Source organism: Halogeometricum pallidum JCM 14848 (genome assembly GCF_000337095.1).
Classification (GTDB): Archaea; Halobacteriota; Halobacteria; order Halobacteriales; family Haloferacaceae; genus Halogeometricum; species Halogeometricum pallidum.
In genome coordinates this window covers 56346-114016 of sequence record NZ_AOIV01000036.1, presented here as the reverse complement: position 1 = coordinate 114016, position 57671 = coordinate 56346, and the positions used below count along the sequence as shown (strand labels likewise).

The window sequence follows — 57671 nt, the reverse complement described above, 5'->3', positions numbered from 1 at the left end:
CGGTGTCGAGGTCTCCCCGCTAGAGGTCTACGACCGATTCCGAGACGAAGGAACGCCCGCCGAGAAGCTGACGCAGTTCCCCGTCATCGGGTTCCTGTTCAACCCGTTCGTGACGCGGCGTGAGGATCTGACGGCTGTTGAGCGGCGGGCTCAGATGTTCGAGAAACTCGACAGCCGCGTCAACGATGTTCGCTCTGAGTTCATCCAGCAGGCCTCTGGCTGGTCTGCTCGCCGGCTCAGTACGGTCGAACTGTTCGTCCTGAACATGGACTTCTGGAACGGACGAGAGCACGACGCCGAGGAGGCTGAGCACGCTGTTCGCGAGCAACCGATCATCGGTCGCTCACGCCGGGAGGATGAGGTCAATGCGTAACGTCATCCTGCAGGCGAGTGGCGGTATCCTCGGCCAGTTCACAGAGTGGCTTCTAAACCCCATGTCGCCCGAAGGCGCCGCGATTTACGCTATACTGGTTGCTCCCTCGGGGCCAGTGGCAAACACCTCTGGGACCGCCACACCGCCGACAGCGAACCGGAGGTCGGCTTCTCGGACGTCCTCGATAAGCAAACGCTCGAAGAGGGTCACGCAGAGGGGCAGCTTCTCGACGACATCTCCGAGTCCCACAAGACGGTGATTGCGCCGGCAGCCATCGAGTGGGAGACACGAGCAGCTCACGTCGGCGAGCAGTGGACAACGACACTGTACATTGCTGACTACGCCGATTATCCGAACGACGGCTATCTGAGCGACCTCTTCGAGTTGACCGACGTTGAGTTCGACCTTACAGCACACATCACACCCAAGAACCAGCAGCGGGCACGGANCCGAACGACGGCTATCTGAGCGACCTCTTCGAGTTGACCGACGTTGAGTTCGACCTTACAGCACACATCACACCCAAGAACCAGCAGCGGGCACGGAACGAACTACAGGACATCGCTGACGATCTCCAAGTCGATGCCGACCTCGAACAGAGCGTCCGCAGTGCGTACCTCCAAGAGCGAGCGAACGAAGCGGCTGCGACCTACAAGGCCGTCGAGAGCGGTGCGAACGTCTTCGACCAAGGGATGTTCATCACGGTTCGTGACGACAACAAAGATGACCTCCGAGACTCCATCCAGAAGGTCAAGAGCGCGCTCCGCGACGACCCGGCGAACCTAACGCCGAAGACCGCGATTTGCCGGCAGGACCTCGCGCTCCAGTCGGCTGCCCCGATTGGAGACAACAAGTTTGGCCGCGAGTCTATCGCCCTTGGTGGTGCTATCGGTGCACTCCTCTCCTCACCGCATAACGCGACGATTCTCGAGGAAGGCGGTGTCGAGTTCGGTATCCACAAGGACAACCAGAGTCCCGTCGTCATCGATCCGTTCGCCCGTGACAGCGGGTACGCAATGTTCACCGTCGGTGATACTGGCTCCGGGAAATCGTTCGGTTCGAAACAGAACTTCATTCGCTCGATCGAACAGAGCAAGGACCGCATCGGCATCATCCTCGAACCGCTCAACAACTGGGCGGGCGTCTCCGAAGCACTCGGTGCGAAACGTATCACCGTCGGTGGGACGCTCGGTCTGAATCCTCTGGAGATCCGCCAGACACCCGACCACGTACAGCGTGCGATGGGTGAGGACGCGAGCCCATTCAACGAGAAGCTCGACGACGCAATGAGCTTCCTGACGAACTTCTTCGCACTGCGTGGTATCTCACTCGGTGACCGCCGGACGACGCTCGAACTCGGCCTCAAGCGCGCCTACAAGCGCAACGACATCACCGACGATATCTCGACGCACAGCAACCCCAGCCCGACCATCCGAGACATGATGGACGTCTTCGAGGACATGGTCGACGACCCCGAGTCGTTCGTGGTTCGGTCCGACGAGGAGGCCGGGAAGATCCGCGAAGACGCAACGTGGCTTCTCGACCAGCTCCGCCCCTTCGAGGAAGAGGGTCGCCACGCTAATCTCGGGAAGCCCTCGGAGTTCGACATCCGTGACGAGAAGGTCATCTACCTCGACCTTGCACAACAGGAGGGCAGCGTCGACAGCAGTACGGCGCTGACGATGCAGTTGCTCATCTCGCTCGTGTACGAGCGGGCGAAAGAGACGGACAAGGAGGTCGTGTTCGTCATCGACGAGGCCCGGTACATCATGCAAGACGCCGCGAGTCTGGCGTTCCTCGAGACAGTATTCCGCCATCACCGCCACCACGACCTCTCGATTCGTCTCGTCACGCAGACCGTCGACGAGTTCTTCGAGCACGCCGAATCCGAAGCCATCCTCGATCAGTGTGCGGTCAAGCAGTTCCATCGCCTAGACGGGATGGACGACCAGTGGGCCGACGAGTTCGGCCTGAATTACGCCCAGATGCGCTACGTGCAGGACGCAGTCCCCGGGAACGAGGACGCAGGTTTCTCCGAGGCGCTCGTCGGCGTCGACGGCGAGTGGCGCGGCATCAAGGTCGAGGCAATGCCCAAGGAGAAGCAAGTCATCGACTTCGACCCGACCGAGCAGGTGCGGTCCTCACTCCCCGGTGCTGGCGAGGAAGCAGTCGACACGGACGTACAGCAGTTCCGTGAGGAGCTGGAACAGCAGGCCACGAACGGACAGTCGAAAGAAGCCGAACCCGCCTCTGCGAAACCCGATGGCGGAGCGATGGAGGGGGAGGACGATGCGTGAATATCTCCGAGTCACGCCGACATCCGAGGAGCTTGAACCCGAGGGAATCCCTCGAGTCCTCGAAAGCCTGCACAAACTGGCGACGACAGAGTCGACGGGACTCGCGCAGAAGCTGAACCCGCTCCACAGTAAGACACCGCCCCAGTTCGAGTTTCTCGCATTGAGTGAGGGAGCGGACGACCCTGTCGAGTTCTTCTACGGCGTCGACGAACATCGCGATACACTGGAAAAACGGCTCCGTTCGATCTACCCCGAGACGTTCGACATCGAGCGTGTCGACGTCGACGTGGCCGCTCGGCTCATCCAACCAGTCGAATTCACACGAGCCGAGTTCATCGAACACTACGAAGCAGGGCATCTGCAGTACGAATTCAGCCCCGACGAGCAGTACGAACTCGACAGCGAGGACCGTGATCAAAATCACGCGGCGGCGACTGAAGCCTCCCCGTTTGCAGATGGAGGTGCCACGGTCGATGCATCCCTTTGTCACTTCGTCGAGGTCGGTGAGACCGCCCTCAAGCTCGCACCACCGAGCGCAATCCCGGACGAGAAGCCACTGACGACGCTCGAAAAGCCAACCGAGACTGCGGAGGGAACGATTCTCGCTCGGCCCACCATCGACGCCGTCTCGCCAGTTGGCGTGCGCTGGTCCGGTTCAGCCACCCGGAAAAAAGACTGGATGACGTCGTTGACGCCCTTCGCCCCTGGCGACGGCGACGACGGGTCAGTAGCTGTAGACCAGCCCGGTGCGACACTGGCGTCACTAGTGGACCACCTGATGGAGGCAGCCTCACCTGTGGCGTTTCAGGTCGTGTTCCAGCGACGGGCGAGCTGGCAGTCCGACGCAGAGGTCAGAAAAGAGGATCTCGTCGACGGCCGGGACACCTTCTTCCAGGAGGTCGTGGGCTCTTTCCTCGAGGTCGAAGACCAGCGGAGCGATCACGACGAGAAACAGCTCAGCGAGTCAGTCGCCAAGCGCATCGAGTACATCGACGCGAAGAATCCCAAGCGGTCGTACACTACCAACATCAGGGCAATCGGTGTTCCGACCGACGACGAATCTCACGACGAACTCGCGGCCCAGATGAACTCACTTCGTCCCGTGTTCGACCCGGTTGACGGCCCCTATTACGAAGTTGAGGGAGAACGACTCCGTGCTGACGGCTTTCGAGAAAAGACGAAGGCGAAGAACGCCCGGACTGCCCTCCGTCGGCTACTTGACCGGGAGATTACAACCGGCCGAGGCAAGACCCGACCTGACTTCGTCCTCAGTGGGACGGAACTCGCGAACTTCGTCTTGGTTCCTTCCTCCGAGCAACTCACAGTAGAAGGAACACGCGGAACCCGCGCTGAACAGCAAAGCCGGAACCCGCTTCCGTGGCCCAATCCGGACCTGATTCAGCAGTTTCAGGAGGGGATGGCGATTGGGTATGCGCTCGATGAGAACGGAGCCCCCCAACCGGACCCGATTCGGATTCCGCCCAAACTCCTGACGACGCACTACGGCCGGTTCGCATCGACAGGCGGCGGGAAATCGAAGGCAATCATCAACGATGCGCTGTCCCTCCGTGAGACGACCGGCGGCCCCGTTGTGGTCGTCGATCCGAAAGGCGACGGCATGTGTGCCAACTACCTTCGCTGTCACTACGACCGCTTCAACGGGCTAGACGACGTCTACCAGTTCCGCGTCCCGGAGACTGTCCCCGCGTTCTCCTTCTTCGATATCCGGCCCGCGCTCGAAGCCGGGCGAAACCGCGAGGACGCCATCCAGGACAAGGTTGACCACTTCCACGACATCCTGCGGATGATCATGGGCCGCGAGCAGTACGGACAGGCGTTCGTCGCCAACGAGATTCTCAGTTACCTCATCAAGGCCCTCTTCGACGAGGAGTACGGGAACGACGTCTTCGGCCTAGACGATCTCTTCGCGGCAGCCCTCCGGATGCAGCGAGAGCGGACTGTCCCGCCGGTTTCGGCAGACAACAGGAACGTCGAGGAGTCGCTCACACGGCACTTCGCGAAGGACGACCACCGGTTCCAGGTGTCGATGGACGCCGTCGGGAACCGCCTCGATAAGCTCAGAGAGGACGCACACCTGCGACGGATCTTCAGCCACGTTCCGGAGCAGGACGATACCGGAGAGTACGTTGACAACCGATTCGACTTCCGCGAGTTCCTCGACGAAGACGCCACGATCCTGTTCGACTTGGGAGACCTCCGTCCGGAGGCACAGCGAGCGATCACACTCCTCCTGTTGAGTAACCTCTGGGACGCAGTGCAGGTGCGTCGACGTGACGGGAACACGGACTACGAGAACCTTACCAACCTCATCATCGAGGAGGCAGCCCCCGTCGCATCAACGAAACTCGTTTCCGAGCAGTTGCTTCCACAAGGGCGGTCGTTCGGCCTGAGCATGGGACTGGTGATGCAGTTCCCCGGACAGGTCCGAAATCGGAGCGAACGCGCCTACGACGAGGTCCTCAACAACATCAAGACGAAGCTCATCGGGAACATCTCCATCGAGCGCGACCTCGCAGAGTCGCTGGCCCACGAAGACTTGAGCCCGACCGACCTTCGGAATCGGATCAACACGCTCCCCAGCGGGGAGTGGATCGCGCAACTCCCGAGTCCGTCATTCGGGGAGACGGGGCCGGCCCCGTTCTCAGTGAAGCCACTCCCGATAGCAGCTGGGCATCCAGAGAGCGGCGAGCCGCTCTCTGTCGAACAGGAGGACCACTTCGAGACCGTGGCCCTCCCACGGCTTTCGGAGCGAACACAGGCCCGATATGGGCTTGCAGAGACTACCAGCGAATCGGAGACAGCCGAAGACAAGGGCTGGGGAAGTAGACCGAACGACGAAGGTTCGACATCCGCAGACTCAACTAGTCCTACGGACTCGACGCAGTCGTCTTTCATCGGACAGGCAACCAGTGGTTCGGCGGCCGAGGAAGAGAAGAAAGAGAAAAACGCGGACACCACCTCGTTATTTGGAGATTCCGGGGCAATTGAGCCGGAAGAACCAGTCAGTGAAGAAGCGGAGACTGTCGTCGAGGAGAATGGGTCGTCACCAGTACAGGCAGGTGGTGTAACCGTTCCAGATGACGAACTCCAGCGGCGCGGACTCACGCACGACGACGTCCGATTCCTAACCCGCATTCTCGACGTGATGAATGGTGACGCACCAAATCACAGACTCTTGGATTCAATGAGTTCGTTCAAGAGCGACTTTGAGGATTTGGATGTGCAACGGCTCGTCGAGCAAGACCTGCTGGAGGAAGGACGAGCGTGCGGTCGGAAGTACTACACCGTCCTCCCGGCAGGGCGTGAACTCCTCGGGCAGAAGCTCAAGGTCGGTCCTGGTCAGGGGGACATCGGTGAGAAGACGCCGCACAAGGTCGGTGTGAAGCTGCTCGAACTGTGGTTAGACTCCCGCGACGACGTCGCACAGGTCGAGCCGTACTACGAGTACGATGAAGAGACGGTGTTCGACGTTGTCGGTCTCGATGCTGACGGGGAACTCGTGTGGGTCGGTGAAGCCGAACTCGCGAGTAACAACAAACACGCGCCGGTCGACGACTACGACAAGCAGAGCACGGTGGACGCGAACGCTGTCTGGGCGTTCAACAGACGCGAGACGGCCGTCGAGGTGTTGGACCGCCTCGCGGAAGCCGACCGGATAGAAAGCAGCGTGAGCGGGCGTGCAGCCCGCTCGTTCTCGGACATTCGAGAGGCCGTTGAATCGTTCGATGCAGCTGGGTTGACGACGATTCGGAGCTTCAACAAACTCGATCAGGAGTTCAACACATGACGTGGCGCCACGCAACCCGCGAGGAGATCTACAGGTACTACACGGAGGAATTCCCCTCGTACGTCGACGAACTCCCGTCGTTCATCACCGCGAAGGGGCCGAAACAGTACGCACTCGCGTTTCGAGAACCATATCCGGTACGGAAAGACGGGGGCCCAGACAAGGACTTCATCCGTCGAGATACGTGGCAGACGAACGTCTCAGGTGACCGAACCACGACAGCGTTCCACGACTTCGACGACGTCTTCGAGTTCATCCGCCATCCAGCACGGAACGACCCACTCGGGCGGAGCGACTTCGCGCTCGCCGATCCTGATCTGCTCGACAAACCAGACCCACGTCCTGATGCGGTCTACTACGCCCTCGATCACTGGGAACGACCGTGGGTGCTCCTCATCGATATCGACGCGAAAACGATAGCCCGAGAGCGAGCAGCACAAGCGGTCTCGGATGAGGATGCGACGGAAGACAGCGATGAACTGCTCGATTCCGCGGGTATTCTCGAAGCAGACCCGGCAGGCTACCCGTATGCCTTCGAGGATATCGAACGGGCCATCGAGTACGGCTTTGAGGTGCGAGATATTTTCGAGGACGACTTCAACGCTGAGGAGACGATGGTAGTCTACAGCGGTCAGGGCGTTCACGTCTACCTCCTTGACAGCGATCCAGCCCATCGGTACGACGCCAAGAGCCGGGAAGTGCTGAACGACCTTCTGCAAAACCCCTACGAGATTCCTATCGACCCGGTGGTCACCGCCGATCGGCGTCGGGTCGCCCGGCTCCCCTACTCGTTGCACGCTGACGTCTGTAGTATCGTCACGCCCATCGAGAGCCCAACCTTCGACGTCCGGTCTGCGACACCGGAGGTGGTCAAGGAATGACTCAGTCGACGCCTGTCGAGGACGAGCGTGCCGCCTATCGCGTTGCAACGCTCCCGCTCGAATACGGCACGAGCCGCGTCAACCAGCTGTTCGCGCGGGGCTACAACCGCTACATTGTCGACGGCGAAGAGCAACCAGAAGATTTGTTGAATGATCTCGAGCGATTCGGGACGGCGGCGTTCAAAGAAGACGTCAGGGCCAACGCCGCAGAGGAACCCTTCGTCGACGAGCCCGGAACGCTCGCCGTACTCGCGACGTTGAGTGCTATCTGCGTCAAGGCACACCCGAAGTTCGAACACGCCCCACCGCGAAAGGTGCAGGTCCTCTACGATATTCGCGAGCTCTACGTCAACAATCTCGCCTCTCTTCTTCGAGAATTCGGTGATGGGGGTCTCCAACAGGATATCGCAGAGGTTCTGTACGCGAAAGACCCCGGAGAGGACGGACCACACCCCGGTCGCGTTTGTACGGGGATCAAAGAGATACCCGAGTTCGGTGACGGATTGTATCTCGAAATCCCGATGGCCGCAGCATCGAGGAAGTGCCTCGTTCACGCCGATACTGAGACCGGAGAAGCCGGGGAACTGCTCACTCGCGTCGAGAACAACTGCCTCTATGTGCCCGTCGGTGATTTCGACACGAAGTATCGTGAGTACGCCAGACGTGCGTTCAAGAAGCTCCTGCGGGTCCAAGAGGAGAACCTCTCCGAAGACCAGCTGACGTGGCTAACGACGAATGAGTCGGCCATCACAGAGCGTATCGACCGCTTCATCGAGACGGGACACCACGAACGGATCTGGCGAGATTGGAACCCCGGAGAACGGACCATCCGTGTACTCCGGGATGCGATTCGAGACGCTCCAGACGAGGTCGTCTCACTGGGAGAGTTCCACTCGGCGAAAGAACTGTTTGAAGCAGTAGAGGCGTACGATCCGGAAGCGGGCTGGAAGCGAGATGTGTGTAATCGCATCTCGAGTCCTCGGAGTCTCGGGAACCTTCTCGCATCCCAGCAGGACCACCGGAGTCTGACCATTCGAGAGCACAGAAATACGAACCACTATCGGATTCAGGAGTCTTCGCGTGGCGTCCAGCCCCTCGACGTCGAGGCAATCGAAGACCTGTTCGAGCTTCCCTGTATGGCGAATATGGCCGAGCGCCTCCAGGAGAAGAAACCAGTCCGAAAGGACCTGTACAACTTCGCCCGGATGGTGATGTGGCTTCCCCAGTACCAGAATAGTGACCTCGAGACGATTGTCACAGACCTCAAGGACGTCTTCTCGCGATGGCCCTGGTACGACGAGCAGGTCACCGATTACCAGATTCGCTACGAGTTCTCGAACACCATTGGAGGCGACCCCCCGCTTCCGATGAACTGTGACAACGACGATATGCAGCGGTACTGCATTGGGCAGGAGCAGTGCCCGTACTCGATCTGGGGGAGCCTTCCCTTCCCGGATGAGATGTATGACCAGCTAGATGGAACAGGGTCTACGGGAGAAGAATTCTAGATTTGAGCATCGGTACTCCCGTCCGGGGCGAGGTATCTCTGGCGTTTAGTTTGGCAATTAGTTGTAGAAACCTACCATATTATCTATATTTCTCTGAGAGAAGTGCGCAACCCTGTCTAAAATCCCGTCATGCACTTTTCAGAGCCTGTATCGTCTGATTTCGAGAGTGACGGGGAGATCATCTGCAGAGGCATCAAACGAGCCATTAATTTCCTTGGTTAGATGCTGCCCAAGCCTGCTCACACTAGAGCACCAATACTCCCGAAATCGAGTGCTTCACCCCACCGTCAAGCACAATTCTTCCCAACCACCGCATTTTCTGGTTCGTCGAGGACCCTATTACCGCCTGAGAACTGCCCGACACCTCTTTAAGCCAATCTGGGCTGGTCATAATCCACTCTGTACCTTCCAAATCATCCAAAGGAAGGCTAGGTACACCGGTGCAAACGCCGCTGGCTCTCTCCGGCCGAGGGGCCATCAAACGACGAGCACCTCTTGCCAATATATCAGAATTCACTCACTGGCTGACGATGTGATCCGCGATGGAGTTTGTCGCCCCCGAGAGGGACGAGGGGGCTGTCGTAGGCACCCACTCAACAACCATGTCATCCGAATACGAGCAACAGCAATCACGACTCTCTAGCGAGCAGGCTGAGCAACCGAGCGAAGAACCGTGGACAGATCTCGAACTGACGCTCCCGCACAACAGAAGTCCGACTGGCATCGTCTCATTCGTCGAGTGCGCACTCGTCGAACTCACCCACGAAGACGTCGGAGCCGAGTTCGTCTCAACGAGCGTAGCGGGCACGAAGCGGACACAGTTCATTGCCGTCGACGACGTCGGCGAGCAATTCCAGAAGCGGTATTTCGACGAGCGTCTCGGCTGGCACGAAACGACAGTCAGCCGTGAAGCGGTTCGTGAGGAGTTGGTCAACCGACTCTCGCGGTCGTCGTTGAATCGAACCAGTGAGACGCCGAGCACTGACGCAGATACGTTCCGCGTGAAGCCCATTCATCAGTTCTGAGCCCCCACGAGTTAACCAACGCAGAACCGCAGTCTTCCGCAGTGTTGGTTAATAGCGTGACAGCGAGTAGTTTGTCCGCGCCTGTGAGGCCGAGGCGCGTCAATACGCGCCGACGTGATTCCCATGCCCGGTACAGACGCACTCGACGATGCATCAACCGACCACGAACAGTTTGAAGCGGAACTCGTCGCACAGGATCAAGATGCCGCCCGCGTCTCGGTAGCGGATATTGACGAGAGGAGAGCCCATTCTCTGGTCAATGACCTCGTCGACGACGACGTCGTCACTCCCATCCCCGACGAACGGGTCCTCGTCCACGAGCCAAGCGACGAAGCATTCGACTCGATACTCCAACTCGCGGTCTTCCATCGAGGCTGGACCGCCGCTCGCGACACCGACGAGGGAGGAGAGTGATGCAACAGACACTTGCTGGCTGTGCCTTCTGCGATGCGGTTCCCGGTATAGACGTGGGGGAGGTACATACCTGGGGAAAAGACGAACGAGTCATACACCCGATCTGCGTCGACTGCGCGATCCAGTCGAATCCCGATCCCGACGAGCGTGACCATTACGCCTGCGATAGCTGTGGTCTCGTCGTCGATGCGCTTGTAGCCCTCACACGGTTCCGTGTCGAACTCGGTCACCTGGAAGGCCCACTACAACTGTGTGCGAGATGTAGTCCCGGTGGCCCCGCAACGTACTGGACACGGGACCTAGACGACCATCTCGCTAGTGAGTCTTGATACAAAGTCGTGGGGGTCGGAAAGTGGTGTAGACGGCTCTGTTGAAATACTCAGTCGCGGATAATTTGTTGGGCCATTCTGAATCAGGGCGCGAATCGGTCAACAACGAAGATCGTGATTGTGGCTGGCCAAATCGGTAGAGACAAAAGATACCTGTCGAACTTCACTTTCAGTCCGAGGCCACAATCTTTGACCATCCCTGTTGAATACGATAGTAAGAACAGCACTCACCGGCAGGTGTCAAACTGCCGAAGCAGTATCACAAAACCTATCGGCACCATAGCGGGAATATCCTAATCATGACTCCTCCCACACCAGGCACGAACAACCCCTATCGTGAGGAGGAACCCTATGCAGACGCGCTTCTACGCGGTATTGAGCTCGCAGTAGAGGACGTGTTCGACGATCCTGGTCGAAACATTACGCGAACGGAGCAAGAGAAGCTGTGCTACTTCGCGATTAAGGAGTTCGACCTCCCGGTCACCTATAGCTGGTACCTTGCTGGCGCCTACACGAAGGTTGCCGGCGAACCCGACAATGCCCCGGGACGGATGACCACCAACACGGGTGGAGTTCGACGCGATCACGGTGAAACCGAGGAAGTGCAACAGTATCGGGACTACTTCGCATCCGAGGTTTTCTTCGACGATTACGACCTGCGGAAAGTTTGGTATACCGGGAAATTCGACTTCCTCCGCGACTTCTACCAGGAATGCGCTCCCGACGAGTACACCGATCTGTATCTCACATCGACGGACATTCGGGAGCACCTCGAAACCCTTGATGAGACAATCGAACAGGAAACAACGAACCATTCGCTGTCGGATTTCGGCGGAGGCTCACAAGAGGGATTGCTGTCTGAATCGGACGAACGAGAGTTCCGACTGCTCATCTCTGACCTCCATCTCGAGCTTGCGGAAATCGACAAGCTGTCCGAGATAGTGGACTTAGTCACTCGAGGAACAGATGTGATTGAGCAGGTGTTTGCGCAACTCACGACCCTCGAGTCGATATCGAGCGAGCAAGAAACTGTGTTACAGGATCTCGCGCCGTACTTTTACTATGATGTCTGGCGGTACCCGGCATTGTATATTTCTACGCAAACCGCAGAGGGCCCGAACCGACACCACTTGGTCGCAGAGCATGCAGACCGGTTTACGAGTTTCCACGAAAACCTACTGTCGCGACGGAATCGGCTGAGTGAGCGATGTGGTGGTGCGGATTTGTATCCGCGCGCTGGCCATCACTCCCAGCGAGTTGACGAAGAGCAGATGGAACATCTGCACGACATGGCGCGAGAGGTTCTGGAGGGGACTGAATGAGCGAAGCCTCTCGACTCAACCTGGATACATCGGTGATGGTGAATTACGTCTATTCACAACTTCCGGGCGACCTCGAGGAGGATCGCGGCTGTCAGCGGCTCATTGATGGTGAGTCGTTCTATACCGTGATCGGTGGAAAGGCCAACGGCGAGTTCGATGCGCTCTGTGAACGCCGGTACAACCTCTACGATGACGTGATTGCCTACCTCCGCGATACTGACAACGAGATTTTCGACTACGAGCCGCGTGACCGGGATATCCACGTCAGTCCGAACGACCGGAGTCAATTCCGGAATGATATCCAGATGAGTTGGTACAATATGGATAAACGAGAGCAGTTGTCTACCCTGCGTCGCTGCCTCCAGGATATTGAGCTGTACCAGGTTCAGTTACCAGATGAATTGATTGACCGGTGTTTCCCCCAGCAGAGCAACGACCAATTGTTACGTCGGTTCCGGAGGGACCTCGACATTGGCCATGACTGCGAGATACTCGTCGATGCCGTCGAGATATCTCGCCAGCACTCTGTCTCTACTCTCGTTGCTGTAGATTCGGATCTTACCAACAGAGAGCACATCGATATTGTGTATGAAATCATCGAGGATGTACTCGGTGTATCGGGGGTACTCCGTATTTCGGAGCCTGACAGTGTAAGCGCTGCTGGCAGCGATTGAGTTTCTGTAGATGGTACAAGGGAAACGAAATCCTACCGGATTATTTAGAGAGATTCACCTGAATAGAACACGATCACGGTGCTGAACTCACGCTCTTTATGTGTCAGCCACTTTCTGCTAAGGTCAGAAGGTTTCAACAGAGCCGTGTAGACTTGCTCACAGCGTAGTCACGGCCTCACTCCCTCCCCTCCGTGGTCAGATCGTCATTGAGCGACGTTCTACGCGCCCATCGGTCACCGCGACGGCGTCTTTCTCTTCCAGCCGCCTCACAATCTCCTGTACGTCTGCTGCAGACCAGTCGAGCTCCTGTTGCAGGTCAGCCATCGATTTCGGTTCGTCAAGCGCGTGCAGCACCTCCAGTTCCTCGTAGACGCGTTCGGTGATCTCCGCCACGGGGCCGTGCAACGGCGTCGTCACGTTGTATTGTTCGGTGAGGTCAGTCAACGCTTCGTTGACGTACGTCACGAACAGTTCTTGCTCCAAGAGTTCGACCTGCGTCTCGAGTTCCGCTTCGACGACGTCGAACTCGAGACCGATCTGCATCAACGAGAACATATCCTCGATGTCGTCCACCCGACCGGCGACCGCTTTGAACAGAAAGATATCTTCTGGACTCACGAGTTCGACTACGAGATTTCCCGGGTCAAGATAGCGTTCACTCCGCTCACGAATACCTGGAGACAGAATCAGCTTGCCGATCACCTGTTGGTTGAAAACGTCGATTCGACACCCATCATCGTTCTCGAGGATTCGCTGGGCACCAAGTTCTTCGTACTCTTCGTCCGGTTCCCGGACGATATCGTATTCCAGCTCGAGGAGCACCGCCTGTAACTGGCTCAGATCGTCGCCGGAGGAGACGATGAGGTCGATGTCTTTGGTCGTCTCTTTGAGTCCGCGAAACGCCATCGACCCACCGCCAATCAAGAAGACGGTGAGTGAGTTGTCCAGCTGCTGGCCGATGCGCTCGAGTTCCGACCGGATGTATGCGCTGTCAAATCGCGCCCTCATAGCGTCACCTCGTACTCATCAGCCAGTTCCTGGAAGTCCTCCCACTTGGGGAGTCGCGACGGCCGCTGGGCACCGCTGGTGTCGAGATACGTGCAGAGCTCGTCGACGACGTCGTCGACGCCGTACTTAGTGGCTTGGGCTCGGAGTTCGTCGTGGTTGATGTCGACGTGACTGAGCAGGAGCAGACAGTATGACTGCGTTCGTGCGCCCGAATCGATCACGAGCATGTGGCAGCACAGCATCTCCGGGGAGGGCTCACTCGTCGCCGTCGAGTAGAGGTAGTACCGACGGTCACGTGCCAACAGCGGGAGGCTGTATCGCTGGAACTGGTCTGGGCCTGTCGGAGTGAAGTGTTCGTCGATGACTTCAGTCGGCGTCTGCACAAGGAACTCGTCGAGAGACTCCCACAGAATCGTGTAGGTGTCGGTCTGTTCTTCGACAGTCTGCCGGTGGACGTGATGGGCAAGCTCACGAGCGAATGCACTCAGCTGTTCGAAGCCGTCATTCAGTGCGTACGCGCCGTCGTCAGTTTGGTAGACGATTCCGCGATGCTGAAGCGGGGCAAGCGCACGGTGGACGGTACTTCGGTGGACGTCGGCGCGGCGTGCGAGTTCGGTCGCGGTCCGTGGGGTGTCGAGGTAGTAGCACACACGGAGGGCTGCCCCTGACAACAGCTCCGGCCAGTCGATGTGCGAATACTGCTGGGTGAGGTCCGTGAGTAACTCAAGTGCCTTTGCGTCCGACAGTCGAATCCGCTTTGTTTTCCCCTGTCGACGTGTCTCGACAAGGCCAGCCGTTTCGAGCCGCTCGACAAGTTCTGACGTGTAGCTAAGACTCTGATCGAGATTCGTTGCGAGTTCAGAGACCGTCTGCTCACCGTGGAGGGCTGTAAGGGCGCGAATCTCACCTTCTGTGAGCATGCTGTTGCATACTAACGAACCAATATATAAATCACTTCGGTATTTTGCAACACGGACCTGACTCTGTCGACGACGTGGGCATAACAGATGAAAGCCCTCGGCCGCTCGGCATCCCGCGACCACCACTGCGCTTTTCGTGCCTTCGGTGCTTGCGGGGCCGGGGGACGTTCACGGCGCTTTGCGCCGTGTGCTCGGGAGACTGCGTCTCCCGGTGACCGAGACGGCCTCGCCCTTTCTGAGTCCGCCAGGAGGTCGGCTGTGTCACTGAGCGTCGAGAGTGGTTGAACGGTGTTTCTCTACGGCCCGCCCCGCTCGCCGCTGCCGCCCTCCGCGTCGCTCGCGACCGACCATTCCGGGCATGCGGGCGCTCTCCGCACCGGCCGAGTTTACTCGCCAAAATTACGGCTCACGAACCGCGAGCAATCGGCTCTCGTAATTATGCCCCGGGTTCGTCTGGATGTACCCCGTTTCCCCAACGACAACCGGTGGACCACTCCGCTCTCCAATGTCCAGTCGCCATCGACGTGTCCCGTCCGTCCGTGCGACGGCTGCAAGCTCCTCACCCTGACTGATGTACACCGTATCCCCTGCGACAGTCGGCGAGAGGACAGCTCCCTGTTCGGTCTCGTACGTCCAGCTGTTGCTCCCGTCACTCGCGTCGAGTGCGTGCAGCCGTCCAGTGTCGGCATCGGGATACCACTCGCCCACGTACAGCGTCCCATCTGCGTATGCGGGCGGGCTGAGCGTCTTCTTCGGGAGTGTCCAGTCCCATGCAATCTCACCCGAAGTGGTCTCAAGGGCGAACAGCCGTTCTGCCCCCGACCACGGTGAGTCATCCAACCCAGCGGACACATGCGGCTTCAACGCGGAGACGAAGACACGATTCGAGCCAGCGACAACGTGTCCTTTGAGCCCCCAGTCATCACCAACATTCAGTTTGGCAGTCCACTCTCGGTCACCGGACTGCGTGTTCACCGCATACACCTCCCGTGTCGCTCGGTAGCTCTCGTTCATATCGAACGTGAACGCGCGATCAGCGGTCACGGCTGGTTTCGCCCAGTCAGTGCGCCACGTTGGCCCATCCTCCGTCTCGACGACGTGTGGACCGAGTGTGGCCGTCCACTCGATGTCTCCTGTCGTTGCATCGCACGCGATAATCCCTCTATTTGACCCGATATAGACTGAATCACCTCTGACCGTCGGGCTGATCGGCGGCCGTTCGCCGCTTGATGCGGTGATTCCGTCCTTCAGGACCCACTCCTGCTCACCAGTCGTGCGATCCAGCGCGTGGAGCCGAACCACGTTCTCCTCCGTGCGGGTGATGACGAGCAGCCGGTTCTCGTGAAGCGCCGGGGCCCAGCGCATCGGAGGGAGGTCACTGTTCGACCATTGCTCTGTCCCGTCATCCGACGCCAGCGCGAACGCTGTTCCATCAGTCCATGCCTCAGTCAGATAGAGAGCGTCGTCGACGACTGGCGGATACACCGCCCTGTCGCCAAGCTGTTCCCACGCAATCGTCGCTTCGTCACGGGGACCACGCGCTTCCGGTGTGTGCCGTGTGTTCCGGGCGTCGTAGCCAATCTGGGGCCATGTCCCTGCGGGGATGGAGTCGTCAGTCGACGGCGTTTGGTCCCCCTGATTATCGGTTCCACTGCCCGAACTAGCCAGACAGCCAGCCAGGCCGCCCGTGAGGAGTCCACCTGTCGTGGCGAGGACCGTACGACGGCGCATATCTGTTCTGTTGTTCAGTACAGCTAATGGTCTTGTGGTCGCTCAAACGCCTGTTTGTCCCTCATCCAGAGAGGCGACGTGCCTCGTGGGTGGTGTACTCCTCGCTGATGTGGTTTTTGAGCGCCTGCAAAGGGTGCAGGCGCGTTCGGTCGTGCCTGCACAGCACAGGTAATTCGAGATGCAACACCACACACAGCGACTGGTCTACCGACAGACGGAGGCGCGATGACCGATGGCGGTCGAACTGAACGAGATCGAAGAGGCCGAAGTCGACCTGGAGGAGTGGCTAGTCGAACAGGCCGAGAACGGTGTTCCGGAAATCGTCCTGATCGGGCTTCTTCGGGACTACGCGGACGACATCGAACAGCTTGGCTACGTGCCGCGAATGTGGGGTGCGTCCGACCGATGAGGCGGACCAACACCTTCGAGGTCGTTCCCCAATCGGATCAAGCCGACACCATCCTCCGACGCCTCCTCGATGCGTCAGCGAGCCTCTGGAATCAGCTCACCTACGAGCGTCGGCAACAGTTCTTCGCCGGCGAGAGTGTCTGGGACTGTGACGGCTACTACGACGAGTACGTCGACGTGTTGGGGTCGGCGACGACCCAGCAGATCACCCGCGTCAACGACGACGCCTGGCGGTCGTTCTTCGAGACGGGTGAAGAAACCGACCAGGAGGTCAGTCCGCCTGGCTACTGGGGCAACCAAGCCGACGGGCGCGATCTGCGGACCTACATCCGCAACGATGCCTACACGATCTGCTGGGGCGAGCGCTCTCGCTTGGAGATTCCCATCGGCAGTCAACTCAAAGACGAGTACGGCTTCGGTCGGTTCGAACGGCTCCGGGTTGCGGTCCGCGGTGAACCCCACTGGCAGGGTGAGCAGGGCCGCCTCCACCTCACCTACGACGACGCCGACGAGACGTATCGGGCCCACCAACCGGTGACGGTCCCCGAGGCTGAACAAACGACGCCGACGAGGACGGACGCCGCCGCGCTCGATATTGGCGCGAACGTCCTCGTGGCGTGTACGACGACGGCCGGCGACCAATACTGGTACAGCGGCCAGGAGCCGTTCCGGCAGTTCCGTGAGACGACCGAGCGCATCGCCGACGCCAAAGCGAAGCTACCGGATGGACAGCAGACCAGTAAGCGGATCCAGCGGCTCTATCGGAAGCGGTCCAGCCGGCGCGATCACGCCGTGAACGCGCTCCTTCGTGGTCTGGTCGAGCGACTCCACGACGACGATGTCGAAACCATCTATCACGGCGACCTCACCGGCGTCCTTGGTGAGTACTGGTCGGTCGAGGCAAACCTCAAAGCGCGCACCTTCTGGGCGCATCGGCAGTGTCTCGACCAGCTCGCGAACGTCTGTGAAGAGTACGGGATCAAGGTGGCCTCACTCTCCGAGGCGTGGACCTCCCAGACGTGTCCGGAGTGTGGCGAACGCGAGCGGACGCGCCGGCATCGCGAGACACTGAGGTGTCCGTGTGGCTTCGAGGGGCACGCCGACCTTGCCGCGTCGCGGACGCTGCTCGAACAGGCGACGAACACCGAGGTCAGGCCGACGGCGCGGCCCGTGCGGTTCCAGTGGGACGACCACCAGTGGTACCCCGTTGAGGGGGCCGCAGTGGCTTCCAACGAATAGCGCACAGACCCGCAAGGTGCCGCCGTGGTGTCGTCGTGACACCAGCGAGCGGACGCTCCGGGGTTCCGGAGTGGATGTCGATCCGCTGGGCGCTCGCAATACTCGGACGTACTCCAAGTTCTGCTCTATCTCCTGAACAAGGTCACACTAGAGAAGGCTGAAATCGCGCAGATACACTGGACTTATGACAATACGAGATGGACAGGAGAGTATGTCTCTATTGCCCTCCACTGACGACGTGACTGCCGATCAAGAGGGCGAGATACGGGTTCTCGGTGTGGATGACGATGAGACGGCAACCGTGTTTGAGGCCCTCTCGTCGGAAACGGCCCGCCGTATCCTGTCCGCAATTTACGACGATCCGGCACCTCCATCTGAACTTGCCGACCGGCTCGACCTGTCCCTGCAGAACGTCTCCTACCATCTCGACAATCTCGAAGAGGCAGGCGTAGTGCGTGTTGCTGATACCCGGTACTCCGAGAAGGGCAAAGAGATGAACGTGTATGCACCCGCAGATGACCCCGTCGTCGTCTTCGTCGGCACCACAGAGCGTAAAACGGGACTCCGCGACTTACTGAAGCGACTCGTCGGCGCGACGGGACTTCTGTTTCTCGTCTCTGCCTTCCTGTTCGTCTTTCAGGCATTTGGACAGCCGGGTGGAGCAGGTGATGCGCCGACGATACTGGAACTCCTCTCATTCCCGGGTCTGGAGTTCCTCCTTGGGGGATTGTTCGTCCTTGGACTGGTCGTCCTGTGGTGGGCACGGAACAGATAGACAGTCACACCCCGTCTGTCAAAATTAATTTTGGCCCAAACATCGTACTAAGAGCCCTGGTAGTCAACTGACGAGTATGTCACGTACCTCAACGCAGTCGATCGTAACAAGGACCTCGATTATCGGCGGCTTGATTGGTGGACTGGTCCACGCAGGCGTAGCTGTTTTGCTCTGGAATCGTTGGTTCGATAACCTGTGGGAACTGCTTATGACCAAACCACTCAATGGAGCGTATATCGTCCTTGGAATGTTCCTCCTTGGATTCGTTCCAGTCCTGTTTTACGTTGGTGAGAAGGTCATCTCACCCGCCATCATCGTCGCTGTATTCCTGCTCCTCTCAGGACTTGGCTCGTGGCTGGCGGGGCCAGTTCGTCCACCATCTGCTGTGCCGACACCATTTGCTCTGTATATCCTCCTCTGGGTCGGCGTCGTCGCGCTTGCGGGTTTCACAGGGAGACTGGAATTTCGTCGTAAGCAACGAGCCGCAAGCGCGTGATACTGGCCTCGTCGGGAACGACGCGCTGTCCTGTCCGATAGCGCTCCCAAACGCAGGAAATGGCAGATCTACTATGCGGCTATTTCACGACCGATAGCGTCTGACCGACAGAATTTCGACAGGGCCAGGAATACCCGGCACCTGGTAGTCAGAGGTACGATACCTCACTATGCCCTACACCGACAGGAAACTCCTTCGTGAAGGTGTGACCATCGAGGGTGACTGTGACAGTCATTGTACGAGGTGCCACCGAAATCAGCTGTTCGAGTGTTACGTTAGGTTCGCTTACTATCGAGCCGTCTCGATCTCGGGTAACTGTATGGTCAACAGTAATGACGGGGCCGAAAATCAGATACCGTACTCCTGACCCAACGCCTTCTACTGCCGTTTCGAGTCGGTCATCGACAACTGGTACAACTTCGCCTGCTCCGATTTCCGCACACTCTCTCCGTGCCCAGTTATTGAATGGTTGAGTGTGGCCGTTTTCTCTGACCTCGTTCGTTGATTCAAGATACTCTACTGACTCAGGGGTAATCGTTTTCTCTATTTTGACGGCTTCTCCCTTCCCCCGAGTCAGTTCCGTATCAGCGAGAATATCTGCCCTCGTTGCACCTGCGACCGCTGTCCCGCCCGCTAACGCTACGACAGTCCCGCCCCCTGCGATGAGGAAGTTACGGCGGTTCATGTCCCATAGATAACTGGTGTACCGGGAAATATCTCTGGTTCAGTCAAAGAGCCGTTTGAGTGATTCGCACGGTCAATATACCGGATGTTTCAGCGTGAATGGCGTCTGAGTAATAGGATTTCAACAGAGCCTCAGGTTTCAACAGAGCCAGGTTCCGAGAAAAGAGATTCATCTTACTCTCGGGCACCGATCGCGTAGATCCGACCATCAGCGATTCCGACATAGCACATTCCATGTGCCAGTGCGACTTCAGTATCCATGATGTAGCCCGCCATCCCGATGTCCGGGACCGTGATCTCGATCGTCCACGCAGGGCTATCGCTAGTATTGTAGGCAACGACGGAGTCACTCCGCGGAACGACCACGCCACTAACACCGACAGCAGGCGGCTGGTTATCGCCATTTTCGGCCGACCGCCAGCGAATCGATCCATCAGAGATATCGATTGCAACGAGCCCTCCGTGATACGTATTCACGTACGCGGTGTCCGCTGTGACTGCTGGTGAGGGGATCGCGTTCCCGTAGTCCTCGTCGACGACGGTCGTCCGCCAGAGCACAGTTCCATCAGCGGTATCGGCGGCGACGAGTTCCTCGGCGATGCCCGGGACGTACAGACGGCCGTCGGCGACTGTCGGTGTGCCCTGAATATCCGGACAGCACTCCTCAGGCGTGGCGATCTGTTCGCTCCAGCGTGGCTCACCGGTCGTCGCATCGAGCGCTGCAATACGGCCGTCGGTTAATCCAACGTAGACACCGTCGCGGTCCGCACAGGTCGCCGTGTAGCACTCCCCGTCGATTGGGGTACGCCACTGTTGGGTGCCATCCAACGTGTAGGCGTACACCGCGTTGTCCTCGTCTCGCGTCGCCAAGTAACACGTTCCGTCGACGACTGCTGGCGAACCAGTTACGTCCGGAAGCGTCTCGGTCCACTGAATCGATCCATCGGAGCGGGCGAGAGCTGTCAGCGTCGCCTGCTCGTAGTCCGGGCCACGCGTAACTGCCACGAGTGTGTCACCCGCGAGTGCGAGCCCGACGGCGCGGCCCGGTTCAAGTTGTACATCCAGTTGCTGGTCGCCGGATTCGGCGTCGAACCCTGCAAGGTAGACGTCCGAATGCTCGGCGTGATCCGGTGATTCAACATAAGCGATGTAGACACGCTCTGGGCCGACGACCGGGGCCGTGGCACCATGTGGGTCGTTCCCTGGACGCCGAAGCCAAGCGACGTCGACGTCGCCGTGTGGGACTGTGGAGGCTGCGTGGCCGGTTCGGCCGCCATCGTGCCCCTCCAGAAGCCAGTGACCTGCCGTTGTGTAGCTCGCGGTGTATGCATCGTTCGTGAACGGCTTCGGCACCGACTCCCTACCTGAGAGGCCGGGGACGTTCGGAGCGGTACATCCGGCAAGAGCCAGCACACTTCCGCCAGCCACCGTCTGTCGGAGGAGTTGTCGACGCGTCAGCGAGATCATATGAACAGTGGACAACACTATGTCAAACATCTTCTGGAGGGACAAACAGCTGCTAGCGTTTGGTGCGGTCGCCTCGAAAGCCCCCGAACGCTCGCCGGCCGTGACTCGCTGTGCGCCTCGTTCCTGCGGTGCTTGCGTCGTCGTCGGCACGTCGAGCGTCCGGCCCCTTTCAGTCCCGCCCGGTGTCTGTTGCTAGGCTCGTGATCCCCATCGGTTGGCTGGTGTGGTTCTCTATGGCACGCACCGCTCGCCGCATTCCACCCTCCGCGTCACTCGCGACCGACCATTCCGGGCTGCGCCGAGCAAGCTCGGCGTTCCGGGCTAAAGTGAATCTGGTCTCGACGCCAGCATTAAGCGCGTTTTCGGTTGCGCCCCTCGCGGGCTTTCGCGTTCCAGTGCTTTGGGCCGTTCCGCGCGGCGAGTCACACCACGACTCGCCGTGCTCACGACCGTCGCCCTGGACACGAACCCGCAGTCCGGGCCGGACACGAGAAACGGCTTAAAGCTGGACGCTCGCTCCGGGCGGGTCGGCGCGCGGTGCTGGTTGGGTGGCCTCCCTATGGCGCGCTCTCGCTCGCGCCCACAGGGCGCTCGCGAAGGCGCGAGCGAGAGCGCGCAGATGGTCCTGTCGGTCGTTGTCGTCGGAAAACCGCGATGGTGCAACATCGCGGTGTCGGGCGCGTGAGCGCCTTCAGGTCTATGGTGAGACCAATGTCAAGTAAGAACGTTACCACTGATGTAGTTTCGGTCGATGAACAGGCATTCGAGAAACACGAGGACGGAGCGGTCGACGAGGATGGCTTCGAGGTCGTCGATGAGACGCCGGAGTTCCAGGCAACGGTGCAGATGGAGGTACAGGCAAAGGTCGATGCGAACCACCCGGACGGGATGGTCGACACCAGCGAAGAGCGGATTTACGGTGCGACTCTCGAACAGGAAGAGCGCATTCGTGCGCGAGAGGCTGAGCTGGAGCGAATCAGTGCCCAAGCAGAGCTGGGGACGCAGGAAGGTCGGGAGAAGCGAACGCGAGACATTGCGGCGAAGCGGAGCGCTGAGCGGCGTGCTAAGTTCCAGAAGCGGGCGGCGAGCGTGAATCCGATGGCTGACCCGGAACGAGGTGATCCCCGTGCAGAACTCACGCAGGAGCAGTTGGCCGCGGTGAACAAGCAGTCGATGCGGCTGGCGGAGAAGCTGGATGGCTGGTCGCGAGCGGCGATTGGCCGGCGGCTGGGTGAGGCCGTCGTCGGTGGGAAAGACCTGATGAGCGCGGTCGTCGGTGTGTTCGAGGAACTAGAGACGGCGCCGGGACAGGTGGTCCCCATCGGGAAGCTCGAGGACGTCAATCGCAAAGAGGTGAGCATCGAAGGTACTGTGACGGTCCTGTGGGATAGTGACTCACCAGCCATTCAGCAAGTTGGCCTCATCGAGGACGAGAGCGGGCGAACGAAGGTGACTGTCTGGGAGAAATCGAATCAACCTTGGATCGAGGAGGGCGAGCGCGTTCGGATTCACGGAGCGGCGAAGAACTGGTACAACGGGCGCGTCTCCGTGGCCCTCACCGGGTGGAGCATCGTCCATTTCCCTGAGCGCGGTCGGTGGTGGGAAGCGTAGGCGGTCGTCGCGTTCTTCTTTTTTGCTGTGTGCCGGGACCAACCCAACCCCACCTCCCCACCCTCCGCTCCGTGCTCGCTTCGCTGCGCGCGCAGCCACGACCTTTGACACCGGCAACAAGAACGAATCGCTGAGAGGCAAATTTGCGGTTAGCTCTCCGTTTACGACCCATTCATGAAGGACAGTAGTCTTAAATCGAGACTTCATTTGTACCACTATGTCTGAACCGATCTACGTAGTCGGCCATCAACAACCTGATACCGACACGATTTGCTCAGCGTTAGCATACGCACGATTGAGGAAGAACAAAAGTGAAGACGTAGTTCCTGCACGAGCAGGAGCCCTAAACCCAGAAACACAGTTCGTCTTGGACCGCTGGGATGCCGAAGTACCATTACTTCTCGACGATGCCGCAGACGAACAATTGATTCTCGTCGATCACAATGAGTACAGCCAAACGGTAACCGGGACGGAGCACGCAGAGATTGTCGAGATTATCGATCACCATCGTATCGGCGACATCGAAACAAGCGAGCCTATTCTGTTCCGAAACGAGCCTGTCGGGTCGACTGCGACGATTCTTACACAGTTGTTTGACGACGCGAACGAGACGATCACCACGCAGACCGCGGGCTTGTTGCTGAGCGGAATTCTCAGTGATACAGTTGTGCTCCGGTCTCCAACGACGACTGACCGAGATCGAACTGTAGCCGGGCGACTTGCCGATATTGCTGGTGTGGACTATGAAACATACGGAAAGGATCTCCTCTCACAGAAGAGCAAAATCGGGGAGAAGAGTCCACGAGAGATGGTACTCAGCGATTTCAAAGAGTTCGACTTCGACGCACATCAAGTCGGTATTGGACAGATCGAAACGGTAGAGCCGTCGGTCGTATTGGGTCAACAAGAGACCGTCCTTGAGGCCATGGACGATGTCGCTACAGAACGCGACTACGCAGTGTTTTTGCTCCTCGTTACGGACCTGCTTGAAGAAGATTCGACTGCACTTGTCGCTGGTCCAGAGATCGATCCCATCGAAGAAGGGTTAGACACGACGTTCACGGACCAAGAATCGTTCCTCCCGGGGGTGATGTCGCGAAAGAAGCAAGTCGTCCCGTTCCTAGAAGAGGCATTCAACTCGACAGGTCCCTGAGACCATCCTGATGTCCGAACATAGTACTCTCGACTCACTGTGTAAACTCCTATAACCGCGACCAATCGTCCTCTCAACACAACACTACTAACAGCAATACCTTAGATTGGAAGAAAGACAATTCTGTTGTGGGGTCTGATTGCCCCTGTTCTTATAGTATTGGGGCGCAAATTCCGGGATACTCGTGGCGATGGAGTCCGCCTTACCCCAACCGCTGGACCCGCCAGCTGATGACTCCTGTTTCCACTCACCTCAAGGTGGAGGTCGCCACGATGGGACAACAGGATACATCACGTACGAACCACACGCCTGAATCGTCTGGTAGAGCCTCGGCGCTGCGATGGGCGGTCATATTCTCAATTTGTTGGTTTATTGGATGGGTTGTCTTTTCTTACGTGACTGGAGAGACCCTCCGCATCGCAATCGAGACCGCACCCCCATATTCAGTCCTGCTCGGAATCCTTGCGTACATTCTCCGAAGAGACAGCTAATAGCGGTCGTGGCCTGTAGAAGAGCATAATTGAAGCGTATTCAATAGTAATAGACAGTTCTCGATTCCAGAGGGCATAAGTGACGAGCAGAAGGTTCTACTGGTAGAACAGGCGATGGAGTCCGCCTAATCCAACCGCCGAATCCGTCGGCTGATGACTCCTGTCTATGAGGACAGAGTCATGGCAGAGAAAACCGCACACCCACTCGTTCGCGTCGAATCATTGGCACTCATTGCAATCGGCGGCTTTGCCGGGTCGAACCTCCGCTATTTCACCGGGTTCCTCTTGCCGGGGATGTTCGGTACGCTCACCGTCAACGCGCTCGGAAGTTTCGCGTTGGGATTTGTTCTGTACGAAACGCTCTACTCGGGCGTCTTGGCCCAAGAAACTCGTGCTGTCGTATCGACCGGGTTTCTCTCGTCGTTCACCACATACAGTACGTTTGCACTGCAATCGAGTCAAGCACCACCCCTCTGGTTGGTCGCGAATATCGCTGCCAACTATACACTCGGATTTACGGGTGTACTGCTCGGACGGTACCTTGCGCAGTCCGTCGATCGGCGGTGGTCGAATGATTGAATTCGACCCTGCACATGTTGTCGGCACCGGAGGTGCGATCGGTGCGCTGCTTCGTCACTACGTAAGCCAGCTCGTCGATGTCGAAGAGTACCCGACGGGGACGTTCGCCGTGAACGTCCTCGGAAGCTTTGCACTCGGCCTCATCACATTCCTCGGTGCGGACACGACGCTTCTATTGCTGTTCGGGACCGGTGTCTGTGGGTCGTTTACGACCTTCTCGTCGTTCTCTTTCGAGACGGTCCGGCTCTGGGAGACGGGGGAACGTGGCCGTGCGATCGGCAACGCTGGAGGCAATCTGCTTGGCGCAGGGCTCGCGATTGGGTTGGCGTGGGGACTCGTTCAACTACTCGGCTGAGGAGAGTCAGTCGTCTTCGTTGATTCGAACGATATGAACGGGGATGGGAGTCTGACGGATGATTTTCTCGGTTACACTCCCAATGAGGAACCGATTGAATCCAGTTCGCCCGTGGGTTCCCATAACAATCAGGTCGATGTCGTGGTCGCCTACGTACCGTAGAATCTCTTCGTGCGGTATGCCCTTTCTAATGGCCGTCTCACTCGGCACACCGACAGCTTCGGCCTCTGCCTGGATGGCTTCGAGCGCTGTTTCACCGGCAGCCTCGAGCTCGTCTGCCAGCGTGAGCCATTTCGACTCGGGAAGCGTGTTGTAATCCCGCGTATCGACAACGTAGAGTCCGTGAACAGTTGCTCCCGTGAGGTCAGCTAATCGGACGCCCTCATGGATTGCTTTCGTCGCTCCCGCGCTTCCGTCAGTTGGAATCAGAATCTGTTGGTACATGAGAGACAATATGCGTGGCGACCTCTTCAATTCGGGCCTCTACCGTCCAGTTCTATATCCAAAACGTGCGGGGGATTCGCGTATTACGACGTAGCGCTGGCTCAAGACCAATCGTCGCCAGTCCTCGAACGTTTATTGTCCCCTTCGATGGGTGAGGGGTTCGCCGTACCGGCGAATCTCCAAAAACCGGTGAGAAAACATGGCGATGAGAGATATCTATGAAACGAGCTTCGACGAGGACGTCCAAACGGAATCGAACGCAAACCAATGTCCTGAGTGCAGTGGCCGGGTCACTACCAACTCGGTCGAAACCATCTGTGAGGACTGTGGACTCGTTATTGACGAACAACGAATCGACCGCGGTCCTGAATGGAGAACTCACGATCAGGATCGACGAAAGCGAACGGGTGCTCCACTAACTGCCGCCCGCCATGACCGAGGGCTTTCGACCGAGATCGGTCGCAGGAAAGATGCGAACGGAAACGAGCTCTCCGGACGAAAGCGTCAGCAGCTAGCCCGAATGCGACGTGAACAGACCCGTGGGCGGTTCCAGTCGAAAGCCGAGCGAAACCTCGCACACGGCCTGGGTGAAGTTCGAAGAATTGCGAGCGTTCTCGAGCTCTCAGATTCGATTCGTGACCAAGCCTGTCAGCTCTTCCGGAGCGCTCAGAATGAAGACCTCCTTCGAGGCCGGTCGATCGAAGCGATCGCGACAGCCAGCGTCTACGGGGCGTGTCGCTGTAGCGGCCTGTCACGAACACTCGACGACATCGTCGACGCGGCACGGGTCGAGCAGTCGAGAGTCAAGAGCGCATACAAAACGTTGAACACCGATCTCGGACTCCCGACACAGCCAGTTCGGCCGAGCGAATTTGTTCCTCGCCTAGCGTCGGAACTTGATGTTCCTGACTCCATTCGACACCGAGCTCGAAGGTTGGCCGAACAAGCTGAATCAACGAGTGCGACAACGGGTGTCCGACCACCGGGCTTCGCAGCAGCCTGTCTCTACAAAGCAGGACGTGAAGAAGGCCGGTGGCTGACGCAGTCGGAGGTTGCAGAGGCTGCGAACGTCACTCCTCCGACCATCCGGTCGCACCAAGACGCACTGGGCGAACTGGTTCTCTGTGGCGTCTGACTCGGAATGGTCAATCTGTCTCAGGTGTGGGGCTGATGTTTAAAAGTGAAGACGAAGGAACGTGCTGGTAGACATCCCCATGACCGATCGTTACGCTGACCTCGAGGAACTCCGACCGCGTGGCGAGGCGACACAGATCCCCGACGGTGAACTCACCAGCAACGGTCGTCGCGAGTCATCCAGCGGCCGACCCGGGGAGACACTCGTGGGCTATCCAGATGACGCAGGCCCAACAGCGAGCGAGTGTGCTTCGTGTGGCGCGTCGATCCCGGCTGGCCAGACGAAGTGCCGGTTCTGCCTCACGAATCATCTCGGAGCGTTCACCGACAACCAGCAGCCCGCAGACTCCGAGTGGACACTGCTTCACGTCGTCCAGCTGCTCGTCGAGGCATCGACCGTCTATCATGCCCTCGCAAAGGGCGCTGCGGCAGCGACCTTCCTCGCAACGCCCGACAGGGATCCAGCCGTCGACGACTGCCAGCTGATCTACGATTTCGACGACGAGCCTGCTGCGCTGCTGACCGATGAGTGGCCCTCCCTTCCTGATGCCGTACGGGCTACCTCTGAGCGTGGTGACCGGCTACTTGAGGCAGCTCGTGAACGGTCTAGCTGGGCTGAGATGACCGAGGCGCCACGTAGAGAAGCGCACACGACGTTCCTCTACGACGAGGAGGGTCACGGCGTTCGCGACGGAGATCGACTTACCGACCTACTTGAGAGCGCCGAGAACGACGTCTGGTTGGTGCCAGCGATTGCACTCCAGCGTTCCGTCGACGAGGCGCAGTCCGGGAATGGTCAACCCAACGTTCCCTCGAAAACGCGGCTTGACTGTCGCAAGTGCGGTCGAACGACTGAGCATCAGTTTCAGGAGTTCGAGTCTGTCCCAGCTGAGAACTGGACTGGACAGCCGATGTGGGAGTGTCAGGGGTGTCAGTCACCTCGTCACGGGCCAGATCCTGAATAGGAGAATCGGTTGAATACGTCCTTAACCAACAAAGGATGCCTATACGAAGGGCGTTGGTTAAGACTGATCGCTCTTATGTAGAGCTGCGGAAAGCCCGTGTAGTTACACTAAGCCGGCGATAATCTAGCAGTATGGCTTCTGCTCAGCCGGCGTTCGGCGGGATGTTTCGCGAGCTGATCGAGCTGGGCGTCGTCGAGATCGACACTGAGCCGCTCGATGCACGCATCGAGCGGCGACTCAAGGACTTCTGGGAGCACACGTCCTGTCCACGCTGCGGGCACAACTCGGTTCAAACGTGGTCGACTCTCGACCGCATCTGGTGCCGTGATTGCAATTTCAAGCCGGTCTATACGTACGGAACGCCATTTCACGAGAAACACCTCGCCACAGGTGAGGTGCTTCTCGCGTTCACGCTCTACGCGGATACGCTGCTCAGCATCAATCAGATCGCGCCGCTGCTCGGACGGGCGTATAGAACGGTCTATTACGCGATTCGTGAGGTGGAAGCCGCGATGAATCGCGGCTTCCCCATCGTCTGGAAGCTTCTCGATCAGACGATCGACGGACCGACACAGGTCGACGAGTCCGGGGAGGTGTGTTCAGGGTACAAAGGCCAAGATCCGCCGCGAGACAGTCGTCCTCGCGGCGGATCGTCTCGATCGGGGCGGTCGCGGTGGCGAGGACGCTACGGCGACCAGCTGACGCTCGTCGCGGCGTGCCGCGACTCGCTGCGGGTGATTCGCGGCCAACCTGGAATCGATTACAGCGGCGATCTTGAACCAGTGATTCTGGAAGCTGCAGACCTCTCTACGGAGTTAGGAGAGGTCTGGACTGACGGTCTCCAAGCGTATCGAGAGATGGAGTTCGAGCATCGGACGGTCGTGCACAAGGAGCGGTACGTTTCGCCAGACGGCGTCCACATCAACCAGGCCGAGTGTCTGTTCTCGCTGGTGACACCGTGGCTACGGAAGTTTCGCGGCCTGTCCAAGCAAGGCTTGGAACAGGCCGCTCACACCTTCGGCCTCATTCGCTCGTTGAACCTTGCCGGCGAATCCCTCGAAACCGCCATCGACTGCCTCGTTCTCGGGGCTTTCCGCAGCTCTACATAAGAGCGAGACTGATGCAGGCTTCGGCGGGAGACGTCGGCGTACTTGCATTGTTTTTCTGCGCCAGGAGTAGGCGAGGCGCGCATTATGGACCCACGAGACACGCCTGGATATCGACTGCATCGGGCCCTGAGTAACCTCAACAGCATCGATATCGAGCAACTGGATGACCCCGACCGACAACGAATCGTTGAAGCGACGACGCTTCTGGAACAGGTGGGACTGCTCACCCGGCCCGGTGCTTTGGAAGAAACTGACGCCACCGTCGACTCCTGAGGAGATCCACAGCCGCGAAACAGCGATCCCACTTCTCTCAACGCCGGGTTTGTCATCCCCCAAAGGGGTGTGAGGGCAAGAAAACGCCCTTGAGTACAACCAATGGCAACACTCCAAGCTGCGACGACGTCAACCGGCGCAATCGTATCGGATCCACAGGCAGTCCGCGAGCTCTGTGAGAGCCACTGCTTCGGGACGCTCAATTGGGAGGTCACTGAAGAAGGCGAGTTCACCATTTGGGGCTACGATGATTTCGAGGTCTACGAAACCTTGGACGACGGGCTTCCGGACTACGACGGCGGCATCGTGACCCACGAGTTCCTCCTGACGCTCGCCGACTATCTCGAGCCAGATGAGGAACTCGACATCCAGACAGCTGGGTTCACGAAATGTCGCTTCCCGGTCCTGGCGAAGCGGTATGTCGTTCGCGACGGCAGGGTCTTCTACGCCGACCTCAGGTCCCTCGAGGCGATTGAGCGGTAGCTGTTTTTCGAGGGCTGGAAGGATTGAGCCCTCGTGGGCTCGTGATTCCATGACTGAGGAACTAGCCGACGATCCGTTCCACGACTGCGAGTTGGACCCCGACGCGGTTCTCGGGACACAGACCTTCGAAGACGTCCTGTACACCGACGACACAGAGACGCCAGTGAATGTGCTGACTGGCGAGACACCAGCGCATTCGCAAGCGACCGTTGAGGAGGCGAAGGCGTTCGCAGCAGGCATCGACACCGACACGCCCCAGATCGCGCTCCCTGCGTCGGTCGAGGCGCAGGTTGAGACCGCGAGCAAGCCCTACACGTCGGCTGCGTTCTTCCACTTCAAAGCGACGGGGTCGCTCAAGCTCCATCGAGCCTACCACGCTGCGTACGACTCAGACGCGTTTACCGTCGACTTCGAGGCCGACTACGAATCGGGGGATCTGACAATCACCGTCGAGCGGGTGGAGGATTCCTGAAATAGGGAGAATCGAGTTCGTTTTTGAGCGCCGGCGATGGGTGCCGGCGCAGGGCGGAGCACGAGAAAACGCCCGGAACGTCGGCGCAGCAAGGGATTTGAGATGCACATGGTCATTTACACCCTGGTAGAGGCATCGACACATGACGACGCATTGGCCACCGGGAAGACGGTGTTCGACCGACTGGTGGGTGCGGACCCGCACTCCTCCGCCGTATTCGACTACTATGTGACGTTCGACGAGGAGGACACGACGGTCGCGGGCAAAGCGCGGTGGGGCGAGCTCCCAACCACGGCACCAGTTGACTCAGACGACGGCCAAGACCTGCTCGACCGAGGGTGGGAAGCGACGAAAGAAGAATTCGAGCGCAATCTCAAACGGGTGAAAGAAGCCATCGACGAACTCTCCGACGAGGAAATCATGCGCGATGAGGACCTCGCTCGGCACGCGTTCCACCAGGTCGGCGCGTACGACGGGCCGTCGGTGTTCCTGTACGACCAGCACGCCACCGGCATCCGGCATCGCGAGCAACTGGATCGACTCCTCGAAGCGAGTGAGGATCTCTGGATCGTGCCCGCCGACGTCCATTTCTAACCGATGCCCCGAACCACCAACTGGACACGAAAACGTCGCACCCCGTCGCTCGCGTATCGAAACACCGAGACTGAAGCCCGAGCCGTTCTCCATCGTGCACCCGACTCCTACCGCTACAAGTGGCGTGGCGCAATCCTCGTCGACGGATACCCGGTCTGGTCACGTGGCTTCGAGACGAAGCAGGCGACAGTCCTTCGAGACGCTCTTCGAGACAGACCACTCCCTGAGTTGAGCTGCCCTGAGTGCCCGAACGACGACGTTCTCGTCGGTGAGAAGGCAGCTGACGGTGCGAAGGTACAACGCTGGTTCGACTGTCCCGACTGTGGCTACGAAGCTCGCTCGAAGGTCGTCTACGGCGCTGAACGCTGAGGTCACTGAACGTCCAACGAGGATGTTTTTCTGGGGCAGGAAGGGGTGGCCCGAGTCACACGGGCCAGATCCACAAATGAGTCTGGACGTTATCGACCGCCACAGCGAAGCACTGTTCGAGTTCCTCTGGTGTCCCGTCTGCGGGCACGAGGTGTTCAGTCACATCCCTTTCGAGGGCGTGTTCTGCAAGCACTGTAACACACAAGTGGAACTCCAAGAATCGCAAGAGGATCGTGGCTACGAAGAGGCCGTCCTCGCCTGCTTCGATACCGATACGACCTGGAATCTCCACGTCGACGAGAAACTGCGCCGCGACCTGCCTGATGGGTCGGCGCGGGTGAAAATTTTCGGCGCACCGGGTTCCTACGAGGTCGATTGGTGGAGTCCGGAACCCAGCGAGGACTGGGAGCCGGTCGAGCGAGGTGAGTTCGACGACATCGAAGAACCTGCTGAGGTGTCTCACTTGGCGTAAGGAGAGGTGTTCGTTGGGTAGTTTTTCACCCCCTGAGGGGTGCGGGGGTGTTCGAACGAGCACCCCGCGAACAGAACTATGAGTGGAATTAGTGAACCACAGGCGATCGAAGAGTCACGCGCCTCGAATGAGACCGACGTTATCTACGTCGGCTACCGACAGCGAGGCCGCGCAGTCGTCGAAAAGTATCCTGGCCGCGAACCGCTGACCCCAGATCGGAGTCTCAAGTTGGCGGACCACAGTCCCTCGGGCTTCGAATGGGGATACGCCGGCAGTGGCCCAGCGCAGCTGGCGCTCGCCCTCCTGCTCGATTACACCGACGACGAGGACGTCGCACTGGCGGAGTACATGGCGTTCAAGGACGAAGTAGTGAGCCGGTTGGAGTGTAGTGGTCCCAAACAGCGCTGGCGACTCACAGGACACGAGATAGATTCGGCCCTTCGTGAGACAGTCGACGAGCCATTGGCACCGTCCGTCAGCTAACAGTCAGAGAGCAATCCATGCCAGAACCCACCCAGCAGTCCCGTACGAACGCAGAATCGACCGAGAACAGCGAGCGAAAGGCACCAACTGAGTACGTCGAGCGAAGCGATGTCGGGGTCTCCCTCACCGTGAAGCTGACTCGCGGTACTGGGACTCGCGATCAGGAAAGATCACTGCCAAAGTGAAAGCGAAAACGCTCGAAGAGGCCCGCGAGGACATGGAGACGCTTCGGGGGTACATCCACGACCTCGCCGAAGACGCCCGCCAGATCCAACCGGGGGAAGACGACGAGTAGCGAGCAGGTGCGGTCTATTTCGCCTCTGTAAGAGCGGAGGCGATCATCAGTGAGCAACTCAGAAGAGCAAGAACGAAATTCGGATGGACTGTCGCCAGCACAGCGACTCGAACCGCCAAACTCGCGCCTCATCAACGCGGGGATCGTGACGATCCACGATATGGAGACGCTGCGAGCGTGCGTCGCCTACGAGAACGCAAATCAACAGCGTGTTCGGATTCTTCGCCAGCTCAAGCAGCAGGCCGACGAAATCCGCTCACAAGACTAAATCACTGCTCGTGGAGGCTGTTTTTCATCCCCGGTAGGGGTGCGGGGTGTTCGACCTCCCGCGTTCGACACATGAAGACGGATTCTACCGACGATCCCAGAACAGACGTACAGACTGCGAGCGACCCTTGCCAGACGAACAGAGACCACGTCGAGTATGTGGGGATGCACGTCGACGACAGACCGGTCGTACTCAACCTCACCGAACACGAGCGACTCGCCCCCGATCGAAGCCTCGATCTCATACGACAGAGTAGGCCGGGATTCGAGTGGGGCGACACTGGCAGCGGTTCGGCACAGCTCGCCTGTGGACTCCTCCTCGATTACACCGACGACGAAGCCGTTGCCTCCCAGCACTACATCCAGTTTCGCGATGACGTGGTGAGCCAACTGGAGTGCAGTGGACCAGCCAATTGCTGGCATCTCACCGGCGACGATATCGAGGCCGCACTCGCGAGCGTCACCGGGCACGAAGCACTCACGCCGGATGGTGGAACGCCAACCCCGTCACTTCCAGTAAACTGGAGTGCCGTGAATCGGTCAGAACGGACAGTCTTCCAGCGACGAGACATCGACCACTACGTCGTCCTCGGTGAAGGGACCGAGGAGTGGCTGCTCCTGCTCTGTGCGCAGGGCGACCGTGCGTATCCCGCCCCACTCGACATACGTACCGTTCCGATTGAGGAGGATCCTGCTCCCGCCGTGCGGGAACTCGTTGCCGAGAGCAACGACCTCGTCGAGCCGGAGGAGAATGCGTGATGGAGATCCTTCGCTTCTCCCGGGCCACCTACCAGCTCATCGAACGCACCGTTGAGGCACTGGAGCGTATCGGCCACGAACTTGAGCGGTACAACGACCAGCAGGAACGTGAGAGAACCGAGAACACAGACGTCTCGGCGGGGCGCGACGATTCATGACCAGCGTCCACCACGGTGATGCGACTGGCCGGACTGGGTTTCAGTTCACACGGGCATCGGGCGGGTGTGACTGTCCGATCCATCACGACGGCGAACCGGTCACGGCGCCGCTTGGACTACGATTCGCCGAGCGAGTCCAAATCGAAGCGATTCCCCAGCACGTCGCCGGCGCAATCTACGAGGCCCATCACTCCTACATGGACAGCGTCCCACTCACCAACCTGGTTCATCACGGTCTGAGCTACCAAGGACATCTCGTGGGCGCGATTACATGGCGACACCCGCTCATCCGGTCATTGAATCACGATGAAACCCGGTACGAAGGCGACGAGATCGTCGAGGCAGCTCGCATCTGTATCGGCGTCGACTTCCCAAACCTCGCATCGGCAGCGCTTGCACGGTCGATGGATCAGTTCATTCGACGTGAAGCACGTCGACGCGGGATTCGACTCCTCCTGACGTTCGTTCGAGCGGATTACTCTGGATCAATGGTGAAAGCACTCCGAGCCAAGGGCTGGCACTGTACGGGAAAGACGGGGACAGGCCAAGCAGGGAATCGACCGGACAAGCCGATTCGTGAGACGTCGAAATGGCGATTCGTGTGTGAGGTATCCAGTAGTCACGATAGCACACAAACGACAGTTGAGCAGTGGTCAGCATGACTCAGAAGGCAACCCTCGATCGCTTCGCGACAAGTGCGACCGAGGAATCCAGCTTGCTCACGCTAGAAGAGCGGCTTCTCAGCCCGATTTCCCCATCCGTTGGTCTTCGACTGATTCCTGGTCAAGGCGACCCGCTGTATCTCCAGAACCGAGGCACAGAGCGGTCTCTCTTCCGTGATGACCACGGGCGGTGGTTCATCATCCAGCCGTCAGCGAAGAATTCAGAAGATGCGTTCGTTCGCTGGGTGTATCTTCCGGACAACAAGCCGAAGCGATTTGCGCAGTCAGCACTTCATCGGCGGACGGTCATCGGCTACGACTATGTTCGGCGGTCGGATGCACCAGACCCAGTCCAGTCGACGGTGACAGCGATGTTCGTCACGGAACGCTGGCCCGAGACGACCTACGAGTGTGGATCATGTGAAGCCCGATTCGAAACGGCACGAGATCACGCACTTCACTGCTGGGATGCACATCCCTGGGTGCCGAATCCGGAGCAGGTACGCCGACGACACTCCCCTGACGAGTAATCGGTGGATGGCAGTCCAGCTCCGACTTCGTTCAGGTTATTAACCAACAGGAACCTCTCCTATGCTGTTTCTGTTGGTTAACAGCGTCCAATAGCCCGGTTTTATTGTTCCCTGAAAAGGTGCGGGACGGCCAGAAGTGGCCGTTCTGGGGCCTACTCATGTCGCTCGATATCAGTTCCAGCAGTAGCACCGCACGTGAGATTGACGCTGCAAAGCAAACTGACTACGTGGCGTTCCTCCATCGGGCTCCGTTCGCTCTAGACGCCTTCAAACTCGGCTTCCTGCCCGGGTATCGTGAAGACTGTAGTTATCAGCAATCCCAATTTCAGGGATTAGAGATTCCCGTCGGGATGCTCGATAACGATTTTCGAAATCCCGACCTGACTCGATACGTTGACCGGTTTTTCGAACACGAGCCGCGAGTCGGCGTCATTGGGGACGCATACGAACCCGACGATGTCGATGAATACGTCGCTGCCACTCGCGAAATCCAAGCGAGCTACCCCGACGCAGAGCTCGTCATCGTGCCCAAGTGCAGGGAGGTAATCGAGATGATTCCAGACGACATCGTGCTCGGCTACTCCCGGGGCTACGCTGATCGGTTAGCCCACGAGTTCTCCGAGCCGACCGACTGGCGTGGCCGACGCGTCCACATCCTCGGTGGGAGCCCGCCGAAACAGCTTGACGTCATTCAGCAGTTGACCCGACCGACGCTCACGAATGACCCACCCGCAGATATCGTCGGTGTTGACTGGAACGGACTCCATCGTGGCGCGCAGTTCGGAGAGTTCTGGACAGCTGCCGGATGGGACGACAGCGGCCGGGACGCTGACCACGTCACGGTTCGGAAGACCGTTCGTCACAGCCTTGGTCGACTCCGAGAGTTCTGGCAGGGACACGGCGTCTGGCCAGATTCGACACCGCAAGATGCCGGTCTGGATGTAGAGTACGAGGGGCCATCACCGAGTGAGCTCGACGGTGCTTCCTGTACTGGATGCGGGGCGAATGTCTGGCGAACCCCTCGTGGTCCCTTTGTTGCTGAGTATGATACGGGAGATGTCTGTGGATACTGCAGCTACGACTGCTACTTCTCGCATCGCCATCGGAACAATCTCGAGGAGATTGCCGGTGATCAGAGCGTCTACTTCCCACCGGCATGATTCGGAGATTGTTTTTCGAGCCCCTGAGAGGGCGAAGGCTCCATCGAGGGTCTTCGTCCAGAGGTGAATCAAGTGAGTCAGCGACAGCATGCGAACGACGTCTCGGTCGATGAGATTCCAATCGATATTTCGAACACACAGTCAGGGGAAATCGAGCCAGGTGAGGTCCCTGCGGAGATCGAATCCATCACTCGTGGATTGGCGAGTGAACAGCCGCCGACGAACCCACTCGTCGTTCTCAAAGCAGCTCGGTGGTGGTACATCCACGGCAAAGGTGGGTCCGATCCCGCGTTCCGGTGGGCCATCGAGTGGGCACGGCACCTCGCGACAGACACGCCGAGCGACGTAGAGATGTTCGACGAGTATCTCAAATACCTCGTTGCAGTCGGTTTCGCGGACGAACCACACGAACTCCGGTAACTCTCAAAGGGAGTTTTTTTGCGCCCTGAAGGGTGCGGCGCGTTCTGAATCGATGCAGTTGCGGTAATTCGAGTCCTGAAAATCATGGCTACGAGTAGTGATTCGTCGGTCTCGTTCGAGGAGACCGACACCCGGCACGACGAGATGCACAGTACCATCGAAGCGTGGATCGACGACCTCGTCGACCACGTCGACGATGCACAAGCAAGTGAGGAGTTCCAAGAGTGGCTGGAAGTCCAGAGTCGGTTTCACGACTATTCGCACCGAAACACGCTCCTCATCAAGCTCCAGTATCCCGAGGCAACGAAGGTCGCAGGCTACAACACATGGCGGAACGACTTCGATCGGCACGTCCAGGAAGGCGAACAGGCCATCTGGATCTGGGCACCAATCATCACCAAGCGATGTCCCGAGTGTGAGAATTCGCCCAGCTACCACGAAAACATCGGTTGTGAGTACGACGAGACGCCGCCTGATGACTGGTCGAAAGGCCTCGTCGGGTTCAAACCAGCACCGGTCTTCGACGTATCCCAGACGGAAGGAGAACCACTTCCCGAACTGGAGACGGCGGCGACGGGCGATGCCAACGATCTGGTGCCAGCGCTCAAAGATGCAGCTGATGAACTCGGTGTGACGGTTCGCATCGTCGATGCCGACGACTGGGAGCATGGCGACGCGAAAGGGGTCTGTAAGTATCGGAGCCTACACGATTTCCAGCCAGTCGTCGAAGCGAGAGCCCGATCGAACCAAGCAGATCTCTCGGTCACGCTGATTCACGAGTACGCCCACGCGCTGCTCCACTTCGACGTCGACGACGAGGACGAACGGTCGAAGCGCGAAGTCGAAGCGGAAGCCGTCGCGTACATCGTTGGTCGGTATTGCGGCCTTGATACAAGCGGTTCAGCTTTTTATCTCGCCGCGTGGCAGGATGATGAGCCAGAGTCGATCCAAGACCGGTTCGGACGGATTAGCAGCACCGCAGAGGAGATCATCGGCGTGATCGACGGGTAGGTCAGTGTAGCTCGTCGATGAACAGCTCTCCACATCGCCGTGAGTTTCTATTGCGCCGCGGAAGGGTGGCGGCGCGCGTGATCGTGCGTCGACCGGGATAGAACGAATCCATGACTGAACAGTACCTTACAACGGTTCTCGATGAAACCCGCCAAACGATTGAGAGCCATCCGCAAGTCGGCTACGGAACCGAACAGCCACTCCACGAACACCTACGATTCGCGGTACTCCGGCTGCTGGAGAACGAGGCTGAAGACACCCATACGGGCGAACCACGCGTTCCAGGGATCACGGTCGGGTACGGGAACGATGCGGCGATGTTCAATCACTGGAGAGACGAGGTTGAGTGGTGGACCGACATCGAACCGCAAGAGCACTGTACTCGGTTTCGCATCTTCTACGAGCAGTCAGATCAGGACGAGTTGCCGCGACGGGCGTTGGAGGTGATGACGGCGCTCGGCGCGTGGCGCGTCTGGGAGGGGGCAGCTGCAGCGTGTGGCTCCTACGATCACCGAGGGCGACGCGAAGCACACTTTCTCCTTCACTACAATCACCCGATCGAGGAGCACCTTGCTCGCCTCGTTGAACCTGACGACTCTGCTCTCGCCTCGGACGGTGGATGGGTGGCAAACAGAGACCGCCAGAGCGCCATCCAACCAGAGACAGATACGGTCTCGGCAGAACCGTCAGCCGATGAACTTGCACCGCGAACGCGGCGAGCCTGCGACGAAGAGATGGACGTCTCACTCTTGAAGAAGGGCGGCGTGTATGAGGTTCATTCAGAGTCCGGGAACTTCTACGATGTCGATGTCGCCGCTGAGACATGCACTTGTCTCGACTGGCAGCGACGCGAACCTGAAGGGGGCTGTAAGCATATGCGCCGCGTCGATATCGAAATCGAAGCAGGGCACGTTCCCCGACCAGACGGACGCCTCCCTCGCACAGAATCGGGACAGCAGCTAAATTCGATACTCTAGGCTGTCAGCAGCCAGCAATACTTAACCTTATTCTTAATATTAACAATAGGATGGACTGAAGCCCCGGGAAGCTAGCTAACGGAACTCTCGTCGACGGTGAATTCTGCATTCATAAGTACCGACTCGAGGCGCGCGGTTTCATCGGCACACTCCAACTCGCCGGTCCATCGATCAGGGAGTGCATCTGCCCCGAACCGAGCCCCTGCGACAGCACCCGTAACTGCACCGACGGTGTCGGTGTCATCTCCCATATTTACAGCAGAGACGATGGCATCCTCCGCCGTGTCCGCTGTAAGCCCGTGATACAGCGATGTTTGCAGCGTATCGACCACGTAACCGCTTGCACTGAGCGTGTCGGGATTGATACCGTCCGGAACCGAGCGTAACGCTGTGAGGAGTTCCTCGGGGGCATCGGCTTCGATATGGTCGAGAGCGTCTCTGAGAGGGGTTGGTCGCTGGGTAAGTAACCCTGCCAAAGTGAGATTGAGCACGATACAGCCATACTTGCAGCGCGGATCCGCGTGCGTGATCGCTGAAGACGTCGTACTCACACGTGCGAGGTCACTCCACGCGTCCCGAAACGCAATCGAATATGGCGCACAGCGCATTACGCTCCCGTTCCCAGCATTGCTCCCTTCGGCGCGGGACTCCCACACCTGCTGGCCAGCATCACGCCAGGAGGCTCCGTGTTTGATGTTCTGGAGGGCATCGCTGGTCATCAGGCCAATGTCGAATGGACCACTGTCGTACCAGGCAACAAAGCGCTCAGCGATATCGTCCGGCCTGAACGTGTGATGCTCGACAAGGCTTCGGGCAATACAGAGCGCCATTTCGGTATCGTCAGTAATGGTCCCTGCAGGCTGATTGTGCGTCCCGTGGCCCAGCATCTCTGTAACCGTTCCGTGCGTCTGCGAGATCTGGTGTGAGGAACGGAATTCGATGGGACGTCCGAGGGCGTCGCCACAAGCAAGTCCTAGAAGAACGCCAGCCTCAGAGTCTGTTGACGACATATCCCCCTCTTTGAGAGTCGGTGATAAAACTATTAATCAGTGACAGCAGTGGTATCAGCAATCGCTATGGAGAATACGTATGCTGATATTCGAAAAAAGCAGCATCTCGATATTACAGTCAAGGTTGTGACGTGCAGACCGGGTTCAGGTTCTCGACGCGCCTTCGAAATGACTGTCGAGGACGTTGACGGGACTTCATTTTCATTCACAGTATGGGCGAAAAGCCCGAATGGGCGGGACTACCCGTGGCAGGAAGGGCATTGGTATCGACTTCACTCTGCATACGGGGAGGTATGGCCAGCTGGCCGAGAGCTGCATGGGACGGGCAAACTCGAGATTGAACACAAGGGCGTTCGCCCGACCGACCGCCGTGCGAAGCTTCTCTACCTGACTGATACGCATCTGGGGAAGCAAACAGGCGGTCACAAAAACAATTCCTGGAAGATCGACACCGTCGCTGGATTCAACGCTGCGATTGATCTCGCGATCGAGCATCGTGTCGATGCCGTTGTTCACACTGGCGACGTCTTCCATAACGATACCAGGAACGGGATTCCGAGTTCGATCGAAGAAGCATGCCATGATGGTCTCACTGAGTTGGCGAACGACGAGATTCCGTTCTACTTCATCTACGGCAACCATGCGCGGAAGAAGGGGCGCGTGTGTCTCGAACAGTTCTGTGATGCAGGATTAGCTACCCATCTTCGCTCCCGTCCCGCCGTGATCGGTGATGCTGTCGCACTCTATGGAGTCGACTATCAGAAATCGTGGGACCACGGTCAGCTAGGCTTTGAGCGTCCACCAAGCNCCCATCTTCGCTCCCGTCCCGCCGTGATCGGTGATGCTGTCGCACTCTATGGAGTCGACTATCAGAAATCGTGGGACCACGGTCAGCTAGGCTTTGAGCGTCCACCAAGCGGGGTCGCGACTCTCCTCTGTATGCATCAGTCGGTTGCACCGCTTACGGGAAGCCCGAATCCTGATTGCCACTTACAGGAAGTACTCGAAGAGAGCACGATTTCGATTGACGGGCTTGCTCTTGGCCATCTTCATACGAACGCTGAGAAAACCCTGAATGGCTGCTCTGCGTTTTGTGGTGGGGCCACAGAACGACTAACCAGCGACCTGGAGCCAAGCGTAGAAACCATCACTGTCGAGAAGGAAGAGATACGCCGTAAACGTCATGTCTTGTGACCCCCCAGTATGGTCATAATCTTAAGAATAAGATTAATCTCGATCAGGATCGGGTTTACCACGGAATCCTCGAGGAAGTCTGAGTTCTCTCATTAGAATGTCCACCGCCCAATGTTTTATCAATTCAGTTACAACCAATCGAATAATGGCCGATTTCAGCGAAGACATCGCTGAGCGAGCAAACGACCTACAGCAACTCGCTATCACTAATCCTTCAAAGGTTCCTCTCGACGAATTGCACGAGATTATTTCGACACCGACTGTCTCGCCCAACACACATGGTGCTGCCATCGTCGCTTTACTCAATGTCGCCCGTGCCCGTGATGACGTTGGGTCAGCGTTTGTCGATGACCTAGATCGCTTACTCAATCGACCATCCCTCAACGACGCGCTCGTTCTTCGCTGTCTCCGTCAGCTGGCGGCGAATGATCCAACCGCTGTTCTCAGGATTCAAGATGGAATCACTGATCGGATCACGCTCGAAGATTCCGAGACTACTCAGGCTGCGACGGGATGCTGCGTCGAGCTTGCAAGTACAGAGCCACAGGCATTCGTCGATCAAGTTCCGATGCTCAGTGCCTTGCTCGACGTCGAGAACGAGACGATTCGCGCGAATGCAATCTATATCCTTTCGCAAGTCGCTCACGCGTATCCAGAAGAGGTGAAGCCAATGGTCCCGCAACTGGTTGCGGGGATTACTGAACGCGATCAGTCGTACCAGACGAACGCGTTGTCGGCGCTCGGGGCAGTAACTTCCGCGTATCCAGCCACTGCGAAGTCAACCACTCAAGTCTTGGCTGAGCTAACGTCTGCATCGGCGCTGAAGGTGCGTGCTAATGCAGCCGCTTTACTTGCCGATATCGCCAAGGAACATCCTGACGCCGTCGAGGACAATGTACCGGCCCTGATTGAATGCTTCCACAGTGATGACGAATTTCTCTGCGGGAACGCTGCCTCCGCGGTTCTTCACGTCGGCGTGCATAATCGAGCAGCCGTCGAGGAGGCGATTCCAGCTCTCATCGAACTCTTGGACGATCCATCGCCAGTCGTCCGTCGAAACGCCTGCAAAGCACTCGGACAGCTAGACGCGACTGTGGCGCTAGTCCAGCTTCGCTCCATTGCAGAATCCGACCCTGACGAGAGAGTCCGGAAATTGGCATCGTGGGCCATCGACGGGATATCGTAGCTTGAAGAGGTCGGTTCAAATCACCGCTTTACGACGGTTTCAGTCGCCAGCAGGCAGGTCGGGGTCGGCGAACTCGTCTTTGATATATACGACCGGAAGCCCCAACACGGCCCTGATGCGGTCGCGGTTTCCGTACATGTGCGACTTGTCCGAGGTCACTATTTTTCCAATGAAGTTTCGGTTGCGCTGGTGATTTGCATCGCACAGGATCACCTTGTCAACATACCCATCAACGAACCAAAGACGTCGATTCCGCTCTTCCTCGGTCCACTCACTCGTCGGGCCCCACGTGAGACGACTCTGAAGTTGGGCCCGTGTCTCCAGTGCATCGGTAATGATGGTATCGCAGAGCGCGTCCATCGCCTCACGAGCCACTTTACTGGTCACCTGCTGGTCGCCGATTTCGTCGCGGAGAAAGCTCCGGATATTGGGTCGAATAATCTCTCGGATCAGACGCGGAGGAAAAACGTTCTCTTCGATGCGAGTGACAGCGATAAACTCGTCAACGAGTGTTTCCAGATCTAGTTCCTCATCGGCGCAACTTCGAAGTTTAATCCCTAAGTTGGTCTGCGCAGCCCGAATTTTCGAAAACTTATCGCCGAACCTCCCCTCATCGGTCTCCCAGCTTACCTCTGCCGAATCGAGGGAGTTCTCTGAGGTGCTGTTGCAGTATTCGTAAATCACCGCCCGACTCGTCGAGAGTGAGTTGTCGGTCTCGAAGAGTCGTTCGGCCTCGTCGCGCCATAGGTCGTGAAGGAACGTCACCCCGACGAGTGGGCCGGTGTCAAGGAAATAGCGTGACATGGAACTTATCCTGTCACCTCGAAATCGATGTAAGGCAAGACGAGTGCGTCTGCAGCTCTTCTCGAGGTCCTGTCGTCACGTGCGTTTGCTTCTGCCTTCTCGCGCTCCCAGCTACGAAGTAGAGAGCGGAGCTGTCTCTTCGCATCATCCAGGCTGTCGAGGCTCAACTCACGTTCAATCTGCTCACGCGTCAGACCGTCGTTCTCACGAACCGCGAGCTCCAGACAGAAAAGCCGCCAGAACGTCTTGGAATACTTCTTCGCCTCTTTGGGATCATACCCCGAAGAATCCAGCTCAGCGCTCATCAATCGGTACCAGATGTGAAGATCGTCCTCGTAGTCGGGAAAGGAGTCAGTAGGGAAGTCCTCAATGAAATCGTACAACGTCTCTCTCGTCGGTCCAGCATTCCGGTCGAAGGAGAGCGTCATCTGTGCCGAATCTGCAGTCCCCAACTGCTTATCCAGACGCCGGTAATGTCGCTGTATTTCGTACGGCGCATCGTCGTACATCCGGTCGGTGAGTCCCTCGAGTCCGAGGTCGTAGTAACGTTCAAGCGCGCGACTTGCCGCTCGACGTCCCCGCCGAATCGTCCCTTCTGGTCTGTCAATGTCAGTAGCATCGACGTCGCAAATTACTGGATCGTCGTTTGGCTCGCCTCCGGTGTGAACGCCGGTATTGGCAGTCGCCGTCATTGTACCATACATATACCAGAAGGTCGGGATGTCGGTCGTAACCCGCTCACTGTCTAATTCCTCTTTCACGAAATAGAGCAGCTTGTGAACGGCCTTTCGGGAGAGGGGACTGTCGTACCTGTGTTCGTCGAAGAGAAGTGCAACCACCTCACTCACGCTCAGTTTCCCGTGCATCGATTCGTCAATCTATCATTAGAATCGGACATATATCTATGCTGTGGGTAGAGGAGAAACACTATCTATCAAAGAGCACGGATGTCCAGTAACTAAATGCCGATATACAATCACGAAGGAACAAGCGAGGCTAGTGGGGACAAGGGTGAAAAGTACAAGCAGGCCATCGAAGAGTACCTCCGCGCTCGGGGCTACAGCATCGAACGACGGTCGAATCATCACAGCACGACCGAAGACCTGGCCGCGGTCACCGTCGACGAGAGTTTCCACTATCTCAGCGGCGAGAAGGTAGGTGACGACGTCAAGAAGTTCGTACGGGTGGAGGCCAAGGGAACCAAGTTGTCGCGACTAGATGACGATTTCCTCACTGAGCTAGCTCGCGTTTTCATCGACTATTGCGAGCAGGACGGAGGATTCGAATACCACATTTACGCATCGTACCTCCAAGCCTTTGACAAGTGGGAGCGAATATTCGATCCCAGGACGAACACCCCGGAGTACATCAATGGCTACTTCGATACCCTGAAAGAGAGGCAGAAGCTGAATAACGCCGAGGAAGCAGCCCTCCAAGACCTTGGAGTAGAAGACTTCGAGTGGTTTCTCGCCGATGTCTTCGTCCACCGCGCCAGCTGGAACCGCCTCGGACAGATGGCAGAGGATGAGCGGTCTGTGAATCGCTCCAAATGGGACTTCTACACCCGAGAGAACTCACCCGCGCGAGAAGCCGAGACTCTTGTCGCCAACTTCCTCCGCATTAGTGGGCTACCAGAATCGATTTACATCGGTGAAAACCTCGCAGATCATCCTGAGAACATCTACGTCGACAATCCTCGACACCTGCCCATCTGGGTCGAGTCAGGCCTGTTCTACAGCCTGATTCCAATGGAAGAGATGCCTGACTCGCTCCGTCCGTTCGTCGATGAGGAGTCTGTTCAGAGCCAACCGTTCGACAGTTGGCTAGAGAACGAAGATACTGCCCCCGACGTTGCGAAGCGACTGTTCAACCGTGAGATACGACGACGCGCAGTCGACGGGTACGAAGATTGTAGAATGGTTCGTCACCAGTACGAAAATCGCCTGCTCTTCAAACACGAAGGCGGGGGATCTGACGAAGAGGACGATTCTCCGGTAAAGACGAGGGTCGAGGGATGGGACGTTGCGATGGATTGGGGCGCATATACCGCCCATCGCTATGCGGCACCGGTTGTCAAGCAACATAAGGAGCAGTTCTACGTCTTCATCGACACTGGGTGGATGTTCTCCCGTTCCGGTGGCGGCACCAGTATTGTAAAAGGCGACACCGCCAGCAAACTCCATGACAAACTCCAAAGTAGCGGCCATTACCGTCCAAATAATCTGAAGGCACAATTCCGACAGTGGCGCGCATACCTCGGAATGGACGAATCACCACCGCTTGAGGAGGCTGGTATAGAGGATGACCCCCAACGACTGGAGTTCGAGCACGAAGAGGGGTTAGAGCTTCGCGTGCGGCCTCCGAAAGACGGCTCCGAACGGGAACTTCTCATGCAACGAGGTGTGGACGCGTACTGATGTCTGGGTTCAGAGTGGACTACCTCTCGGAGCCGGAACTCGTCTTCGCCGGTGGAAATACGGCGAAAGATCCACGGAGCGGACTGCTGAAGTACGGGCCCTGCCCACCGCGTGACGGCTCTAATCATGAGGTGGTACGGGTTGGACTGATTGGTGATAGCTGGTCTATCTCGGCGATGCGAGACCTGCTTGAGGACATGCGTTATGGGATCCTTCCCGAGGGAGACGAGCGACAGCGGTGGAATCAACCCTTCCCGGGACTCGGCCCTAACTCTGAGCTCAAGATGTCGTTCGATCAGCGTCCGATGTGGCGGGGCGAAATCGAACATGATGACATCGACTCACTGAGCGACGTCCGCGATGATGCCGACCGTGTTGAGATGGCACTGGATTACATCAAGTACCAGATAGAAGGCGTCTGCTCAACAACCCCGAGCCCGGACGTAGTCATTGTAAGCATCCCGGAAACACTCGCTGAGCTGTTCACAGAGGGCAAGAAAGCAGATACTATTCGGACGGCCGACACCGACTTCAGAAGCCGCATCAAGCTCCTGGGGATGCTGAATCAGACCCCGACACAGCTCATCGGCCCCAAGACCCTCCGCGGAGAGGATGTCCAACCACGTCGAGAGGTAGCGTGGAATCTCGCAGTTGGTCTACTCTACAAGGCTCGAAGAGGACGACCATGGAAGCTTACTGAACTCAAATCGAACACCTGCTACGCCGGCATATCCTTCTACGATGAGCGCGGGACGGATCCAGACACCAGAGCGTCAATCGCGCAGGTGTTCATGGAGACCGGAGAGAACTTCGTCATCCGTGGCGATCCGGTCACCGATATCGCCAGTGATGACGATACAGGACGGACACATCTGTCGGCTGGAGATGCCGAGCGGCTAATCCAAACCATCTTGGAGCGGTACGGCGACCGAAGGCAGGATCGCCCTGATCGATTGGTGATTCACAAGTCTTCCAACTTCTGGGAGCAGGAGACAGAAGGCTTCAAATCTGGCTCCGAAGACGTGAGACAGCGAGACTTCATCACCATCCGAGAACACCACCCAATTCGTCTCTTCAGCAACACGCAGTACCCGCCTCTGAGGGGTACAGTCGCCCTGCCACCTGGGAGAGAAGAGTACTACCTCTACACGAAGGGATTCATTCCAGAGATTTCCGCATACGCTGAGTCCGGCACACCAAACCCAATCGTCGTCCGTCCTCATGAAGAGGTGAACGCTACCTCGTACCGAGAAATCTGCGAGGAGATACTCTCGTTCTCGAAGCTCGATTGGAACAGCTCTGACTTCTGCAAGAAGCTCCCCGTGACAGTCGGGATCGCTGACGCTGTCAGCGATATTCTCGCAGAGCCCATGGCACAGAACCTACCCGACGGGGCGTTCCCGTACCACTACTACTATTATATGTGACCTCGCTCGCTAGAATTTTTATTGGAACAGAATGAGGGCAACTGACAAAGGAACACGTAAGTTCGCTGGCAACCCGCCCTACCGTTATGACGAGTTCTCTTATCACTGCCTCTAACGTCACTGCTTTCGGTCTCTTGTGTGATTTAGCTGGAGCAATTCTACTTGGTCCAAACATTGTTCGGCAATCGTACAAAGCCGCACAGGTGCGTAAACAGCTACAATATGAAGGGTATGAGCCGAATGATGTCATGACATCATTTTATCTAAACGATGAGCCAATCGAACATGAATCGCTCAAATCGTCGAAACAGCAACTTCGGGAGTTTGAGCGTGAATGGCTCTTACCAGCTATTGGGCTAGTGCTCCTCTGTATAGGATTCACAGTGCAATTCATCGCGGTTGCGTTCCTGTAACGAGATCAGTCGAAAGCTGCGATCGACAAGCTAGCTTCCATACCAGAATGTATAGTTAACCAACATCGAAGCCACCCACCATCACTTGTTGGTTAACTTTTCGTCTTAAGATAGATTTTGCAGTTCAAATCAGAGGTTCGCACCGAAACGGCCATAGAGCAGTAGTTTACCGAGAATCGGGTGACTTCAGAACTTGACGAGATCATGCAGAGAACTTCGTATATCGACATACGATTTATAAAACACTATTCTGCCGTTATAGCCTGTGTATCCTTCGATATAGGGAGAATTCGAGAATAAAGACACACTGTGTATTATCCCAGTTGTACACAGTAGATTTACGTGGGTCGCCGCCGTCGGTCGAGCACGAACCATGGAACCCGACGAGGGCGACGCTACACCCGGGGAAACACCGGTCGAGACGGCCATCCAGCAGTACCTCGACAGCGTCGAGGCTGGTAACTCCAGGAAAAACTTCGCGTCGACCCTCGCGACGTGGCGAACCTGGCTGCGCGAGGAGCGCGGTGTGACGGACCTCGAGGACCTGGACGTCCTCGACTGCCGCCGATACGCGCGTCATCTCAAAAAGCAGGCCCGCGACGGCGATTTGAAAGCGAGTACCGCGACCACCTACTACGCGTACGTCCGCGCGTTCCTCACGTTCTGCGTGGCCGACGAGCTCCTCGATACGAATCCGGCCAAAGCGAAGCGTGCCACCGACGAGCTCCCCGAGGATCTTGGTGACGCCGACCGACAGTTCTGGCGCGAAAAGGAGCGGCGGGCGATAACGCGCTACGTCGACGAACGTGTCGACCACGCCCTTGACGGGGGAGTGGACGTGAGTCGTGAGCGGGCCTTTCGCGACCGAGCAATCGTCTATCTCCTGGGACTCTCGGGCGTTCGCGGCGCGGAGGTGTTCGCTGAACCCTCGGACGACAAGCGCAACGGTATCACCTGGGGAGACGTCCAACTCGACTCCGGTGCCGTCCGCGTCCTCGGGAAGTCACGAGAGTACGAGTACGCACAACTTCCCGAGCGGGCCGCCACGGTACTAGAGCGGTACAGGACTGTCCTCGATCCACCGACCGACGAGTGGCCAGTCTTTCCCAGCGGGCACGCTCCGTCGAAATATCGCGCCGTTCGCGAGCAGCTGGCCCACGAGGGAATTTCGGACGACGAGATCGAGACCATCCTCGACGACAGTGATATCGACACAGTGCTCCGAGAACATGAGGTCGTCCCACCAGCGCTCTCGACGAACGGTGCTCGCAACCTGATGAAGCGGCTGTGTGAGGACGCGAACCTTGACGTCGACGGTGACTACCTGAAACCACACGGTGCTCGTCGAGGACTCGGCCACGAACTCTACGCGAGCGGCCACGCTGAACTCGCCCAATCAGCACTCCGACACGCGAGCATCGAGACGACCCACGAGTCGTACTCCGACATCCAAGCAGCTGAAACAGCGAAGCAAGTCGACGATCTTCTTGGCGAGTGAATCCACCAACGTATGGATGCAGCAGTAGGGCGTTGGTTGAGGAGGCTCCAGAATCCTAATGTTAATCCTAATATTAAGATTGTGGGTATTAGCTGCCTTTGGAGGGACTCCGAGATAATCCAGAGACGCACCTGAGAAAGTCCTATTTAGAGTATAGTGCCCGTATTATCTGAATCTGGCTCTACTCCTCCTAGAAATCGATAACACAGGTTAGACCCTATATGTCCTCTTGGGTTTATACCAAACATATGGGTCTCAGAGACCTGATCAAACAACGTCGGAGTAGAGTTCTCCCCGAAGAAGTGGGAGACGTAGCAGCAGACGTCATTCCGGGATTCTTCATCGAAGGCCAAGTTGCCCCGAAGTACAGAGAACACCTGCTAGAGAGCTATCGAAAGCGCGATGGGAATCCACCGAGGCGAGACGACAACGGACATCTCCGCTCGATTGACGAAACACGGATGGACAGGGCCTGGAACGATGTTGCCGAGGCTATGGATCGAAGTGAAGGCGATATTCGAGCCTGTGTTCTCAACATATACGAAGATGCTGGCGAGTATGAAACCAAACCGGCCCGCCTCCGTCACGATTTCAATGAAATACTGAATCGTGCCACGACCGAAATCGAGGATTGAGCCTGCCACGGCGTCTATCACTGTCGAGCCCGACCGGATTCCTGTTCACACGTAGCCTTTCGGACTGAGGATCCCCGATTGAGCGGGGCATAGTTAATCTTAAGAATAAGATTAAACCTTTGAGATTAGTAATCCGGTGATTGTGAAGTAGACTGGATCATCAGTGATTCACTACTAGTCGCCCCAGTGAACGACAGACCTGTATTGGGCTACAGAAGCACTAAGTAGTAGATAGCTTGTTTAATCTTATTCTTAAGATTAGATTCTGTGGTTTACGTCGTCTTGTCTCGCAGTCCCACTTGAGACTCACCAAAATCTACAAGAGTGTCGGTAGCTAAGAGCGACCATGGTAGCCCTCAGGGAACAAACTTCGGGGATGGAGCTTACAATCCCATTGCCGGTGCCGAACAACCGGCTATTCCGATACGCAGCAACAGGCGACATTCTCACACTGCTCGCAAACAACCCACATACACGGTTCAGCATCAGGGACATCCGACGGGCGACCGATCATAGCCCGAGCAGCGTGACCGATACAGTCGATCTGTTAGCTGAAACCGACCTCGTCCATATTACACGAGAAGGGAACAGGAAGCTCGTCCAGATCAATCGCGAACGCCTCACAAAGCCAGACGACCCAGTTCTCCAGATCCCGCAATCCGAGTTCCACGATCCGGTTCGAACCCTCGTGGACACGTTGCGCAGCCGGATCGACAACATTGCTGGCATCCTCGTCTTCGGCAGTGTCGCTCGTGGCGAGGCTGACCGGTCGAGCGACATTGACTGCTTTGTACTCGTCACCGATGAGAAGGCGACCGCCCAGCGAATCGCTCACGAAGTCGCACGCGACTTGGAGGAACAACGGTTCGCTGGCGACCGCTACCAGTTCCAGGTCCTCGCCGAATCGATGGAGAGCGTTTCCAACATCGGTGATCGACTCCGCGAGATTTTCACTGAGGGTATCGTTCTTTACGAGACTGAACACCTCCACACGGCCAAGCAAGAGGTCTTGACGAATGGACAGTAGTTACGTTGAAGACGCACTCACGGACGCCCAGCGAGCGTTCGAGCGTGAGCCATCCCACAAAGAATCCGGACTCGACACCGACGACGACGCACTCCTGCAGCTCCGGAAGGCATGTCGCCTCCTCGATGCAGCCCGTTTCCTGCGGACACAGAACGGGTACTATACCGTCGTCATCGAAAGTTCGTTCATCGCCATCGAGCGCAGTATTCACTTCTATCTACTCCACGCGACAGGGATGGACAGCACGGAGTTCGTCACCCATTCGGACGTCTACGAACGGGGTGCCGAGGCGAACTTGTACAGCAAGTCGCTGGGAGACCAGTTCCTCCAGCTCTGGCTAGAGAATCGCTCGAAAACCTACTATCGACAGGCCGTCGGCGGAGAGACACAGGCCGACGCCATGCTCGAGCTCGCGACCGCGGTTCATCAGTATATTCTCGACTATCTCTCGATCGGCCACGAGTGCATCTGTACCCGAGGTTGACAAGCTTAAGTCTAATATTAAGGTTAATCTATTATCTACGGCCTCTTTTATTGGCTCTGAGTGAAAGTAAGGTCAGGGCAAGGGTCGATCACGTGACGGTCTCGGGGTTGGATGAAGAGGGATTGGACGGAACCGCTCTACTAGAGGTCGGTTGGCGGGAGGAGGTCACAGAGGATGGGCGCTTGTTCGAGCAGGGAGTCGAAGAGGCGCTCAGTAGGCCGATATAACGCATGATGTTCATCAACGGTGCAGGTGGCCTCCTCATCGTCCGTCCACGCGAGGAAGCCACTGTCGAGAAGCGGAGCTAGCGTCGCATCCAGTACAGCACCGGTACGCCCAGACTCGACTTCGAGTGTATGACGTGGGAATTGGGACAGGAAAGTGCGGGTACAGCAACCTAGCACGTGGGCACGCCGGGCAGCGAATAACTCATTGAGTGCAGTACGATGAGTGCGAGTCCAATAATCGTCGAGTCTGACGTAGGTGCGGACAATCGGAGAGAGGTCATTGAGGGTGCCATTTGCGTGGACGATGCCGAGGTCGTTGAGGGCGTGTTGGTCGTGGGTGTCAAGAGACTCACCGAGCGGATGGAGAACAGTTTGGAGTGCATCGTGGTATCGCGACGTGAGAAATTCGCCAGCGACGACATGGGCGTTGCCGATATTCCGGGTTGGGTGGATTGCCTCGTGGTGATCGGGATCGCGATGGTCAACATGAGTTCGTGGGTAGGTCATGTAGCACCTCCCACAACGATGCGTCAGGCATTAACACTCCGAGCGTCCAAGAATGGCGACATCAGTTTCCATTCTGAACCGATGTTATACACTTAGCTATCAACGGGCGTCGAAAGAGCGTCGAAGGGAAGCGGCTACTGAACGGTCGGAGCGGATTCCAGGCCAGAAACAGCCTTCACAATATCAGTCAGGGCGTCCCGTGAGAGAGGGTCGATCTCTTCGCGGGCTCCGTCGACGGTATAGAGAATCGACGTCGAAATCTCACGCTCAGGATACAGCTCCCGAAGCACGTGATAGTAGACACTGAGTTGTTTTCGATACTCGGCTTCCGCGTGCCGACCACGGTCGGTCTTGTAGTCGACCACTTCGATGCGGTCGGCTCGAACGTGAACGAGATCGATGATCCCGGAGATCATCACGCGAGTCCCGTCGACGTCCAGCGGAAGGTAGGCGTCCTCCTCGACGAGCAGGTCGCCCGAAAGGCCGTCGAGAAACGACATCACGTGCTGTTTGTCGTCCCATCCGGGGTCGTCCCGATTCAGTTCTACATCATCGCCACGCGCGTACGCTTCCGCAAAGTCGTGGACGTCGGTACCGAACGCCTTCCCCATACCATCGTCGACGTCCTCGAAAACATCCTCACGCATCAGCGAATGTGGTGAGTGTCCGACCGGTCCCTCCGGTGTCGGTACCGTGATCAGCAACTCCGTCTGCTCGGTTTCGTCTACGGTGTCCGCATCAGGTTCAGTGTCCCACGCTTCGATTTCGACAGGGAGTTCTTCGAGGAACGTGTTTGGATCCTCCCCGGCCGAGAAGATAACGTGGCTCTCGGCGCGCGTAATCGCCACGTAGAGCAGTCGGCGCTCCTCGTCGTACTCCCTGGGCAAACACCGGCGGAGGACGTCAGTCCGCCAGTCATCGTACACGTGGGGGAGGCCGTCAGCCTCGGCGTAGCGTTTCCGCTGTCGGAGTCCGACCGGATCCTGAAACGTAATCGTTCCACTCCCGCCGCCCGATGGTGGGAATCGCCCACTGTTCATGTTGGCGAGAACGACGATGGGATGTTCGAGCCCCTTCGCTGCGTGAATCGTCTGGACCGTCACTGAGTTTGCACCGGCGTTCGCATGAACATCGTGGGTACTGCCCGCTTCGATGCCGCGCTCGATGAACCGGACAAGGTCTCCCCGAGTCAGTGTCGTCGCGGTGTGCACTGACTGAATCGTGTGGAGAACGACGTCGGCTGTAGCACCGTCGTACCCGTACCGCGAGAAGACGCGTTCGGCCACCCCGCCGAGCGTCTCCAGTTCTGCCAGCTTCTCGCGGAACGAGCGCATGTTCTCGGGATACGCCTCAGTCTCCAGAACGTGCTTGATCTCATCGAGTGTGTAGCCTGCTTGCTCGAGGACGACCGACCAGCCGCGATCGGTGTCGGATTCGAGGATGCGGAGCCACGCTAGCAGTAACTTCGCCTGAGGCGTGCGGAACAGCTCGATCCCGCCCTCGTACGCCATCGGCAATCCGTACTCCTCGGCGGTCTGCAGCAGGTCGCGGCCGAACTCTCGTGTTCGCGTGAGAACCGCGACGTCTCGATACTCGGGCGTCCGAAGCGACCCGTCATCGGCCTCAACCTGGTAGGCGTCGTTGCCGACGATATCCTGAATCTTCGCGACCACCGACTCGTGTTCCTCCGGGCTCGCGATCGCTTCGATCTGGGTGTTCTCGTGTTCGGTGTTGGTCGAGAGTGAGACGATTCGATCCTGGATGGCCTCGACATCGACGTTGTCCCGGTTCGCCGCCGGAACGAGTAGCCCGTGCTCCGAGAAGTCAAGGATCTCCTGGGTGGAGCGGTAGTTCTCGATAAGCTCGATGGTGTGAATCGGCCGGGTGTCGAAGGTGACCCGTTCGTGGTCGGCGTTCAGTTCGTCGACGAACCGATTGAGCCGGTCCTCGAAGGCAGTGATGTTCTCGACTTCGGCGTACTGGAAGCCGTAGATGCTCTGCTTCCAGTCGCCGACGACACAGAGGTTGTTCGTCCCCGCGAGCAGCAGCGTCAGCTTGAACTGGATCTCGCTGGAGTCCTGGAACTCGTCAACCATCGCGTAGTCGAACGCAATGGATTCACGAAGCGCGTGGTCCTCACAGAGCAGGACGAACGCGAACAATTGGAGGAACCCGAAGTTGAGGTAGTTCCGGCCGAGCGCGAATTCGAGGTACTCGTAGAAGACGTCGTGGACGAATGCCTTGAGTCCCTCACGGTCAGCGTCGAATACCATCCGAGCGACGGCATCGGGGACGCGCTTCGTGCCCTGCCCGCGAATCTCGGCCTTCTCAGGGGCGTTTGGCAGGTAGCACTTGTTCTTCCCATAGCGATTGAGCTTCGAGCGAAGCCGTGACTGCTTGCTCCCGCCATTCTGTGGCTCATTTACGTCATCGAACAGCGATTTGAACGCCTCAAAGTCGCCGTCGAGATACCGTTCGCCGTTCCGATACCAGCCGTCGGCTGTCGGGAACACACCCTTCGAGGCGAGTTGTGAGACGAGTCCGAGGAGTTCAGTCGGGTTCGAGACGATGCGGAAGTAGTCATCGTACTCGGGGTGGTCGTCGCTGAACCGGTCGATGAACTCTCCGAACAGGGCTTCCTCGACGAGGTCGTCCTCAACGATGCGCGTCGAGCCCGTGATGCGGTCGTCGATCCCGAGGTGCGTCGGCGCGGCATAGCCGTGCTCCTGGAGGAGATCGTGGCAGAGCGAATGGAACGTCTGGATCGGCGCGTCCGCGAGATCGCGCATTCCGTACTCGCAGTGGCCGACGATCCGGTCCTTCATCTCGGTTGCAGCGTTGTTCGTGAACGTCACCAGCAGCACGTCCTCAGGGGCGACGTCGTCCTCGTCGACGATGTTCGCATAGCGGCGCGTGATGGTGAACGTCTTCCCCGTGCCTGCGCCGGCGTCAACGAGGTATAAGCCGTCGGTGCTGTCGATGAGGTCCTGCTGTTGAGGGTTGGGGTCAGTCATGGTCAAGAAGGAGGTCGCGGTTGTCCACGCGACGGTAGTTCGGTTCACCGGCGAGTCCGTTCACAGGGAAGCGTTCTTCGCCAGCACGTCGGTGGTTAAGTTCCGTCATACGCTCGGTGACGAACGTCTCGAAGCCGTCGAGATCCTCTTCGAAGTAGTTCTGACTCCGAACTCGTGCCAGCTGACGAAGCAGCTGTTTACAGCCCGACGAGACGTATTTGTACTCGCCGACACACTCCTGGAGTCGAGTTTGCATCGCCTGCCCGAACTCGGAGTCGATGAGTTCGTCACTATCGCGTGTCGCCGGTAGCGGGACCGACTCGAACGCGGCTTGATAATCAGTGTACTCAATCTTCGAGAGCGTCTTCTGGCAATTCTTCGCCCCGTCATCGCGGAGCTTCTCGAACGTCGCTCGCGACCGGGCGTGCTCCTCGAACTGGGTCGGATAATACTCAACGGTCGTCAGCGTCTCATCTAAGTCCGCCTCGCCGGCGACGACGTCGTCGAGCGTCTCGAGAAAGTGGAAGAACGTGAACTGTAGGCGCTCGCCTGGGCGCTCACTTCGGCGGTGGGCGAGATAGAGAAGTGCCTGGAAGTTCGGCGTATCGCTCGGTGGATCGAGCGCGGAGTTCTTGACGACGCGAGACGCTCGTTTCCGACTCCCACTCTTGTAGTCGAGGAGGTGAGTCGGACCATGAACGAGGTCGATCTTACCCTTCAGTCCGAGATCCTCGTTCTCGAACCAGCGCTCCGTGAACGGCGAGTCGACTTCCCTGTCAAAATGGGCCGCGAAGAAATTCTGCCCCCACCCGCTGTTCGGAGTGAGCAGGTCGTCGCCTTCCGGGGTGCGTTCGTCGAGCAGCTCGACGATGGTTTCGAGCCCGATCCGGTACTTGGTACGGCGCGTTGGACGGTCGACGCGGCGAACGAACGATTCCGCCTCCTCAAGCATTACGTCGACGAGGTCTTCGATGGTCTCCTCGTCGATCAGGTCGGGATGATTGACGTAGAACTCGGCGAAGTCGTGGAAGAGATTCCCCTCCTTGAAGTAGTCCTTATCGGGGCCGTCGACGAGCCGACTGAAGAGGTAGTCACGGGGGCTGTTGACGTACGTACTCAGACTGGACTGGCTGACGGTGTCGATCTGCGTCGGTGAGACGTCGAGCGATTCCTTCTCGAACCCATCTTTGGTCGCACTGAAGGTCCGTCCGTGAGTCACCGTGTCGAGATCGCTGAACCGTTCGAAGTCATCATCAAGGAGGTCCTCGAAGTAGAGACACGGCGTTGCGGGTGAGCCGCCGATCGTGTCCTGAACGAGGTAATACTGTTCGACGCCGTTCTGGAGGAGGAGCTGAAACTGCGTCAGGTTCCGAGTGAATTCGGCGTCACGGTCGACCCACGGACGACGTGGTGGAGAGTGAGTCCACGCTTCGTCGAGGCCGAGGTAGAATACGACGGGGCGGTCTACGTAGGCTGCTGACTTTGCGTCGGCCAGGAGAACCCCTTCGTCTTCGCGGTCGACGGGGACTTCGTAGCTCTGGAGGTAGTATTCGAGTCGATCAATGCCCTGTCTGGTGACGTCGTCGGTAGCGATACCGAGCGCCTCGAGTTCATCTCGGAACGCATCGAGGCTGATCCCGGCCTGTCGTTCGTATGCAGTAAGTGCTCCAGCGAACGTTGTCTCGCCGATTTCCGCGCTGAACTCCTGGAACCACGTGAGACTGTCGGCGTCGACATCGTGTTGCCGTTTGTCGTCGTGTTCAACGTCGACATCGATACCGAGGTTGGAGAGGACTGAACGAATTGTCTTCACACGCGTCTCTGTCCCGCGAGTAGCGGCGCGAAGGAACTGGACGAATCCGCGGTGATGCTGTTCGTCAGCGAACCCTGGGCCACCGATGAACGGAATATCGGCGGCTTCGAGCGCGCTCGGGACGAACGTTGCATATTCACTCCCGCGATCCGCGACGACCGCGACGTCCTCCGCATTGTCGGCGGAGACGATGCCGAGCACAGCGTCGACGATTGCGGTACTTGAATCGAAGATGTGGAACGGCGGTCGGTCGAATGCGGCATCGGTGAATGGATCGAACGTATCGTACTGCGTGGGGAGAATCGATCGTTCGAGAGTCGTGAGCTGGTCGTGGCCGACGACGGCGACGTCTTTGCTGTCGTCGATTTGGTACTCGCCGAGTCGCCGAGAAGTCGTATCGAGCGTTGAGAGCTGGTCGACGGTGGTTTCCGTCGCGGTGTCGGCGTATGCGTCGTAGTCGAGAACGGCATCGACGCGTCCCTGGTGCTCCCAGCATTGGAGCGTGTTGCCGATCGCGTATGCAGCCTGCTTCCACTCCAGGTCGGTGGTCGTAACGAGTTCGAGAAAGGCACTCCGGTCCTCGGCGCGTTCGCGACGGCCTGCTGCGAGTCGACGCGGCGTGATGGCAAATATACCGAGATGAGCGCGGTCAAGACGTCGGTTCAGCCCACTGGCAAGCGGCGCATCAGGAACGATGACGAGGTCATAGTCTCGGACTTCGTCGTAGAGGGAGTCAAGTGGTTTCGCCCGCGTAACTGGCACGGCAACAACAACTCAGCCAATAATTCATATAATTATCGCCAAGTGTGTATTTGATAGCGATCACTTGGTATCGATGAGAAAGAAGTCGCCGGCTAAGACATCAATCCCCTTCATTCGCGGAGAAGTGGGTCGGGAAGCGCAGGACAGTCGTAATCGAAGGCCCCCGTTTAACCAACAAAATTAAGCCTTCGAGCCCCATCTGTTGGTTAAAGTGCTCCCATGTCGTACACAGAACCAGCGACCCCACTCGAGGTACCCGGAGAAGTAGCGTCCTCACTCGAGGAGTGTAATGCGGAAACGCTCCGATCTATCGCCAAGTATGCTGATGCACTCGCGGAGTATCGAGAGCGGGAGGCGCGGTTGAACGAAGCTGATGATGAAGACGATCCTTCAGAACGGCCTGAGGATTTGCCTGAAGACGTCCCTACCAAAGCCACACTGACTGAGAAGGAGATCAACGGAAATCGGTATTACTACTGGCAGTGGAGAGAGGGTGACAAAATCAAATCTCAATACAAAGGACCAGTGAATCCGAGCGAGTAATAATTAACCAACAGGTGCAGAATACTGGCGTGTCTGTTGGTTAACCTTGTGGACTTGTTGCTGCCGGTTCCAGTATCAATATCTTACCGTAGAATGGATGTCTTCCGCGTATTCGAGAGAATCAG

General features: G+C 58.0%; 55 protein-coding genes, 2 pseudogenes and 2 riboswitches (1 of these 59 only partly in view). Of the genes and pseudogenes, 46 read left to right on the top strand and 11 right to left on the bottom strand.

Features of this window, described 5'->3' with window-relative positions; genetic code table 11:
• The 10 genes and pseudogenes from C474_RS14350 to C474_RS14310 form a co-directional block, all read left to right on the top strand.
• A protein-coding gene (locus C474_RS14350; protein WP_008388063.1) for a hypothetical protein crosses the window boundary here: on the top strand, window positions 1–373 show its 3' end. It extends 749 nt beyond the left edge of the window; 373 of the gene's 1122 nt are visible here — the last part of the coding sequence; its start codon lies beyond the left edge, outside the window; it ends in the stop codon at window positions 371–373.
• Window positions 366–2670, top strand: a pseudogene (locus tag C474_RS14345) (VirB4 family type IV secretion system protein). The gene C474_RS14350 and the pseudogene C474_RS14345 overlap by 8 nt, the downstream one beginning before the upstream one ends.
• Window positions 2663–6478, top strand: coding sequence for an ATP-binding protein (locus C474_RS14340; protein WP_049917047.1), 3816 nt, complete (start codon window positions 2663–2665; stop codon window positions 6476–6478). The pseudogene C474_RS14345 and the gene C474_RS14340 overlap by 8 nt, the downstream one beginning before the upstream one ends.
• Window positions 6475–7359 carry a bifunctional DNA primase/polymerase gene (locus tag C474_RS14335; protein WP_008388059.1) on the top strand — a complete coding sequence of 295 codons (885 nt, stop codon included), beginning with the start codon at window positions 6475–6477 and terminating at the stop codon, window positions 7357–7359. The genes C474_RS14340 and C474_RS14335 overlap by 4 nt, the downstream gene beginning before the upstream one ends.
• Complete coding sequence (locus C474_RS14330) at window positions 7356–8867, top strand: primase-associated protein (RefSeq protein WP_008388057.1); 1512 nt, start codon at window positions 7356–7358, stop codon at window positions 8865–8867. The genes C474_RS14335 and C474_RS14330 overlap by 4 nt, the downstream gene beginning before the upstream one ends.
• A 602-nt stretch (window positions 8868–9469) precedes the next feature.
• Complete coding sequence (locus C474_RS14325; RefSeq protein ID WP_008388055.1) at window positions 9470–9892, top strand: hypothetical protein; 423 nt, start codon at window positions 9470–9472, stop codon at window positions 9890–9892.
• Between the two features lie 123 nt (window positions 9893–10015).
• Complete coding sequence (locus C474_RS22820; protein WP_193363657.1) at window positions 10016–10306, top strand: hypothetical protein; 291 nt, start codon at window positions 10016–10018, stop codon at window positions 10304–10306.
• Entirely contained in the window at window positions 10306–10635 is a 330-nt protein-coding gene (locus C474_RS23150; RefSeq protein WP_083862059.1) for a DUF7558 family protein, read from the top strand. Before C474_RS22820 ends, C474_RS23150 begins: the two co-directional genes overlap by 1 nt.
• Window positions 10636–10934: 299 nt before the next feature.
• Window positions 10935–11957, top strand: a complete 1023-nt coding sequence (locus C474_RS14315) for a hypothetical protein (protein WP_083862058.1) — start codon at window positions 10935–10937, stop codon at window positions 11955–11957.
• Window positions 11954–12631: an HMG-box domain-containing protein gene (locus tag C474_RS14310; protein WP_083862057.1), complete on the top strand. Its 678-nt coding sequence runs from the start codon at window positions 11954–11956 to the stop codon at window positions 12629–12631. The genes C474_RS14315 and C474_RS14310 overlap by 4 nt, the downstream gene beginning before the upstream one ends.
• Window positions 12632–12826: 195 nt before the next feature.
• Here C474_RS14310 and C474_RS14305 read toward each other — a convergent pair whose 3' ends face one another.
• The 3 genes from C474_RS14305 to C474_RS14295 all read right to left on the bottom strand — a co-directional run bounded on the left by C474_RS14305 (window position 12827) and on the right by C474_RS14295 (window position 16044).
• Window positions 12827–13639 carry a DUF6036 family nucleotidyltransferase gene (locus C474_RS14305; RefSeq protein WP_049917028.1) on the bottom strand — a complete coding sequence of 271 codons (813 nt, stop codon included), beginning with the start codon at window positions 13637–13639 and terminating at the stop codon, window positions 12827–12829.
• Window positions 13636–14559 carry an ArsR family transcriptional regulator gene (locus C474_RS14300; protein ID WP_008388045.1) on the bottom strand — a complete coding sequence of 308 codons (924 nt, stop codon included), beginning with the start codon at window positions 14557–14559 and terminating at the stop codon, window positions 13636–13638. The genes C474_RS14305 and C474_RS14300 overlap by 4 nt, the downstream gene beginning before the upstream one ends.
• 399 nt (window positions 14560–14958) lie before the next feature.
• Window positions 14959–16044: an outer membrane protein assembly factor BamB family protein gene (locus tag C474_RS14295; protein WP_239640433.1), complete on the bottom strand. Its 1086-nt coding sequence runs from the start codon at window positions 16042–16044 to the stop codon at window positions 14959–14961.
• Between the two features lie 478 nt (window positions 16045–16522).
• On the opposite strand from C474_RS14295, the gene C474_RS22680 reads away from it, so the two are divergent.
• From C474_RS22680 to C474_RS22170, 4 genes are all read left to right on the top strand, one after another.
• Window positions 16523–16699 (top strand): hypothetical protein, encoded by a 177-nt coding sequence (locus C474_RS22680; RefSeq protein WP_008388040.1) that lies wholly within the window; start codon window positions 16523–16525, stop codon window positions 16697–16699.
• Window positions 16696–17937 (top strand): IS200/IS605 family transposase, encoded by a 1242-nt coding sequence (locus tag C474_RS14290; RefSeq protein ID WP_008388038.1) that lies wholly within the window; start codon window positions 16696–16698, stop codon window positions 17935–17937. Before C474_RS22680 ends, C474_RS14290 begins: the two co-directional genes overlap by 4 nt.
• Window positions 17938–18148: 211 nt before the next feature.
• Complete coding sequence (locus C474_RS14285) at window positions 18149–18712, top strand: ArsR/SmtB family transcription factor (protein ID WP_008388036.1); 564 nt, start codon at window positions 18149–18151, stop codon at window positions 18710–18712.
• A gap of 208 nt (window positions 18713–18920) precedes the next feature.
• Window positions 18921–19208: a hypothetical protein gene (locus C474_RS22170; RefSeq protein ID WP_152421684.1), complete on the top strand. Its 288-nt coding sequence runs from the start codon at window positions 18921–18923 to the stop codon at window positions 19206–19208.
• A gap of 148 nt (window positions 19209–19356) precedes the next feature.
• On the opposite strand, the gene C474_RS22165 is transcribed toward C474_RS22170, so the two are convergent.
• Both C474_RS22165 and C474_RS14280 read right to left on the bottom strand, forming a co-directional pair.
• On the bottom strand, window positions 19357–19893 hold the full coding sequence (locus C474_RS22165) for a hypothetical protein (RefSeq protein ID WP_152421683.1): 537 nt from the start codon (window positions 19891–19893) through the stop codon (window positions 19357–19359).
• A gap of 173 nt (window positions 19894–20066) precedes the next feature.
• The gene (locus tag C474_RS14280; RefSeq protein ID WP_049917027.1) at window positions 20067–21359 is read right to left on the bottom strand and encodes an outer membrane protein assembly factor BamB family protein; all 1293 of its coding nucleotides are present in this window, start codon (window positions 21357–21359) and stop codon (window positions 20067–20069) included.
• 711 nt (window positions 21360–22070) lie between these two features.
• On the opposite strand from C474_RS14280, the gene C474_RS14275 reads away from it, so the two are divergent.
• From C474_RS14275 to crcB, 4 genes are all read left to right on the top strand, one after another.
• Window positions 22071–22970 carry a nucleic acid-binding protein gene (locus C474_RS14275; protein ID WP_008388032.1) on the top strand — a complete coding sequence of 300 codons (900 nt, stop codon included), beginning with the start codon at window positions 22071–22073 and terminating at the stop codon, window positions 22968–22970.
• A gap of 217 nt (window positions 22971–23187) precedes the next feature.
• Window positions 23188–24123, top strand: coding sequence for a manganese-dependent inorganic pyrophosphatase (locus tag C474_RS14270; RefSeq protein WP_049917026.1), 936 nt, complete (start codon window positions 23188–23190; stop codon window positions 24121–24123).
• A 177-nt stretch (window positions 24124–24300) separates the two neighbouring features.
• Window positions 24301–24370: riboswitch (Fluoride riboswitch) on the top strand.
• A 345-nt stretch (window positions 24371–24715) separates the two neighbouring features.
• A riboswitch (Fluoride riboswitch) is annotated at window positions 24716–24784 on the top strand.
• Between the two features lie 10 nt (window positions 24785–24794).
• On the top strand, window positions 24795–25193 hold the full coding sequence (locus C474_RS14265) for a CrcB family protein (RefSeq protein WP_049917046.1): 399 nt from the start codon (window positions 24795–24797) through the stop codon (window positions 25191–25193).
• Window positions 25186–25548, top strand: a complete 363-nt coding sequence (gene crcB, locus C474_RS14260) for a fluoride efflux transporter CrcB (RefSeq protein ID WP_008388026.1) — start codon at window positions 25186–25188, stop codon at window positions 25546–25548. Before C474_RS14265 ends, crcB begins: the two co-directional genes overlap by 8 nt.
• Window positions 25549–25554: 6 nt before the next feature.
• On the opposite strand, the gene C474_RS14255 is transcribed toward crcB, so the two are convergent.
• Window positions 25555–25992 carry a universal stress protein gene (locus C474_RS14255; RefSeq protein ID WP_008388025.1) on the bottom strand — a complete coding sequence of 146 codons (438 nt, stop codon included), beginning with the start codon at window positions 25990–25992 and terminating at the stop codon, window positions 25555–25557.
• Between the two features lie 199 nt (window positions 25993–26191).
• Between C474_RS14255 and C474_RS21690 the strand changes: the two genes are divergently transcribed.
• From C474_RS21690 to C474_RS14185, 18 genes and pseudogenes are all read left to right on the top strand, one after another.
• The gene (locus C474_RS21690; RefSeq protein WP_008388023.1) at window positions 26192–27127 is read left to right on the top strand and encodes a transcription initiation factor IIB; all 936 of its coding nucleotides are present in this window, start codon (window positions 26192–26194) and stop codon (window positions 27125–27127) included.
• A gap of 61 nt (window positions 27128–27188) precedes the next feature.
• On the top strand, window positions 27189–28091 hold the full coding sequence (locus C474_RS14250) for a biosurfactant protein 1 (protein ID WP_008388020.1): 903 nt from the start codon (window positions 27189–27191) through the stop codon (window positions 28089–28091).
• Window positions 28092–28222: 131 nt separating this feature from the next.
• Window positions 28223–29200: an IS1595-like element ISHpal1 family transposase gene (locus C474_RS14245; protein WP_008388019.1), complete on the top strand. Its 978-nt coding sequence runs from the start codon at window positions 28223–28225 to the stop codon at window positions 29198–29200.
• A gap of 84 nt (window positions 29201–29284) precedes the next feature.
• On the top strand, window positions 29285–29473 hold the full coding sequence (locus C474_RS21685) for a hypothetical protein (RefSeq protein WP_083862054.1): 189 nt from the start codon (window positions 29285–29287) through the stop codon (window positions 29471–29473).
• Window positions 29474–29575: 102 nt separating this feature from the next.
• The gene (locus C474_RS14240) at window positions 29576–29956 is read left to right on the top strand and encodes a hypothetical protein (RefSeq protein WP_008388017.1); all 381 of its coding nucleotides are present in this window, start codon (window positions 29576–29578) and stop codon (window positions 29954–29956) included.
• Between the two features lie 49 nt (window positions 29957–30005).
• Entirely contained in the window at window positions 30006–30428 is a 423-nt protein-coding gene (locus C474_RS14235) for a hypothetical protein (protein WP_008388016.1), read from the top strand.
• 102 nt (window positions 30429–30530) lie between these two features.
• Window positions 30531–31022, top strand: a complete 492-nt coding sequence (locus C474_RS14230) for a hypothetical protein (protein ID WP_008388015.1) — start codon at window positions 30531–30533, stop codon at window positions 31020–31022.
• A 3-nt stretch (window positions 31023–31025) separates the two neighbouring features.
• Complete coding sequence (locus C474_RS21680) at window positions 31026–31391, top strand: DUF7568 family protein (protein ID WP_008388014.1); 366 nt, start codon at window positions 31026–31028, stop codon at window positions 31389–31391.
• Between the two features lie 76 nt (window positions 31392–31467).
• Complete coding sequence (locus C474_RS14225) at window positions 31468–31863, top strand: DUF7567 family protein (RefSeq protein WP_008388013.1); 396 nt, start codon at window positions 31468–31470, stop codon at window positions 31861–31863.
• Between the two features lie 78 nt (window positions 31864–31941).
• Complete coding sequence (locus tag C474_RS14220; protein WP_008388012.1) at window positions 31942–32346, top strand: DUF6166 domain-containing protein; 405 nt, start codon at window positions 31942–31944, stop codon at window positions 32344–32346.
• Between the two features lie 17 nt (window positions 32347–32363).
• Window positions 32364–32641, top strand: a pseudogene (locus C474_RS14215) (DUF7389 domain-containing protein).
• 49 nt (window positions 32642–32690) lie between these two features.
• Window positions 32691–32909: a hypothetical protein gene (locus C474_RS14210; RefSeq protein WP_008388010.1), complete on the top strand. Its 219-nt coding sequence runs from the start codon at window positions 32691–32693 to the stop codon at window positions 32907–32909.
• Between the two features lie 71 nt (window positions 32910–32980).
• Window positions 32981–33667, top strand: coding sequence for a DUF6166 domain-containing protein (locus tag C474_RS14205; protein ID WP_008388009.1), 687 nt, complete (start codon window positions 32981–32983; stop codon window positions 33665–33667).
• Window positions 33667–33825: a hypothetical protein gene (locus C474_RS22675; RefSeq protein WP_008388008.1), complete on the top strand. Its 159-nt coding sequence runs from the start codon at window positions 33667–33669 to the stop codon at window positions 33823–33825. Before C474_RS14205 ends, C474_RS22675 begins: the two co-directional genes overlap by 1 nt.
• A 1350-nt stretch (window positions 33826–35175) precedes the next feature.
• Window positions 35176–36177 carry a DUF6610 family protein gene (locus tag C474_RS14200; RefSeq protein WP_008388007.1) on the top strand — a complete coding sequence of 334 codons (1002 nt, stop codon included), beginning with the start codon at window positions 35176–35178 and terminating at the stop codon, window positions 36175–36177.
• 72 nt (window positions 36178–36249) lie between these two features.
• Window positions 36250–36597, top strand: a complete 348-nt coding sequence (locus C474_RS14195) for a hypothetical protein (RefSeq protein WP_008388005.1) — start codon at window positions 36250–36252, stop codon at window positions 36595–36597.
• A gap of 84 nt (window positions 36598–36681) precedes the next feature.
• On the top strand, window positions 36682–37608 hold the full coding sequence (locus tag C474_RS14190; protein ID WP_008388003.1) for an ImmA/IrrE family metallo-endopeptidase: 927 nt from the start codon (window positions 36682–36684) through the stop codon (window positions 37606–37608).
• A 110-nt stretch (window positions 37609–37718) separates the two neighbouring features.
• Window positions 37719–38585: a hypothetical protein gene (locus C474_RS14185; protein ID WP_008388002.1), complete on the top strand. Its 867-nt coding sequence runs from the start codon at window positions 37719–37721 to the stop codon at window positions 38583–38585.
• Window positions 38586–38656: 71 nt separating this feature from the next.
• Here C474_RS14185 and C474_RS14180 read toward each other — a convergent pair whose 3' ends face one another.
• A complete protein-coding gene (locus C474_RS14180; protein WP_049917025.1) occupies window positions 38657–39595 on the bottom strand; it encodes an ADP-ribosylglycohydrolase family protein in 939 nt (312 codons plus the stop codon).
• Window positions 39596–39661: 66 nt separating this feature from the next.
• Between C474_RS14180 and C474_RS21665 the strand changes: the two genes are divergently transcribed.
• Both C474_RS21665 and C474_RS14170 read left to right on the top strand, forming a co-directional pair.
• Entirely contained in the window at window positions 39662–40789 is a 1128-nt protein-coding gene (locus tag C474_RS21665; protein ID WP_449404854.1) for a metallophosphoesterase family protein, read from the top strand.
• 145 nt (window positions 40790–40934) lie between these two features.
• Window positions 40935–41975 (top strand): sister chromatid cohesion protein PDS5, encoded by a 1041-nt coding sequence (locus tag C474_RS14170; protein ID WP_049917023.1) that lies wholly within the window; start codon window positions 40935–40937, stop codon window positions 41973–41975.
• Window positions 41976–42014: 39 nt separating this feature from the next.
• On the opposite strand, the gene C474_RS14165 is transcribed toward C474_RS14170, so the two are convergent.
• Both C474_RS14165 and C474_RS14160 read right to left on the bottom strand, forming a co-directional pair.
• Complete coding sequence (locus tag C474_RS14165; RefSeq protein ID WP_008387998.1) at window positions 42015–42779, bottom strand: hypothetical protein; 765 nt, start codon at window positions 42777–42779, stop codon at window positions 42015–42017.
• Between the two features lie 5 nt (window positions 42780–42784).
• Window positions 42785–43645, bottom strand: coding sequence for a hypothetical protein (locus C474_RS14160; protein ID WP_008387997.1), 861 nt, complete (start codon window positions 43643–43645; stop codon window positions 42785–42787).
• A gap of 96 nt (window positions 43646–43741) precedes the next feature.
• On the opposite strand from C474_RS14160, the gene C474_RS14155 reads away from it, so the two are divergent.
• The 7 genes from C474_RS14155 (at window position 43742) to C474_RS22815 (ending at window position 51510) form a co-directional block, all read left to right on the top strand.
• Entirely contained in the window at window positions 43742–45196 is a 1455-nt protein-coding gene (locus C474_RS14155; protein WP_008387995.1) for a hypothetical protein, read from the top strand.
• A complete protein-coding gene (locus tag C474_RS14150) occupies window positions 45196–46623 on the top strand; it encodes an argonaute/piwi family protein (RefSeq protein ID WP_008387991.1) in 1428 nt (475 codons plus the stop codon). The genes C474_RS14155 and C474_RS14150 overlap by 1 nt, the downstream gene beginning before the upstream one ends.
• Window positions 46624–47409: 786 nt before the next feature.
• A complete protein-coding gene (locus tag C474_RS14145; protein WP_008387989.1) occupies window positions 47410–48534 on the top strand; it encodes a tyrosine-type recombinase/integrase in 1125 nt (374 codons plus the stop codon).
• 248 nt (window positions 48535–48782) lie between these two features.
• Window positions 48783–49169 (top strand): hypothetical protein, encoded by a 387-nt coding sequence (locus tag C474_RS22160; RefSeq protein WP_152421682.1) that lies wholly within the window; start codon window positions 48783–48785, stop codon window positions 49167–49169.
• Window positions 49170–49515: 346 nt separating this feature from the next.
• Complete coding sequence (locus tag C474_RS14135; protein WP_049917021.1) at window positions 49516–50196, top strand: nucleotidyltransferase domain-containing protein; 681 nt, start codon at window positions 49516–49518, stop codon at window positions 50194–50196.
• A complete protein-coding gene (locus tag C474_RS14130) occupies window positions 50186–50680 on the top strand; it encodes a hypothetical protein (RefSeq protein WP_008387984.1) in 495 nt (164 codons plus the stop codon). Before C474_RS14135 ends, C474_RS14130 begins: the two co-directional genes overlap by 11 nt.
• A 524-nt stretch (window positions 50681–51204) precedes the next feature.
• Complete coding sequence (locus C474_RS22815; RefSeq protein WP_160166843.1) at window positions 51205–51510, top strand: hypothetical protein; 306 nt, start codon at window positions 51205–51207, stop codon at window positions 51508–51510.
• Window positions 51511–51548: 38 nt separating this feature from the next.
• Here C474_RS22815 and C474_RS14120 read toward each other — a convergent pair whose 3' ends face one another.
• Complete coding sequence (locus tag C474_RS14120) at window positions 51549–54428, bottom strand: UvrD-helicase domain-containing protein (RefSeq protein ID WP_008387982.1); 2880 nt, start codon at window positions 54426–54428, stop codon at window positions 51549–51551.
• Entirely contained in the window at window positions 54421–57003 is a 2583-nt protein-coding gene (locus C474_RS14115; RefSeq protein WP_008387981.1) for a PD-(D/E)XK nuclease family protein, read from the bottom strand. Before C474_RS14115 ends, C474_RS14120 begins: the two co-directional genes overlap by 8 nt.
• A 219-nt stretch (window positions 57004–57222) precedes the next feature.
• Between C474_RS14115 and C474_RS21655 the strand changes: the two genes are divergently transcribed.
• Complete coding sequence (locus C474_RS21655; protein WP_083862050.1) at window positions 57223–57546, top strand: hypothetical protein; 324 nt, start codon at window positions 57223–57225, stop codon at window positions 57544–57546.
• Window positions 57547–57671: the final 125 nt, after the last annotated feature.

Excerpts from the sequence above, each read along its gene's own strand:
- C474_RS21685 (WP_083862054.1), top strand. The coding sequence starts at position 29,285 with ATGGACCCACGAGACACGCCTGGATATCGACTGCATCGGGCCCTGAGT.
- C474_RS14330 (WP_008388057.1), top strand. The coding sequence starts at position 7,356 with ATGACTCAGTCGACGCCTGTCGAGGACGAGCGTGCCGCCTATCGCGTT.
- C474_RS14150 (WP_008387991.1), top strand. The coding sequence starts at position 45,196 with ATGTCTGGGTTCAGAGTGGACTACCTCTCGGAGCCGGAACTCGTCTTC.
- C474_RS14190 (WP_008388003.1), top strand. The coding sequence starts at position 36,682 with ATGGCTACGAGTAGTGATTCGTCGGTCTCGTTCGAGGAGACCGACACC.
- C474_RS23150 (WP_083862059.1), top strand. The coding sequence starts at position 10,306 with ATGCAACAGACACTTGCTGGCTGTGCCTTCTGCGATGCGGTTCCCGGT.
- C474_RS14315 (WP_083862058.1), top strand. The coding sequence starts at position 10,935 with ATGACTCCTCCCACACCAGGCACGAACAACCCCTATCGTGAGGAGGAA.
- C474_RS14270 (WP_049917026.1), top strand. The coding sequence starts at position 23,188 with ATGTCTGAACCGATCTACGTAGTCGGCCATCAACAACCTGATACCGAC.
- C474_RS14230 (WP_008388015.1), top strand. The coding sequence starts at position 30,531 with ATGCACATGGTCATTTACACCCTGGTAGAGGCATCGACACATGACGAC.
- C474_RS21690 (WP_008388023.1), top strand. The coding sequence starts at position 26,192 with ATGGCGATGAGAGATATCTATGAAACGAGCTTCGACGAGGACGTCCAA.
- C474_RS22820 (WP_193363657.1), top strand. The coding sequence starts at position 10,016 with ATGCCCGGTACAGACGCACTCGACGATGCATCAACCGACCACGAACAG.
- C474_RS14300 (WP_008388045.1), bottom strand. The coding sequence starts at position 14,559 with ATGCTCACAGAAGGTGAGATTCGCGCCCTTACAGCCCTCCACGGTGAG.
- C474_RS14280 (WP_049917027.1), bottom strand. The coding sequence starts at position 21,359 with ATGATCTCGCTGACGCGTCGACAACTCCTCCGACAGACGGTGGCTGGC.
- C474_RS14180 (WP_049917025.1), bottom strand. The coding sequence starts at position 39,595 with ATGTCGTCAACAGACTCTGAGGCTGGCGTTCTTCTAGGACTTGCTTGT.
- C474_RS14240 (WP_008388017.1), top strand. The coding sequence starts at position 29,576 with ATGGCAACACTCCAAGCTGCGACGACGTCAACCGGCGCAATCGTATCG.
- C474_RS14205 (WP_008388009.1), top strand. The coding sequence starts at position 32,981 with ATGAAGACGGATTCTACCGACGATCCCAGAACAGACGTACAGACTGCG.
- C474_RS14135 (WP_049917021.1), top strand. The coding sequence starts at position 49,516 with ATGGTAGCCCTCAGGGAACAAACTTCGGGGATGGAGCTTACAATCCCA.
- C474_RS14310 (WP_083862057.1), top strand. The coding sequence starts at position 11,954 with ATGAGCGAAGCCTCTCGACTCAACCTGGATACATCGGTGATGGTGAAT.
- C474_RS21655 (WP_083862050.1), top strand. The coding sequence starts at position 57,223 with ATGTCGTACACAGAACCAGCGACCCCACTCGAGGTACCCGGAGAAGTA.
- C474_RS22160 (WP_152421682.1), top strand. The coding sequence starts at position 48,783 with ATGGGTCTCAGAGACCTGATCAAACAACGTCGGAGTAGAGTTCTCCCC.
- C474_RS14160 (WP_008387997.1), bottom strand. The coding sequence starts at position 43,645 with ATGCACGGGAAACTGAGCGTGAGTGAGGTGGTTGCACTTCTCTTCGAC.
- C474_RS14285 (WP_008388036.1), top strand. The coding sequence starts at position 18,149 with ATGTCTCTATTGCCCTCCACTGACGACGTGACTGCCGATCAAGAGGGC.
- C474_RS14335 (WP_008388059.1), top strand. The coding sequence starts at position 6,475 with ATGACGTGGCGCCACGCAACCCGCGAGGAGATCTACAGGTACTACACG.
- C474_RS22165 (WP_152421683.1), bottom strand. The coding sequence starts at position 19,893 with ATGAACCGCCGTAACTTCCTCATCGCAGGGGGCGGGACTGTCGTAGCG.
- C474_RS22170 (WP_152421684.1), top strand. The coding sequence starts at position 18,921 with ATGACCAAACCACTCAATGGAGCGTATATCGTCCTTGGAATGTTCCTC.
- C474_RS14325 (WP_008388055.1), top strand. The coding sequence starts at position 9,470 with ATGTCATCCGAATACGAGCAACAGCAATCACGACTCTCTAGCGAGCAG.
- C474_RS14120 (WP_008387982.1), bottom strand. The coding sequence starts at position 54,428 with ATGACTGACCCCAACCCTCAACAGCAGGACCTCATCGACAGCACCGAC.
- C474_RS14185 (WP_008388002.1), top strand. The coding sequence starts at position 37,719 with ATGACTGAACAGTACCTTACAACGGTTCTCGATGAAACCCGCCAAACG.
- C474_RS14220 (WP_008388012.1), top strand. The coding sequence starts at position 31,942 with ATGAGTGGAATTAGTGAACCACAGGCGATCGAAGAGTCACGCGCCTCG.
- C474_RS14245 (WP_008388019.1), top strand. The coding sequence starts at position 28,223 with ATGGCTTCTGCTCAGCCGGCGTTCGGCGGGATGTTTCGCGAGCTGATC.
- C474_RS14145 (WP_008387989.1), top strand. The coding sequence starts at position 47,410 with ATGGAACCCGACGAGGGCGACGCTACACCCGGGGAAACACCGGTCGAG.
- C474_RS14340 (WP_049917047.1), top strand. The coding sequence starts at position 2,663 with ATGCGTGAATATCTCCGAGTCACGCCGACATCCGAGGAGCTTGAACCC.
- C474_RS14225 (WP_008388013.1), top strand. The coding sequence starts at position 31,468 with ATGAGTCTGGACGTTATCGACCGCCACAGCGAAGCACTGTTCGAGTTC.
- C474_RS22675 (WP_008388008.1), top strand. The coding sequence starts at position 33,667 with ATGGAGATCCTTCGCTTCTCCCGGGCCACCTACCAGCTCATCGAACGC.
- C474_RS14305 (WP_049917028.1), bottom strand. The coding sequence starts at position 13,639 with ATGAGGGCGCGATTTGACAGCGCATACATCCGGTCGGAACTCGAGCGC.
- C474_RS14235 (WP_008388016.1), top strand. The coding sequence starts at position 30,006 with ATGACTGAGGAACTAGCCGACGATCCGTTCCACGACTGCGAGTTGGAC.
- C474_RS14170 (WP_049917023.1), top strand. The coding sequence starts at position 40,935 with ATGGCCGATTTCAGCGAAGACATCGCTGAGCGAGCAAACGACCTACAG.
- C474_RS14255 (WP_008388025.1), bottom strand. The coding sequence starts at position 25,992 with ATGTACCAACAGATTCTGATTCCAACTGACGGAAGCGCGGGAGCGACG.
- C474_RS21680 (WP_008388014.1), top strand. The coding sequence starts at position 31,026 with ATGCCCCGAACCACCAACTGGACACGAAAACGTCGCACCCCGTCGCTC.
- C474_RS14265 (WP_049917046.1), top strand. The coding sequence starts at position 24,795 with ATGGCAGAGAAAACCGCACACCCACTCGTTCGCGTCGAATCATTGGCA.
- C474_RS14165 (WP_008387998.1), bottom strand. The coding sequence starts at position 42,779 with ATGTCACGCTATTTCCTTGACACCGGCCCACTCGTCGGGGTGACGTTC.
- C474_RS22680 (WP_008388040.1), top strand. The coding sequence starts at position 16,523 with ATGGCGGTCGAACTGAACGAGATCGAAGAGGCCGAAGTCGACCTGGAG.
- C474_RS14155 (WP_008387995.1), top strand. The coding sequence starts at position 43,742 with ATGCCGATATACAATCACGAAGGAACAAGCGAGGCTAGTGGGGACAAG.
- C474_RS14200 (WP_008388007.1), top strand. The coding sequence starts at position 35,176 with ATGTCGCTCGATATCAGTTCCAGCAGTAGCACCGCACGTGAGATTGAC.
- C474_RS14290 (WP_008388038.1), top strand. The coding sequence starts at position 16,696 with ATGAGGCGGACCAACACCTTCGAGGTCGTTCCCCAATCGGATCAAGCC.
- C474_RS14275 (WP_008388032.1), top strand. The coding sequence starts at position 22,071 with ATGTCAAGTAAGAACGTTACCACTGATGTAGTTTCGGTCGATGAACAG.
- crcB (WP_008388026.1), top strand. The coding sequence starts at position 25,186 with ATGATTGAATTCGACCCTGCACATGTTGTCGGCACCGGAGGTGCGATC.
- C474_RS14130 (WP_008387984.1), top strand. The coding sequence starts at position 50,186 with ATGGACAGTAGTTACGTTGAAGACGCACTCACGGACGCCCAGCGAGCG.